Genomic DNA, 56,680 nt, shown 5'->3' on the forward strand with positions numbered 1-56,680 from the left:
GACGGATTCCGCACCGAGATGCTCGCCGACCCGGGCGCCTTCGGCGTGTCGACATCGACACTGCCCGCCCCGGTCGAGCAGCCGGACCAGGAGTCGCTGGACTTCTGGACCGAGGGCGCCGCCGCCGTGGAGATCTACGCCTGCGCGTCCACATGCAGCTCCGGGCCTCTCACCTTCATCTGCGACGGCACGACGAAGTAGGCGTCCGCTGACGTCTCTCGGTACGCCGCGGTGGGTCGGCCTGCGCCGGCCCACCGTCCGACGCATCGAGCGGCTGGCCGCCGTCCCGGAATACCGCGAGGTCTCGGGAGCCCTTCGGCCTATGGCCAGAAGGCCCCCGAGCCCTCCAGCCGTTACCGCAGGACCGTTCCGGTCCTTCCTCACCACGCCCCAGCAGGAGCCAGTCCCATGGGTGACCACCCCTACCTCGATCTCGCCGCACGGGCCGGCAACCTGGCGGAGCGGATGCGAATCGTCGCCGCGCTGGAGAGCCGGGGCAGCACACCTCCTGATCCGGTTCCGCCCCTCACGCCGTTCGACGCATGGCACGTCGCGCGAATGACCGACCGACTCGCCGCCAAGTTCGACAAGGAGGCACTGAGCCGCTCGCGTCCGGCCCGCTACGACAGCGCGAACCTGGTGAAGATCCTCACCGCGTACCGCCGGTACGAGCTGGGGCTGGCCACCGCGGACGCGTCGACCAGGGCGGTGTTCGCCGGCGTACACGCCTCTTGGCTGCCGATCTACCAAGCGGCCCTGAGCCGCTTCGGCGATCCCGTACCCGGATCCACCGCCGTGCCGGCGGAGGACTCCGACAGCGACGACGTCCCGAGTTGGCGCTCCTTCGATGCGTACTATGGTCGGCGGGCCAAGGCGTGTGAGCCTTTCCTGCTCGAGTTGGGGCGCCGGCTGGAGGAGGCCCGCACCCACCATTCCGGGCTGTTCGACCGGCGGCTGGTCGACGACTTCCAGCGTCATCTCCTGTACCGCTTCGAGCTCCCCCTGACCTGGGCCCTCGAGGCGCACGCGAATGTGCACTGCGCCCAGCACGGCATCGACAAGGCGCAGGCGACGCGCGACGACTACCTCGCCTACCTCGACGCGACGTTCGCCGACGCGGCCGCCTACCACCGCTTCTACCTCGCGTTCCCGGTGCTCGGGCGGTGGCTCGCCCACGTTGCCGAGCTGCTGTCCGACTTCGGCGTGAGCCTCGTCCACCGCCTCGCAGCCGACGCCGCCGACATCGGCGACGCCATCTTCGGCGAGGAGATCGCGGTCTTCCGGTCCGTGCGCCAGGGCCGCTCCGATCACCATGCCGGAGCACGCACCGTCGCGATCGTCGACGTCGAGCTGGTTTCCGGGCGTACCGGTTCGTTCGTGTACAAACCACGCTGCGTCCGGTCCGAGGCGGCGATGCAACGGCTGCTCGACCGGCTACGCCACGACGCCGTGCTCGACTTCGCGTCCCGTCCGGTCCTGCCCCGGGAGGCGTACGGCTATGAGGCGCTGATCCCGGCGGGTCGCAACCGCCTCGACTCCCAGAAGCAGGTGGAGCAGGTCTACCGGGAGCTCGGCGGGCACCTGGCGATCTTCTACGTGCTCGGCGGCGGCGACCTGCATTTCGAGAACATCCTCATCGCCGACGGCCACGCCCACGTATGCGACTGCGAGACCGCTCTGGCGGTGTTGCCGCGCGGACAGGAACGCCCGCCCGGCACGCTGCTCGACTCCGTCTTCAAAACCGGTCTGCTCGAGTGGCCGCGGGCCACGACCTCCGCCACCGAGATGCGGATCAGTGGATACTCCGGCGGCGAGGGATACGACCTGCCCGTTCCGGTCCCACAGCTGGACGGTCCCCGCCTCGGCTTCGAGGCCTCCGTGACTCACCGGACCGACGTGCACATCGAGCCGGAGGCGGCCAACCGCGTCTTCCTCGGCGAGCATCTGACGCAGCCGCAGGACTTCACCGACGCCATCATGAACGGGTTCGACCGCGTCTACGCGTGGTTCGAGCAGCGGCCCGAGGACGCGGTCGGCTTCATCTCGGAGGTCTTCACCGGCGCGTCGGTGCGGTTCATCAACTGGGGCACCCAGATCTACTCGCAGCTGCTGCTCTCCGCGCGGCACCCGAAGTGCCTCGTCGATCCCCTCGAGGTCGACCTCCTCGCCAACACCGTGCGGACGTTCCCGCGCACCTGGGACCACGAAGGCGTCCTCGCCGACCGCGAGCTCATCTCCATGTGGCGGCTCGACGTCCCGATCTTCACCACCGACGCCCACGGCCATCGGCTCGTCCACGACCACGCCACCGAGTTGCCGTCCTTCGTCGACGTCTCCCCCGTCGACCACGCCGCGCAGCGCATCCGGCGGCTGTCGGCGCGCAACCGTGCGCAGCAGCGTCAGTACATCGCCGCCGGGCTGGCCGCCGGTGAGGTGACCAGCCCTGCCGTCGTGACCGCGTGCCTCGACTACGCGGCGCGCATCGGCGAACGCCTGTGCGCGGGCCTGCGCGAGCCATCGGCGCCCTCGCCCTGGACCTCGTACGAGCTCGCGGACGGCGCGATCACCGAGGCCGACGTCGAGGGGGACCTGTACCACGGGTCGAGCGGGATCGCCCTGTTCCTCGCTTACCTCGACTCGCTGGTCCCGCGCCCGGAGTTCCGCCAAGCCGCCGAGCGGGCCCTGTCGCACGCCATCGCGTGCACCGACCGCAGGAGCATCGGCGCCTTCTCCGGCGTCGGTGGCCTCATCTACCTGCTGACCCACTTGCACCATCTCTGGCAGGACCGCGGCCTGCTCGAGCTCGCCGAGCGGCTGAGCCGTGATCTGCCCGGCGGAGTCGACGCCGACACCCGCTTCGACGTATTCGGCGGCAGCGCCGGGCTCATCCCGGTGCTGCTCGGCCTCTCACGGGGGACCGACGGCCAAGGGCTCGACATCGCCCATCGCTGCGCCGCCCGACTCCTCCGTCACGCCGTCGCGAACGGCGACACCCTCAGCTGGCCGCTCGCCGATCCCGGCGAGGCGTCGGCCGAGCTCACCGGTTTCGCCCACGGCGCCGCAGGTGCCGGATGGGCGCTGATCCAGCTCGGCCGGCTCACGGACCAGCCGTCGTACGTCGACGCCGGGCGCCGCGCCTTCGCCTACGAGGCCCGCCACTTCGACCCGGTCGACCAGGACTGGTACGACCTACGCACGAACGCCGGCGGAATACTCCGGAACGGACGCCGCTACGCCAACGCATGGTGCAACGGAGCCGCCGGCATCGGCCTGAGCCGCATCGCGAGTTGGGCGGCGCTCGGCGGCGATGACGAGTCCGCGCTCCGCGAGGCGTACCAGGCGCTCGCCGCCACGATGCGCAACTTCCCCCGACTGATGAACGACACCCTCTGTCATGGCCGCTCCGGCAACGCCGAACTGCTCCTGCGGTTCGCGCTCCTGCGGAACGAACCCGCCTTCCAGTTGGAGGCCAACGTCCAGGTGCGAACCCAGTGGCGCAACATCGACGACGCCGACGCCGGCGTCGTGGAGCACAGCGCAGGCTTCTTCCCCGGGCTGATGGTCGGCATGTCGGGCTTCGGGATGCACTTCCTCAGGCTCGCCGCGCCGGACCGGGTGCCCTCGGTGCTGCTGCTCGATCCCCCGTCCACCGCGACGGAAGACCGCTGACGTCGCCCGATCGATTCAGGAGGTAAGGCACACGATGTCCGTCGAAGCCGGCCAGGCGTTCCTTCAGATCGCGTACGGCACCCCCGAGCTGTCAGAGCAGCTTCGGGCGATGACCGGAGTCCAGGAGCTGGTGCGCCTCGGATCCCGTCACGGGTACACCTTCACGGTTCCCGAGCTGATGGAGGCGTCGTCCTCCACGGTCCCGGCACCGGGGCCGGAGACCGGGCGCCGAGCGGCGTCCGCCACGGCCACTCGCGACACGAGGGCCGACGTGCGCCCGGGCCCCACGCCGACCCGCATCCTGCACCATGAATTCCGCCTGGCCGACCTGCCGGGTTTCGATGGCGTCGCCGAGCAGCTACCGGACCTGAAGATCAAGCCGTCGTCGGTCGACATGGGCCGGTTCAAACGGACGTTCCGGGAAGAAGACATCGGCTCCACGGACCAGTCTCCGGCCGATCCGAAGTATCGCGCCTGGCACGAGGAGAGGGCCCGGACCGGATGGCGCGATCCGGCCGTCGGACCGGACGCTCCCCGGCGCGACTTTCATCTGATCAACCTCGATGAACACGTCGACCACCCGGGATATGACCGCTATTTCGCGGCAAAGCGCCGTACGATCGCGGCGCTCGAGGCCGCGTTCGCCACCGAGGTGCGCTTCTCCGGCAGCCTGTGGTACCCGCCCCAGAGCTACCGCCTGTGGCACACCAACGAGACGCAGCCGGGCTGGCGGATGTACCTCGTCGACTTCGACGAACCGTTCCCCGACCCGGCCGAGACATCGTTTTTCAGGTACATGAACCCGCATACCGAGGAGATCGTGACGCTCCGCGAGAGCCCCGGGACGGTTCGCTTCTTCCGGGCCGAGCAGGACCCCGCCCGGCTGTTCTGGCACTGCATCGTCAATCCGACCACCCGGCATCGGTGGAGTTTTGGGTTCGTCGTGCCGGACGACTGGATGGCCCGCCTATCCGTACGAGCGTGAGAGGCGGCCAGATGCTGCGATCGAAACGGCAGCCGACCGCAGGTCGGGCGTCGGCCGACCCGGTCGGCACGCCTCCCAGAGCGGGCGCCCCTGCCACGGACTCCATGGCCACCGACGCCCCGACGGCGGGCGCTCCGATCGGCGACGTGCCGGCGATCCGAGCGACCGGGTTGCACAAATCGTATCCCGGCGTGGCGGCCGTGCGCGGCATCGACGTCACCATCGCCCAAGGGGAGACATTCGGCTTCCTCGGCCCGAACGGCGCGGGCAAGACCACCACGATCGCGATGCTGTGCACCCTGACCCGCCCGACGGCGGGCCGGATCGAGATCGCCGGTCACGACACGCGTACCGCGCCCGGGCTCGTACGCCGCAGCATCGGGCTCGTGTTCCAGGAGAGCACACTCGACGGGGACCTGACCGCCGCCGAGAACCTCCGCTTCCACGCCGACCTGTACGCCATGCCGCGGGCGGAGCTGGCGGCACGGGTGGACGCCATGCTCGACCTCACCGGCCTGACGGCGTCGCGGGACCGTCTCGTACGCACCTTCTCCGGTGGCATGCGCCGTCGGCTGGAGATCGCCCGCGGCGTCCTGCACCGACCGCGGGTCCTATTCCTCGACGAGCCCACGGCCAGCCTGGATCCGCAGTCGCGAGCCCTGCTGTGGGACCACCTCGAGGACGTCCGCGACCGCGAGGGCACCACGCTGTTCCTGACCACGCACTACCTCGAAGAGGCCGAGCGCTGCAACCGCATCGCCATCATCGACGACGGCCGGATCATCGCCGAGGGCTCCCCGGCGCAGTTGAAGTCTGTGCTGGGCGCGGACCGAGTCGACCTGCGCACCGGCGACGACGAGAAGGCGGCCGCCACGCTGCTCGACCGCTTCGGGATAGAGGCCGTCGTCGGCCCGCACGGGCTGCGCGTCCACACCGAGGACGGCGCGCTAGCCGTCCCCCGGCTGTGCGCCGGCCTCGACGTCCCGGTGTACGAGGTGACGGTCACCCGCCCCAGCCTCGATGACGTCTTCCTGCACCACACCGGGCACCGCATCCGCGACGAGTCGAAGGGCGGAGCATCGTGACCGTCGGCGCCACGGCACGCTGGGCCGCCGAGCTGCGGGCCGCGCGGATGGTCTGGCTCCGGGAACTGCTGCACTTCGTGCGAGGCGGCGCCGCCAGCCTCGTCTCGCTGCTGCAGCCGCTGCTGTTCCTGTTCGTGCTCGGCATCGGCCTGGCCCGGATGTTCGCAGGCGCCGGAGGCGGCCGCACCTCCGATTACCTGATGTTCCTCTTCCCGGGGGTCCTGGTGATGGCCGCGCAACCGCCCGCGATGTCCGTCGGAGCGTCGATCGTCTGGGACCGCGATAGCGGCTTCCTGCGCGAGATGCTGGTCAGTCCGGTCCGTAGAGGCACTCTCTTGGTCGGCAAGTGCCTCGGCGGCGCGACGGTGGCGACCTGCCAAGGTGTAATCGTTCTGGCCGGCGGAGGTCTGATCCATGTGCCGTATCGGCTCGGGCTGGTGGCCCTGTTGTCGACGGAGCTGGCGCTGACCGGGCTGGCGATGGCCCTGCTCGGAGCGACGGTCGCGGTCACCATCAGGCGGCCCCGGACCTTCACCACGGTACTCAGCCTGCTGATGACTCCGCTGATCTTCCTGTCCGGCCTGATGTTCCCGGTCAGCGCGATGCCCGACTGGATGGCGTGGGCCGCGCTGGCCGACCCGCTGACCTACGCGGTCGACTCCATGCGACAGACCATCGCCGCGCGGGCACGCCCGTCTTCCCTGCTGTTCCAGCCGGTGGCCTGGGGCGGCTGGCATCCGCCGCCGCTCGCCGAACTTGGAGTCGTCGCCGCCTTCATCACCATCTGTCTGGCCGTCTCCGTCCACCGGTTCTCTCGCCTCGACTGAGGAACGGCCGGGGCAGCCCCCGGCCGTCGTCAGAGCGCACTCACGCGCCCCTGAACGCGGACGGCGCGCAGCGCCTGCCACTCGGAGCCTCAGGCCTCACCTGGTCTGGCGGCGGGCGGTGCGCAGCACCTGCCGCTTGGGACCGTAAGCCGCATCTGACCTGGCGGAAGGCGGCGCGTCCCAACTGCTGCTCGGAGCCGTATGCCGCCCTTGGCCGCTCCCCCTCCCGGAACACGGCCGGGCCGTCTCGCGGCGGCCCGGCCGTCACGTGTCCAGCACGGAGCTAACGCGAGAAAAACTCATGTCCTCATCCGGCCAGAGGACTACTCATCGCCGGAGGGTTGGCGGACAGTGATCCACGCCGTCAACTCTTCGAGGTGGTCTCATGAGGCGTCTCCCGGCCATCGCGTTCGCCGTCGTGCCCGCCCTCCTCGTCCTGCTGGCCCGGCCGGGCGCGGCGGCGAGCGGCTTCCCGGCGGGACCGCCGAACGATCCGGGCTACGCCTCGGTCGAGAACGGCGCGCCGCTGAGCTGCCTGACCACGGCCACGCCGGGTGGGGAGCAGCACAATCTCTACTCCTTCCTGCCGCGCTGCACCCCCGGCGCGAAGGATCCGGAGGGCGCCGCCGGCATGTCGGTGGACACGGCCTGGCGGGACTACACCACCGGATCGCCGGACACGGTGATCGCCTACGTCGAGGCGGGGATCAACTGGCACGCCGGGGACGTCGCCGACCTCGCCGACAAGGTGTTCCTCAACACCGGTGAGCTGCCCAAGCCGGCCGGATCCGCGACGTACGACAAGAACGGCGACGGTGTGGTCACCGCCGCCGACTACGAGGGCGATCCCCGCGTGCACGACACGAACGGCAACGGCGTCATCGACCCCGAGGACCTCATCGTCGCGTTCTCCAACGGCAAGGACGACGACGGCAACGGCTTCACCGACGACATCTCCGGCTGGGACTTCTACGACGACCAGAACGACCCGGCCACACCCGACTCGACGTACGACCACGCCAACGACCAGCAGCGGGTCGCGGCCGCGCAGACCGACAACGGCAAGCTGAGTGCGGGGATCTGCCCGAAGTGCCGGCTGCTGCCGATCCGCGCCGGCGCGGAGGCCCTCGACCGTACGGACGACCTCGCGGCGGCATGGCTGTACGCGGGCCGGGCCGGGGCGAAGGTCATCGTCAGCACCACGGCGGACCTCGGGTACTCCTCCGCGATGCGCCGCGCCGTCGACAAGCTCTGGAACGACGGCGTGGTCATGGTGGAGTCCAGCAACGACTTCGATTCCACAGACCATCAGGGCGGGATGTTCTGGCCGCATGTCGTCCCCGGCAACGGCCTGGTCGCCAACGCGGCGGGCGCGCCGGGCGCCCTCGCCAACGTGCTGACCTCGACCTACCGCGAGCGCTCCAACCTCACCTCCTACGGTGCCAAGGCGATGTTCTCGGTGGCCACACTGGGCGGTTCCACGTCCGAGTCGACGCCGACCACCGGCGGGCTGTTCGGCCTGCTCCTCTCCTATGGCGCGCAGGCCGCGAAGGAGAAGAAGATAGACCGGCCGCTGACCAACGCCGAGGCCGTGCAGGTGCTACGCGCGACCGCGAGCGACGTCGACGACGCGAGCCTCGGCTGGCCGGGCCGGCCGGGCTGGGATCGGCAGTACGGCTACGGCCGGCCGAACGCCGCCAAGGCCCTCGCGGCGGTCGCCAAGGGCGACATTCCGCCCGCGGCCTGGATCGACAGCCCGGACTGGTACGCCCTGTACGACCCGGAGACGACCTCGTCCGTGCCGGTCACCGGGCACGTCGAGGCGCGCCGGGCGAAGAGCTTCCGCTACGAGCTGGGGTTCGCGCCGGGGATCGAACCGGCCGACTCGGCGTTCATCAAGGCCGGTGACGGCCAGGGAACCGGTGCGTACGACGGGAAGGTCGGCACCCTGGACCTGACCCGGCTGCCGTCGTCCTTCTGGGACAAGGCGTACACGATGCCCGACGACAAGGAGCTGTCGGCCGCCGAGCAGTACACCGTGACGCTGCGGCTGCGCGTCTGGGACGACGCGGGCCGGATGGGCGAAGAGCGGCGCGCGATCGCCGTCCACCACGACGCCGGCCTGCGGACCGGTTTCCCGCTGCGCTTCGGGATCGGCGGGGAGAGCCAGCCCGCCCTCACCGACCTGCGCGGTACCGGCCACCAGGACATCGTGTTCGGCGACGCCGACGGCCGCGTACACGCCCTCGACGGGGTGAGCGGGCAGGAGCTGTCCGGCTGGCCCGTCACGACCAACGCGAGCCCGACCCGGATCCCGGGCTTCGACCCCGGCCATGAGCCGATCGTCGCCCCGGTGGCGGTCGGCGACCTGTTCCACGACGGCCGTCAGGAGGTCGTGGCCACCAGCACCAGCGGCCGGACGTACGCGTTCGACGCCCAGGGCCGGCTCCTGCCCGGCTGGCCGAAGACCCTCGACTCGGGCGTGACCAAGCCCGCGATCCCGCGCCCCGCGCTGGCCTACACCCGGCTCCCCCACCAGGGCGCGACGGCCTCCCCCGTCCTCACGGACCTGGACGGGAAGGCCGGGCTGGAGGTCGTGCAGGCCGGGTGGGACGGGCGAGTGCACGCCTGGCACGCCGACGGCTCCGACGTGCCCGGCTGGCCGGTGACCGTGGCCGATCCGCCGAAGCCGGCGTCCGGGCTGACCGCGATCGACGACGCGAAGCTCGACGCCACCCCGGCCGTCGCCGACCTCGACGGCGACCACCGGCCGGAGATCGTCGTGCGCTCCCAGCACTCCGAGAGCCACGGCGCGGGCATCCAGGCGTTCGGCGCGAACTACGTGTACGCGTACCACGCCGACGGCTCGCCGGTGAAGGGATGGCCGGTGCGGCTGCCGTCGATCGTCACCTACTACGGGAGCGCGCAGGAGTTCATCACCGAGGCCGCCAACAGCCCCGCCGTCGCGGACGTGGACGGCGACGGCAAGGACGAGGTGGCCACCGGCCCGTCGTTCTCCGCGACCTTCCTCATCGGCGGCGACGGCACGATCCGGGGCGCGTACGGGCCGTTGAACAACCCGGCCGCCTCGCTGCTGAACCGCGACGCGGCCGCCGTACGCGCGCTGCTGACCGGGTCGTCGCCCTCACCGGCGATCGACCTGCCGGCGTCCTTCACCACCAGCGGCGCGTTCGGGAGGTTCGGCGCCGACGGACGGCTCGGCTACGCCGAGTCCGGGTCGGGCGCCGTGTCACTGATCGCCGCGCTGCTGTACCCCGGCAGCGGCACCGCGATCGGCAACTACGAGCGCGGATACGACGCCGCCACCACCCTGCCCGTGCCGGGGTACCCGCAGGCGCGGGCGGGCCTGGACTTCCTCGGCGCGCCGCTGATCACCGACGTCACCGGGGACGGCCGGGCCGACGTCGTCGACGGCGGCGATACCTCGACGATCCAGGCGTACACGTCGTCCGGCCAGGCCGCGGGCTTCCCGAAGTTCACCGGCGGCTGGACGTTGTTCTCCCCGACCGCGGGCGACCTGGACGGCGACGGGCGTACGGACCTGGTCACCACGACCCGCGAGGGTTATCTGTTCGCCTGGCGGACCGACGGGCGGCCGGACGCCGAGTCGTGGGCCTACCATCACGACGAGCAGCGCACCGGACGGTACGGGACCGACACCCGACCACCCGGCATCCTGCGCGACCCGCGGCGCGACGGCACGACCGTGACCTTCGTCGCGCCCGGCGACGACCGGTACGCCGGCCGTGCCGCGAGCTACCGCGTCAGCGTCGACGGCAAGGTCTCCACCGTCACCGCGACGGTCGGCGCGGGCGGCCGGCAGACCATCACCGTCCCGGCGGACACGCGGCGGGTCGTGATCCAGGCCGTCGACGACGCGGGCAACCTCGGCCCGTCGGCGACTCTCTGAGAGCCCCCTGTCGAGAGGGCGACTCGGTCGGGCTCGTCGCCCTCCTCGTGGGATCCCGCTCAGGCGCGGGAGCGTCGGCCTGGCTTGCCATCGCTCGGGTACCGCATCGAACGCCAGGAGGCGGCCTCCCCGTACATCTTCATCGCGCTGCTGCTCGCCCTGGCCGCCGCACCCGGCCGGCGGGACGCCTCCCTACCGGTCGGACGCCACCTCCTCGGCCGGACGCGCCCCGTCGGCTGTACGCCCCCGCCTGCTGGATGCGCCCCACCAGACGGACGCGCCCCGCCTGTTGGATGCGGCCCGCCAGACGGACGTGCGCCACCTGTTGGATGCGCCCGAGCGCTGCCGGCGAGGCTGCTGTGGCCGGATGTCACCCTGCCGGTCGGACATCGTCCTGCCGGCAGGGTGCCGAGCCGGCCAGGGCACCCAGCCGAACGTCGACCCCGCCGGACACAGCCCTGTCGGCAGGATGCCCAGCCGAACGTCATCTCCGAGGCGACCAAGATGCCCAGCCGAACGCCAGCCCCGCCGGCAGAGTGCCGGATGATCGACGCGCCGTACGAACCCGACGCGATCAGCACGCGCCCGCGCCTGGATCAGCCGGACGTCATCTCCTCGCCGGCCAGGGCGCGCGGCCGGCCGTCACCTCGCCGCTCCCGGCTGGACGTCGCCCCGCCACCCCGGCCGACGGCGGCTCTGAGACGCTTCGGCGGCCCCTCGGAGGGGCCGCGGCCTCACTCCTCCGGCTTGGCGTCCGGGTGGGCTTCGACGAACTTCTCGTAGACCTCGTCGGCGATCTTCCCGCGCTCGCTCACCTCGATGCCCTCGGCGGCGGCCCACTCGCGAACGTCGCTGTTGGAGTAGCCGCGCAGACGCGGTGCCGCGTCGGCCGTGCTCTTGCGCGCCCGGCCCGCCTGCTTGACCTTGGCCGCCTTCTCGATATACGGCGCCAGCGCGTCGAGGAGCTCTTCGAGGCGCTTGAAGTTCTCATCGCCGAGATCGATGGTGTACGTTACGCCGGAAACCTCGAAATCCCGCTTCGCGACGTCTTCGCCGTCATGCCCATCAAAATCATCCACCATTACGACTTTCGTCGCCACGAGGTGTTCCTTTCTCAGCTTACTTGTCGGGGGATAGGATAATACGAGCGTACGACAGTTCGTGACGCGCGCCCGTGCGCCACGGGCCATCGCCCCTGGTGATCCCCGTCACCGGGACCGATCGGCGGAACCGCCGCAAGGCGGACGCCATTCGCTCGATAACTTTCCCTCTTCTCTCCTCTTTGCGGTATTATTTGACAATATCCCGCTCATCGCTCGCCACACGCGAGGTCTCGAGCGACGGACGGCATATCGCCCGAGCCGACCGGCCTGCTGGAAAGCACGAAGCCGACCGCGCGCCGACGCTATTCTCCCCACAAACAAAGTCACGAGCTGGGGGTGCGCCATAAGCGAGAAGCCAGGCTCGATGCCCGGGCCACGACTGCGGTGCCTGCCGTTCGGCATGCTCGCAATCGTCGGCCTGATCGACTTCTGGGCGAGCCCGGAGATTATATTCCGGCCCATGCTCGTCCTGGGTCCCGCGTTCGCGAGCCTGTGGTGCGGCATCCGACGCACCGCGGTCGTGGGGTTCACCGCAATAGGCCTCTGCGCGGCGCTCAGCTACCACCACCACACGCTGGGCCGCAAACAGAACACCCTCACGCTCGTGACGATGGCCGGCGTGGCCGCGGCGAGTGTGTTCGCCAGCGCCGACCGGCAGAGGCGCGAGCGTCTGCTCGCCGACGTCCGGTCCATCGCCGAGGTGGCGCAGCGGGTGTTGCTGCGCCCGGTCCCCCGGCGTGTCGGCCCCATGCGCATCGCGGTCGGCTACACCTCCGCGACGGCCGAGGCCCGCATCGGCGGTGACCTCTACGAGGTCACCCTGACCCCCTCCGGCGTCCGCGTCATCGTCGGCGACGTCCAAGGCAAGGGGCTGGAGGCGGTGGAGACCGCGGCCGACGTCCTCGGGGCGTTCCGGGAAGCGGCCTACGACGAGCCCGATCTCACCGGTGTCGCCACGCGCATCGAGGCGGCGCTGCGACGGCGGCTGTCCGCGCAGCGATCCGAAGGGCCGGTCGATGAGAGCTCCGGAGAGAAGTTCGTGACGGCCGTCCTCGCCGAATTCGGTGAGGGCGAGACTGTGACGTTGCTCAACTACGGCCACCCGTCGCCGTTCATCCTGCGCGGCGGTGGCGACGGCGCCTTCGCCGAACCCGACGACGTCGCGCCGCCGTTCGGGCTCTCCGACCTCGTCGACGCGCACCCTCGCCCGTACACGATCAAATTCGCGCCCGCGGACCAGATGCTGCTGTACACCGACGGGGTCATCGAAGCCCGCGACGGCGCGGGCGGCTTCTACCCGCTGGCCGAACGCGCGCACCTGCTCGCGGCCTCCGACCCGGAGCGAGCACTCGCCGACCTGCGCGCGGACGTACTCCGCCACGTCGGTGGCCCCATCGCCGACGACGCCGCGATGCTCCTGATCCGGCGACGGTGAGCCCGCCGACCCGGCGACCGCAGGGCCTGGTGTCCGACGTGGTGAGGCCGCGCGCGGACGAAGCGCGGCCGTGGTCGAGCGACGGTGCGGGCGCGGCCGGCGTAGATGCGGCCGGGTCAGGCGACGGACGAGGGTGGCCAGTGGAGAGCAGGACGCGCGACTGGTGGTCGGTTGGGAGGGCCAGCCGGTGCGCCGGTCGGCGTTGGCCGTCCGAGGTCGCGGCGTGCGCGGAAGGGCCACGCGGTGCCGGACCTTCCGACGGCGGTCGCCCACCCCTCGTCCCGCCCGGTCACGGCCAGGCGACCGGCGAGCGCGAGGCGTGGACGGTGCCGATGCGGCCCGGGTCGGGCGGCGGTGAGGGTGTGGGCGGGTGAACGTGAGGCCGCACGCGACCATGTCGGCTACTCATGGGAGGCTGGACCGCTATGACGGCGACCGGATCCCGAGCGACCATCCCCGCGGACGCGCCACCCGTGATCGGGGTCGTGCCATCGGCGGTCGGCCCGCGGCTGGCGCGCGTGCGGATGCGCGGTGTCGACGTCACGATGGCCTACGCTCCCGACGAGGCCGAGCAGCGGCGCCGGGCCGCCGTCGGCCTAACGGGAATCACCCGCGTCGACCTGCTCGACGTCCTGCTCGGGCTGCCGGCCGGGGGGACGGTCCCCTGGGAGGCACTGTCGGCCAAGGAGATCCGCGCCATCCGGGAGCTGCCGGCCGGATGCGCCGACCTCACCCCGGCGGGCGTCGTCCGGTTGTTGCGGCGGCCGTTGCGCGCCGAGCTCGCCATCGTTCAGGCGGTGTCGTGGCGGTCCGGCCTGGATCGCGCGGGCCGGTTCGGCGCCTACTGCGCGCGGATGGTGGTCCTGCCGGGTCTTCCGGCGGATCTGGACGAGGCGCGGGCGGAGGCCGACTACTGGGGTGTCGGTCTCGTGGCGGGGACCCGAGTGGTCGTGCCGCCGGAGCCGTTCCGCGACCGGGCGCACGCACCGGCCGGATGGGCGTTCGCCGAGGAGCTCCACCTGCGGACGCTCACCGCACCGGAATAGCCACGGCTGCCGCAGGCGCTGCGTCCCCACCGCATCGAAGTGGCGGCGTCGGGCGCGAGCGCGACGCCCTCTCACCGCACCGCCATAGCCGCAGGCGCGGCGTCCTCTCATCCCGCTGGCGCAGCGATGGCGGGCGCGGGTGTGGTGTCCTCGCCGGCCCACACCCACAGGGACTCCGGCGGCACGAACACCGGTTCACGGGCCCGTACGAGTGTGTTGTAGCGGGCGTGGGCGGCGATCGCGTCCCGGCACAGCTGCCGCCAGTAGCGGCGGCGGCCGGCGGGCGAGTCGGGGTAGCGGAGGTTGCGCGCCCACTCCGACCAGACTGCCACGCCGTGCAGGCGCGCGTCCTTCCAGTCCTCCTGACGGAGGAAGCTGACGATGCTCCGGCCGCCGCATCGGGTGCAGCGGCATGGTGGCGCCGGCCGGTCGCCGAACCGCCCGGCGAGCACACTTCCGCGCACGTACGCCATCAGGTCCGGGACGAGGACGCCCGGCGAGCGGTCGTCCGGCCTGCCGTTCGGCTGTCCGTACGCGGCGGCCTCCCCCGGCGGGACGATGTGCCGTAGCGCGCTGCTGGTCCCGATCGACGCGGCCAGGCCGCCCTGCGCCACCGCGTCCAGCCCGGCCAGGTCCGTACGGAAGAGGGCGACGTTCGGCACCTCGGTGACCAGGCGGCGCAGGCCCAGGGCGCCGTCCATCACCCGCTGCGGCGGGTTGAACTGGCCGCCCGGCATGACCGCCTTGGCGAGTGACACCTCGGTGAGGAGGCCGATGACCTTGTCGATCAGGCCGGGTGCCAGCCATCCGGCGTCCATCGGCAGCGACAGGATGACATCGTCGCGGCCGAGCCCGGCCGCGCCCTCGGCGGCGGCCTCGAGGGCGCCGAAGTCTCCCGCGCGCAGGTACAGGGTCGGGGTGAGCGCCGCGTCGGCGCCCGCGTCGATCTGTCCTTGGACGTGTTCCGCCAGCGTGGTCTCCACCAGCCGGTCGCCGCTCTCGTCGAAGGGCCGCTCCCGGGTGGCGATCTTCCCTTCGGCCGCCGCGAGGTCGAACAGGATGGGACCGCCGAACGCCTGTTCCTCCCGGCATCGCCGGGCCGCGCGGACGGGGTTGGCGCCCGTCAGCACGAGCCCGCCGTCGTCCGGGCCGAGCAACGCGACCACGTCGGACGCGTCGGACGGGCGGGTGTGCGCGAACACACGGCCGGCGAGCACGGTGATGGCGTCACCGTGCACTCTCCCTCTCGGCCTCGCGGACACACCGGAAGGCGGGACCGGACCTGGCATCGCGTCGAATCACCTCAGAGAGTGAAGGCGAAACTCCACCTTCGACGGTGCGCGAAGAAAACCGTTCCGTCAATGCCCAGGTCGGCCCGGCTTCGGTAAAGCGGACACCTCGGCGGGTCCGCCGGGCGGCGACTGCGTCGTGTGACCACGAGCGGATCGGCTTACTCCTGCTCCTGGCTCTCCTCACGGTGAGTGAAGAGGGCGAGCAGGCCCTCGATCCGGTGGTCCGCCTCCGCGGGATGGCGGAACCGGCGGCTGGGGTCGATCTTGTAGTGGTTCCGGCGGCCGACGCGGGTCCGGGTGAGGTAGCCGGCGGCCTCAAGATCGGTCACGATCGTCTGCGCCGCCCGCTCGGTGATGCCGGCGATGGCCGCCATGTCCCGAAGCCGCGCCTGCGGGTTTCGGGCGATCTCCAGGAGAACGCGGGCGTGGTTCGTCAGGAACGTCCACTGTCTCGCTGGTTCGCCGCCCTGGGACGTGGCCATCGTGGTGCTCGTCCGATCTGCGTCTGGGCCGGTCATCGCGGGTGCTCTCAAGAGCATTCTACGAACTGGGTTTCCGGTATCAGTTGACGTGCTTCTGCCGTACGGGCATCCTCGAAGCATGTGGTCGGAGAGGCGGCACATGCGAGTGCACCCTCGTGATGTTAGTGGCCGTCATGGCAGAGCGTAACGGCCACGCAACCGAAGCCGTCCCGCCGGAGGCGAGTCTCGTGCTCTACGAGGACGACCAGCTCAGCATCGTCCAGGTGACCCCACCGGACACCGTGCTGCTCAGGGGCGACATCGACATCACCAACAGCGCGGCCCTCGCCGACGCACTGGCCCGGGTCACCGCGCGATGGGGTCAGGTGTCGGTCGACACCACCGGGCTCCGCTTCATCGACGTCTCCGGCTGGCGCGTCCTCCTCGCCTCCACGGCCAGACCCCGCCCCCGGCTGCTCAACGTCGCCCCCTGCGTCCGCCGCCTGAGCGACCGCATGATGTCCCTCTGACCCTCGCGACCGGTCTCGTCGGCCGGGAACGCTCACTGCGATAACGGTTATGCCGCGCTCCGTCCGGAGTGTCATGCTGAGCGGCGCCGCTTACCACCGATCGCGGAAGAGTCATGCTCGAGACAGGGATCATTCAGAAGACGCTGCGCGTGCCGATGACGGCGGGGCCCGAAGGCGATGGCGGCACGGTCGCCCGCCAGCTGGACGCCGCGTTGCTGAGTGTCGGATTCAAGGCGTCCGGAGAGCTGCTGGTGCACCTGTCGCGCGTCGACGCCGGCGTCGCCATGGACACGGGCGTACGGATCCTGGCGGCGGTCCGCGCGCTCGTCGGGGACCACGTCCAGCACAACGTCTACTTCCGCGACTTCCCGGCGAACGTGCCGGACACCGTCGACTTCTGGCTGGAGTGCCTGCGCGACGCGGTGGTCCGCACCCGCCCCGCCGACGAGCAGCCCGATGACGACGAACTGCGGACGATGGTGGCCACCGGCCGGGTCGACCTGCTGCGTCTCGCGAAGTACGGCCGGTACCAGCACACGTACGAGGAGATGCTCGCCGCGCACGACGAGCTGATCCCGTCGCTGAAGGACCGGCTCACCGTTCTGCATCTGGGCCGGTCGCTCGCCGAGGAGGCGCAGGAGCTCTTCCTGGCCTTGGCCGGGAGCCCGATCCCGCTCGGCGACGCGGACCTCGAGCTGCTCGGCGAGCTCGCCGCCGCCTGCGTCGACGGTGCGCAGCCGGAGACGATCCCGAGCCGGGAGAGCCTCGCCGTCGTCAACCGGGCGTGGCTGGCGGCGGGCAGGCCCGTACGCGTGGACACGGTCACCGACGTGCTGCGGCTCGCGTGCGCGATGTCGGACGGGGACGTCTCGCTGGCTGAGCCGACGCGGTTCCGGTCGTTCCCGCGTGCTCGGCGCCGCGCGCTGCTCACCGCCCTGGACGAGGTCGTACGGGACGGCCCGGCCAAGGTCGCCGACGTCGGCCGTCACCGGGAGATGTGGAAGCGACTCGGCGAGCGCCTGCATCCTCACGAGTACCCGGACGTGCCGCACGCGCTGAAGGTGTTCGCCGTCGCCCGGGGCGAGACGGTCGTACGGTCGCTCGCCGGCCGGGTGGAGCTGGCGTTCGCCGACGAGCACGTCGGCGAGGTGGTGTCGCTGCTGACCATCGCCCCGGGCATGCTGTTCCGGTCGCTGGACCGGGTGCTGCGCACCGCGACGCCCGCCGAGCTGGACGCGGCGCTCACCGCCGTACGCGAGACGATCGGCCGTGTGTCGGGCCGCGTGATCCTGGGCGTACGCGAGCATGTCGCCAACCGGACCGCACCGGACGCCGCACGCATCTTCGTCAACCGCGAGGCCCGCGCCTGGACCCGCCCGGACGACCGGCCGCCGCTGCCGGAGCCCGTCGTACGGCGCCTCACCACGATCCTGGACGAGGAACTGACCCGTCGCCTGCCCGCGTGGGACCGGATCGTGGTCGACCCGGCGGTGTTCGACCTGACCGTGCCGCTGACGAACAAGACCGCGCCGAACGGTCTCGGCGTGGTGCCGCGCGGGTCGGTCATGCCGATCGACGGCGAGGCGCTGCGGTTCTTCGTGTACTGGCGGCAGGCCCGCGAGACGACCGACTTCGACCTGTCGGTGCTGCTCCTCGACGACGCGTTCGCCCCGGCCGGGCAGGTCTCGTGGACGCGACTCGAAGGCGGCGGCGCGGTGCACTCCGGTGACATCGTCGACGCTCCGACGGGCGCGTCGGAGTTCATCGACCTGAACCTGGAGCACGTCACGGCCCGGTACGTCCTACCGCAGGTGAACATCTACTCCGGGGAAGGCTTCACGCAGGTCGCCGAGTCGTTCTTCGGGTTCATGCTCCGCGGCCCCGACCAGGCGGGCCAGCCGTTCGAGCCGCGCACGGTGCGGATGAAGTCGGATCTGCGGGGCACCGGGCGGGTCGCGCTGCCGGTGGTGTTCGCCCGGGGCGACGACGGCCGCTGGTCGGCGCGCTGGATGCACCTGTACCTGCGCGGCGCCAGCTGGGCGAACCGGGTCGAGACCAACCGCGTGTCGACGACGATGCTGGCCCGCGGCGTCCTGGAGCGCCGCTACCTGCCCATGTCGTACCTGGTCGATCGGCTGGCCGCCAAGGCCGGGACGGTGACGCCTTACGAGCCGGGCATGGAGTTCGACGGTCCGGTGACGTTCATCGGGCTCGAACGCCCGGAGGACCTGCCGGCCGGCTCCGAGGTGTACGCACAGGACCGGCTTAACGAGTTGATCCCGGAGTAGCGGTCCGCTACGGTCGCTGGCCGGCGAGGCCATGAGGGGACTTCCTTCTCAGCTGCGGACTGTCCTAGTCCCTTCGCTCTCCTCGCCGTGACATGAGGGCTCGCCGACGGCAGTCGGCGAGCCCTCACGTCACCTTTGCGCCCGGCGAGCCATCTTCGCGGACTGTCGACATCCCATGCTTTGATCCTTGAGACGGCGAATCGTGAACATGAAGGCGCCTGAAGAGGACTGGTCCGCCTTGAGGGAAATGGCCGTGCCGAAGTAGGACCGGTTAACGAGTTGATTCCCGGTCGATGAGTGGCTACGGTCACTGATCAGCGAGGCCATGAGGGAACTTCCTTCTCAGCCTTTCCTGCTCTTAGTCTCCTCGCTCTCTTCGCTACGACCTGAGGGCCCGCCGACCGCCGCCGGTGGGCCCTGAGCACGGCATTGCTCGTCTCGGCTAAGTGGTCGGTCTCGGAAGTACTTCGGGGGGTTTCCCTGGTGTCGCGCCGATGCGGGAGTGCCGTGGTGGCCGCTGGTCCAGAATGACGGTGGAACTTCCCGGAGGAGAGGAACGCTGACGTGACGGACATGTCTGTCGGGGATGCGCCGCGCACCGCTGAGGACTGGCGTGGCTACCTGGTCGAGTACGGCGGGGTGTATGTGCAGACCGCGAACGAGTACCAACGCTCACGCCTTACCGCCGAGCAGATCGAGAGCCACTGGCTGGGCGCCGAGCCCGTGGACGTGCAAACCATCGCGGCCGCCGAGCAGCGCCTGGGCATCCGGTTCCCGCCCAGCCTGCGGGCCTTCCTGACCGTCACCGACGGCTGGCAGGGGGTCGGCGGGTGGGTCCACGAGGTCAGTCCTTGCGCCGAGATCGACTGGCTGCGCAACACCGGCATGGGTGAGGACCTGATCGGCGTCTACACCGAAGTGGAGCAGGAGGAGAGCGAGCCCAATGAGCTGCTCGCGCTGTTCCGGCGTGCCCTGGTGATCACCAGCGGTGAGGATTTGTGGCTGCTCGATCCCGCCGCGATTCACCCGGACGGCGAGTGGACCGCCTACGAGTTCGCGCCCAAATACGGAAAGGCCGAGGAGTACCTGAGCTTTGCCGAACTGTTCCACGCGAGCAAGGATCTGATGATAAGGCTCGCCGAAAAAGAGAACTAAATGGTTCCGCCGGTAAGCTCTTCGAGGGTTACGCTGCTGGCTGGAGTGCGGCAGGCTGGTGATCGTAGCCGGTGGGCTGCTGGGAATGGTGCTCTTTCTGTTCGTGTCGCTCGATCCGGGCCAAGAGGTCCTTGAGGTCGGCCGGCGTGAACTTCCATTTGAAGGGCCGGGCGGTCTCGTTGTAGCGGCGCTCGAAGGTGGTCAGCCGGTCTTCGACCTGGTCAAGACTGGTGAAGTCGTTGGGTGTGACGACCTTGCGCTGCACGATGGAGAAGAAGATCTCCACCTGGTTCAACCACGAGGCGTGCACCGGAGTGTGGACCATTACCGCGTTCGGGAAGTCCCGGGCAAGGCGGTCCACGGCTGCCTTGCCGCGGTGGGAGGAGCCGTTGTCGACGACCCAGTACACCCGTTTGGCGGAAGTGTAGGGCTCGCTGGTCATGACCTTCTCCACCAAGGTCATGAACGGAACGATCCCGGTCTTGGCCGCGCAGTGCCCGAACACCGTGGCGCGGTGGACGTCGTAGGCGGCCAGGTAGGCCAAGGACCCGCCGCGATCGTATTCGTGGTTGAGGCGCATCATGCGGGCGGCGCCGGGTGGCAGGGTGGGGTGGCAGCGGCAGCGGGCCTGGATGGAGGTCTTTTCGTCCGAGGAGATCACGTACTCCTCGTCGCCGAGCGGCCGGCCGTTCCAGGCCCGCTGGTAGAGGTCCAGGATCCGGGCGGCCTTGGTCTGGAAGTCGGGGTCGCGGATGAACACTGGTGCTGCCACGGCTTGAGAGTGTCGGCGGCCAGGATCCGTCGGACGCTCGAGGCCGAGATCGCCGGGACGATGCCCCCGCGTGATCGCCTCGGTGGCCAGGTCGCTGCTGCTCCATCGTGCCAGCGGTACTCCGGTCTCGGCCGGCAGTTGACAGGCCAGCGCTTTGACCGTGGCCTGCTGGAGCGGGGTGAGACGGGGCGGCCGACCCGGGCGGGGCCGGTCCTTCAACCCCTCCAAGCCCTGGTCGGCGTACCGGCCGCGCCAGGTCCGGACGGTGTCGAGATGAACGTGCCGCCGCACGGCGATGCGGGCGTTGGAGTAACCATGAGCGGCGTCCAAGACGAGCCTGGCACGGACAACCTGCTGGAACGGGGCAGTGCGATAGTGGGCCAGCCGCTTGAGCCGACGCCGTTCGGACGCGGCCAGCGCGATCTGGCGGGCACGGGGGACGGGCACGCGGACGCTCTCCAAGATCAACGAAGGGGGACCGCCCGACCATTCCTGGTCACTGCCGCCCTTGAACGATCGACACGCCGAGGACGGCAAGATAAGCCCATGCCCGCGATCCCGGACTCGACCAAGACCTCTTTGGCCCAGCGGCTGCGCCGGCACGCCGCCGATCACTGGACCCAACTGACCGGCCTGCACGTCCGCTACCACGGCCAGTTCGCCTACGTCGAGGGCGAACTGGCCGACGGCGATCGGCTGCCCCTCATCCGACTGCGCTACGGCCGATCGGCCTCCACCTGGGGATTCGGCCTCTACCTCGCCAGCAGCGGCAAGTACGAGAACCAGATCTTGCCCACCGGCCTGCCCATCGGCACCCCCCAAGAAGCCCTCGACTGCGCCTGTGGCCTCTACCTCGGCCACTGATCCCCGAAGGACTTACGGGCAGGACCACTAAGTGATGGCCGCCGGGCCGGCTGCCTGCTGGACGAGCCGCGCGAGACCCGTCTCGATGGCCCCGACGGCGATCTCGCTTTCGGGGCCGAGCCCGTGCCGTTCGGCGATCCAGGAGGCGCTGTTGTAGGTCAGCCACACCTTGCCATCCTGGTCCTGCCAGGCGAGGGCCTTCACCGGCAGGTCGATGCCGCTGGTCTGCCGATCCTGCATCAGTGGAGTGCCGCCGCGGGGATTGCCGAAGATCAGGAGTTCCGTCGGGCGAAGCTCCATCCCGATCTGAGCGGCATTGCCCGCATGGTCGATTCGCGCGAATACGAACAGGCCGACACCGATTACCACGGCTTGCAAGCGGTCGATCGTCTCACCGACGGGCCAGTCGCTGGCAACCGTCACCATGCCGTGTTCACTCATTCGTTCCCCACCTTCTCGGCGGAGCGCGACCTTTCCGCACTCGCCACGCCGCCCGCAGGTCGTCGATCGTTACGGACACGCCTGACTGTAGCCAGAAAGACGCATTTTCTCGGCAGAAGGATCTAGAATCACGTCAAGATCAGAGAAACGGCGGCGACCATGACCGAAGATATCCGGATATGCATGCCCGCATCTACGGCGGCTCCCGGCTTCACCCGCAGGCTGATGGAGCGAAGCCTGAAAAAGTGGGGCTATTCGGATATTTCATACGACGCGATGCTTGTAGCGACCGAAATAGTGACGAACGCGATTAGGGCGACTCCCGGCGAGGTCATCCGCTTCGTGTGCCGCTGGGAGGACGGCGTGGTCTACATCGCCGTATGGGATTCCAGCCTCGGCCGTCCCGCACCAACGGCCACGGTCGACCTCACCCTGGACGACCTGGATCTCGCCGAGGCCGACCTCAACGCGAACGGCCATCGCGGCCTGCTCATCATCGACGCGCTCGCACTGGAGTGGGGCTACCGTCCCGACCCCATCGATCCGAGCACCGGCCGTTCCCCTGGCAAATGGGTCTGGGCCCGAGTCGCCGCCACTCCATCGGAGCACATATAGGCCGTGTCTTGTATGTTCGAGAGCCGCGGCCCGTATATCTCTGGGAGCTCACGCACGATCGCTGTTACCGTCTGCTCGGGCGTCATTCCCGTGCCGTCGACGGCGACGTACCGGTAGCCGTCCTGGTTGTCGGCGATCGTCGTGTCGACCGTGTCGAATTGATCCACCATGTCGCGCCACTCCTGCGTGGTCCGCTTGGCGCGTGTGAGGCGACGATGCCGGCGCTCATGTGGCTGTACGAGCAACTGGACCATGTACACCTCCTCGACCTCGGGGACGAGCTCGCGGAAGCGCAAGAAGTCATCGCGTGTGGTGAAGAAGCTTCCGGCGATGACGTTCTCGAAGCCCGCAGCCCAGTAGTTGCGGACGAGGGCTGCAACATTGGCTCGCAGCAGCCGCCAGAACGCATCGTCGAACAGACATGGGTTGACCTGGCCCAGGTCTTCGGCATCGATCCGTGCCCCACGTGGCGTGTGCGGCAACAACGCGCGGATGATCGTTGTCTTGCCCGCGCCTTCCTGCCCCGTGACAAGGATCAGACGACGGGCAGCCGACCGGCTCGGATACGCGATCTCATTGGAGCTGGTCACGATCCACCAATTTCCCACAGGGACGCTGTCGGATTGTCGTCGCCGGCCGCTGTGCCAAGGTAATTGGCACCCGTTCCGCGAAGCGGTTGACTCGGCATGTAGCCGGCGCCTGGTGTTCCAGCTAGCCTCGCCGTTTCGCTTGGGTTTGGCGGCTGGCGAGGCGGAAACGCGAAAGTGCCTTCCTGACCTGGGACGATGAACCTTGCTGAGGGGTTCTGTCGGTCCATGCGGAGGGCACTTTCTACGTGCAGGGTATCGGGTTGCGTCCCAAGGTCTATGTCAGTGCCGATGGTTCGTGGGTCGTCGGGCATGCCGGTGCACGGTTGCTGGCGGATCTTGCCGACGCCACGGGTGTGTCCGGCGCGGGCTCTGCTTCTGAGCGCCCCCACTAACGTCCCTGACTGACTACTGCCGGGCACGGACTGCTGTAAGTTCGCTGCGCGTCCGGTGTCGGTGGCGTAGCGGTGACTCGCCCACCTCGCGTTTGAACGCGTTGCTGAATGCGCTCTCCGAGGTGTAGCCCAGTTCGGCGGCCAGTGACCGGACGGGGACGTCGCTGTCGCGCAGGGCCCGCCGGGCGAGCAGCATCCGCCAGCGGTTGAGGTAGGCCAGCGGCGGCACGCCCGCGACGGCGCGGAAGCGTTCGGCGAACGTCGTCCGCGACATGGCCGCCTCGCGTGCCAGTTCCTCCAGGCCCCAGTGCCTTCCAGGTTCGGCGTGCATGAGACGCAGCGCCGGCCGCAGCCGTTCGTCGGTCAGCACCCGCAGCCAGCCCGGGGGCAGCTCGGCCTGGTCGACATACGCGCGCAGCACCTCCAGCAGCAGGAGTTGCCCGTGCTGCCGGATCGCGAACGCCGAGCCCATCCGGTTCCCGGTCACTTCGTCGAACAGCCAGTGCAGCCTGTCGCGCAGGGCGGCCTCCGCCCGGATGTGCCCCAGCGGGGGAAGCGCCTCCAGCAGCAGCGCGTCACCGGCCGGGTTGAGCTCGATACGACCGCCGATGAGCATGTCGTCCACACCACTGGCGGCGCCGATGAGGCGGGCGGAGGACACACCGACCTCGGGCAGGATCTCGCGGCGTGGCCCGTCGCCGGCGCCGCCCTCGACCTGCACCCACGTCCGGCGGTTGAGGACCGCGACGTCGCCTGGCTCGAGCTCGATCGGCCCGTCGACGCCGTCGGTGGACAGCCGAGCCCGGCCGCGCACCATCGCGAAGAACTTCAGCGAGACAGCGGCGGACGACTTCAGCGGGTAAGCGGTAGGCACGCGGACCACCCAGGGGCCCCGCTCCGCGATACCACTGGACAGCACCCCGCGGACCTCGACGAGGTCCAAGGCCTCGGACAGTTGGTCATCGACCACCGCCGTACTGTCGCGCAAGAAATACGGACTGTCAATCATTCACAGTACGGACGGTTGTGCATAGCGTGATGGCATCGCTCACAAGCAGCACCCGATCCGAGCGACGGTCACCTTAACCCGACAACGCATCCCGCTGGACCACCGCTGCTGGGCTCGGAGCCGGCCCCGACGGGGTCGAGTCACCCATGATTCCCTCCCACCATTGCCTGATCACACCATTTGGTCATCGAGTGAAGGAAAACGCGCATGCCGTCGTCCAACTTTGCGCCGTACTTGGAACACAACAGGGCTTTTGCCGCCACCGACGCCAAGGACAAGGTTCCGGAGATCCCGTTCATCCCATTCGGACAGTTGTACCTGATCACCTGCGTCGACCCACGGGTGGAGCCCGCAGCCGTGCTGGGCATTCCGCTCGGAGAGGCGATCGTCGCGCGTAACATCGGCGGCCGCGTGACCCCGGCTGTGATCAAGGACCTCGCGTGGATCGTGCACCTGCACGAGAACAAGACCCCCGACGCCGACTGGTTCGAGATCGCCGTGATCCATCACACGGACTGCGGTTCAGGGCTGCTCGCTGACGACGAACTGCGCGCGGGCTACGTCGCCCGCGGTGGTTGGGACGACGAGACGTCCGCCGCGATGGCGGTGCTGGAGCCGGCGAAGACCGTCCTGGACGATGTCGCCGCGCTGCGCAGCGCACCGGAGCTCGAGCCGGGGATCAAGAACGTCAAGATCGGCGGATACGTGTACGACCTGAAGACCGGCACAGTCACCACCGTCGTACACCCCGGCGGCCCCAGGCATAGGTGACGGCTCCCAGATTCCGACCTGCCGCCTTCATCTCGAGCTTATTGCGGCGCGAGTCGGCGGGATCCGGTCCGCGACTCACGGACCCGCCATGCTCGAGCCCAACCGCTTTGGCTGGCGGACCTGTGTCTGGGTGAGCCGGTCAACGATGAGCCGGTTGACGGCGCCGACGTGACCGGGGTGGCATCGACGACCTTGTCCAGACCGGCGTGACGTGCCCAGTCAAGCGAAGCTGCTCCCCTTCAACTCGTCAGGATGTCCACGTGGAACTCACGAAACACACGCACTCCACCGTCGTCCTCACCAAGGACGAATCCACCCTCGTGATCGACCCGGGGGCGTACACGCCCAACTCGGCAGAGCTCGTCGCCGGCACGACGGCCGTGCTCATCACGCACGACCACCCTGACCACTTCGACGCCGGCATCTTGAAAGCAGCTCTCGATGCTCAGCCGTCGCTACACGTGTGGGCACCCACAAACGTCGCGATCGAGCTCGGCGTGCACGACGGTCGTGTCGTCGCGGTTTCCGCCGGCGACAGCTTCGAAGCCGCAGGATTCCACGTGGCCGTCTTCGGCGAGCACCACGCGGCCGTCCACGCCGACCTCCCGCTCATGACCAACCTCGCCTACCTGATCGACGGCACCGTCTACCACCCCGGCGACTCCTACTTCGTGCCTGACGTCGCGGTCCAGACGCTGCTCGTGCCGGCGAGCGGCCCGTGGACCAGTCTCGGCGAGGGCATCGACTTCGTGCGAGCCGCGAAGCCGTCGCGTTCTATCCGGATCCACGACCTCACGTTGAGCGAAGGTGAGGGTGCCTCGTTCGCGCGGTTCATCGGCGACCTGACCGGTGTGCCGCTGATGTCCCTTGAGGTCGGCGAGAGCGTCACGGTCTGAGATTCGGGCTCAGCCCGCCGCGCGACTGTCCGGCGACCGCGCGGCGACCAGGAGGTCCGCGTCCGTCGTCATGCTGACGGGCAGGTATCCATTGACCGCAGAAAGGCAAGGATTCCCCATGCTGAACATTCGGAGAATCGGTGGCAGGGCACTGTCCCGGCTGCTGGCCCTGATCCTCACGCTGGTGCTCGGTGCGACCGCTAGTGCTCGGTGCGACCGCTGGCCTGGCCGACGCCGGCCAGGCCAGCGCCGACACCCCCGACCGCCGCATCAGCCACATCACGCTGACACTGTTCGGAGCCAGCCCAGTGGAGGCGCAAGAGTATGACGCGTTCCTCCAGGGCGTGCAGGCTGCTGCCGCCCACCGGTGGGACGAGGGCGTCGGGCAGACGCAGGGCAACGAGCGCGCTCCTGCGCGTCGACATCGTCCACGACACGGGGCTGATCCTGTGGTTCACCCCCAACAACATGTATCTGCGGGGCTTCACCACTCCCGACGGCCTGACGTTCGCATTCAACGACTATCCGTTGCAGCAGACGATGGCGGACGTCGCCGCGGCCAACTCCCCAGACCGTAATCTCCTGCCACCCGATGGCGGCCACAGGCGGCTGCCCTACGGCTCGAGCTACATCGACCTTGTCCGGGTCGCTCACCGCGATCGGGGGGAACATTCGGCTGTCCTACGACAGCCTGCTCAACGCGCTGGCCACCCTGCGGACCACGCGGCTGCCCGACCAGAACCCGGACGTCGCGAGGGCGCTGCTGTTCTTCATCCAGTACGTCTCCGAGGCCGCGCGCTTCCGCCCCGTGGCCGCCGGGATGACCCGCCTCATGACGGACCGCCGGAACGAGGCCCCCGGCCTGCCGGACGGCCTGCAAGAACTCGAGAACGACTGGTCCGCGCTGTCGCGATATGCATATGAGTGGAGGAATGGGAACCCGCCCCCACTCTATGTCGGACCCGCCTTCGGACGCATCGGCAGCTACCAACAGCTGCGCCAGGTGGTGATGCTGCTGCTGGGCAACCTCAACCAGGTTCCTCCCCCCGGCAACTTGTACGGCGAGTATTTGACCGGCTCCGGTCGCATCACACGTGTGACTCCCATCGGTAAGGGGCTCCCGTGCTACCGGCGGAGGAACGGGCGTAGACGGAAGGCCAGCCGAGATACGGCCGGAAGGGACAGCAGGGCCTCCCGGTGGACCATGCTCATCCCTGACGGCACTGGTCAGCGTGCTGCTCACCGGAGCCGCGGGAATCCTTCGAACAGGCAGGGGGAGCAGGTGTGTCGTTGACGGGAATGCTCTTCGGCGCGTTGTGTACCGGCGCCGGAGCGTGGTGCCTGAGGCTCTCCGTCCGGGAGGGCCGCCTGATGTCGCGATTGCGCCGGTCCGGACTGCGTACCGAAGGGACCGTGACCCAAAGGGAACGGAAGCGTTCCGGCGATGACTGGACCTGGGCGTCCGTCATCGAGTTCACGGACGGACAGGGCCGTCATACCGAGTTCACGAGCCACGGCCTGGACCTGGCCGTGGGCAGTCGGGTTCCGCTTCTCTACTCCCCCGAAGACCCCAAGGTCGCGCGGGTACTCACCAAACACCACCGCGCGAACCAGGCTCTCTTGTTCCTGATGGGTTTGATGTGGCTCGGCGGCGCGGTCATGATCGTAATTGCCGCCTGAGCCGGCAATTCCAGCCCGGAGTCGACCCTGTCAATGATCACGCCCCGTCATCATCGTGCGTCACGATACTTTGATCACGGGGCGGCCTGCGCGCACCCAACCGCCACCTGAACCAGTCGCCACCCCGCACCCCTTGCAGCACGATGCAGATGACGCTACGTCAGGTCATGATCTATGACCGGAGCAGCAGCCTGATACGGCACTGACATCCCGAAGGGTGACGTCGTAAGGGAACTGCTTGAACAGACAACGCAAGGACGGAATATGAGCCACAGTGAACTTCTGTACGTGCCGGCGGGCGAAGGCCTGACCAAGTGGGTTTCGGGCGACGCATACACCATGAAGGTCACCAAGCGGCACACCGTCGGCTCGCTGGCCTTCATCGAGGCGCTCGTGCCGCCCGGCAGCGGGCCGATCGCGCACGCGCACAGCGCCGAGGACGAGGCGTACTACCTCCTGGACGGGAAACTGGAATTCCTCGACGGCGACCGCACCTTCGTCGCGGGCGCCGGTGATTTCGTATTCATTCCGCGCACCCGTCGCCACCGCTTCAAGAACATCACCGACACCACGGCCAAAACTCTCTTCCTGTTCACCCCGGCCGGTCCGGAGGACCTGTTCATTGAAGGCGGCGATGATCCGCGCCCCGGTGAGCAGCCTGAGGTCTGGGACATGGACCGGGTGGCGCAAATTGCGCACCTGGTAGAGCGCACCGGTCTCACCGTTCTGCCAGAGGACTGAGATCCATCGGCGCGCGGTGCCCTGGGATGGTGGTCAACGGCCGGGCAGCGGGCGCGACGCAGTTCTGGAGAACACGATGTATCAAGGAGTGGATCTGGTCCCAACAGATCGCCTTGGATGCAGCACCAAGGGTCGGTCCGCCCGGACGCGTGAACGCCGGTTTCCGTGGCATCCTGCCGCAGCCGCACCTGCGCCGTGGCTCCGTCGGATACTGGATCGCCAGCGTCGCCCAGAATCAAGGGCACGCCGGGCACGCCGTCGGGCTCGTACTCCGGGTGATGACGGACGAACTCGGGCTGCACCGCGCCGAGGCGTCCACCAATCTGGAGAATCTGCCGTCGCAGCGGGTGCTGCGCCGCAACGGGTTCAGCCCGTACGGCGTCGCGCACTCCTCGATCTTTCTCGACGGGAGCTGGCGGGACGCGCTGCTGTGGGAGCGGGTCCTCGGCGACTGACCTCGCCGTTTCGGTTGAGATGAGGCCGGAAGCGGGGAGGACATACGAAAGTGCCTTCTGAGCTGGGATGATGAACCTTGTCGAGGGGTTGTGTCGGTCCGGGCGGAAGGCAGTTTTTACTCCGGCGGCGGCTCCGCACAGTTCCTTGAGGTCCGCCACCGTGGACACGCCACCGTTGAGGACCACATCCGGTGCGGCAAGAACACTGGCTTCGGCCGCTTCCCCTCCCGCCATTTCGACGTCAACGCCACCTGGCTTGAACTCAGCCTCACGGCGATCGATCTCCTCGCCTGGGCCCGCGTCCTCCTGCTGGATGGAAAACTCGCCGCAGCCGAGCCCAAGAAACTTCGCTACCGGCTGCTACACGTTGCCGCCCGTCTCACCCGCGGTGGACGCCGCCTCCGCCTGCGGATCTCGGCGACCTGGCCCTGGAGACACGAACTGGCCACGGCTTTCCACCGACTTGCCGCACTGCCCCGACCGGTTGACTGACCTGCGGCCCCCGCCCACCCACGACCCGAAGGACCCGGAGAACCCGACCAATGCGCCGGGACTCCACGATGCCCGGGAAGCGGAATCGCCTCGACCACCCAACAGTTGATGATCAACGCAGCCGCCTCATCTCAACCGAAACGGCGAGGCTAGTGCGGTGGCGCGGGTGTGGTCCAAGCGCGTACCTGCTCGACCAGGGCAGCGACATGCTCCGGGGGCGTGGTCTTGACGATGCCGTGTCCCAGGTTGAACACGAACGGCCCTCCGCTCAGAGCGCGCAGGATGCGGTCTGTCTCGGCCTGGAGCGTGGGGCCGCCGGCGACCAGGAGCTGGGGATCGAGGTTGCCCTGCACGCAGCGGCCCAGGCCGCGCTGCAGCTTTTGCGCGGCCCATTCGAGGGGGACCGTGGTGTCCAGGCCGATGCAGTCGGCTCCAGTGGCCTCGGCGAAGGCGCCATAGCCGAGCCCGGCGCCCCGGGGGAAGGCGATGACGGGAACTTCCGGGTGCTTGGCCTTCAGCGCTGCGGTGATCGCGGCGGCCGGCTCGGCGCACCAGCGTTCGAAGAGATGGGCCGGGAGTATCCCGGCCCAGGTGTCGAACAGCTGGACTGCTTCCGCGCCTGCCTCGATCTGGCGGTCCAGGAACTGGGTGACGGCGGTGGTGAGCAGGTCGATCAGGGGCTGGAACCCGTCGGGGTCGCTCAAGGCCCACTGCTTGACGACGGAGTGCTCCGACGGGCCGCCGCCGCGTCCTTCGACCATGTAGGTGGCGATGGTCCACGGCGCACCGGCGTAGCCGATCAGGGTCACCTCGGCAGGCAGAGCGCGGGTCAGCCGCCGGACGGTCTCGTAGATCGGGGCCAGTTCCTCGTGGAGGCGGGAGGCGCTCAGGAACCCGGCTATGTCCGCTGCGGAGCGGACGGGGGGCGTCAGGATCGGGCCCTCACCGACCCGGTAATCGAGGGTCTGGCCCAGTGCGGCGGCGACCTGCGGAAGGTCCGCGAAGACGATTGCGGCGTCGAGCGGGAAGCGGCGGATCGGCTGCAGGGTGACCTCGACGGCGTGCTCGGGCGAGTTGCAGAGCCCGACCATGCCCCCGGCGGCCTCACGGACCCGGTGGTACTCGGGCAGGTACCGTCCGGCCTGCCGCATCAGCCATACCGGCGGCCGCTCGGTCTGCTCTCCCGCGAGCGCGCGCAGGAGCAGCTTCTTCGGCTGGACGGTGCCGGATACCGGCTTCGGACTGACTTCTTCCCGTGTGCCGATGTCCACGCTGTTCCATTCTGCTGAATTGCCCCGGGGCTTCGGGGGACTCGGTTAGCAGGCTTCTAACCTCCCGGTGAGGGCCGTTGTCATCGTAGCGGTGCCCAGTTGAGGGCGGCCCGGCAAGCGTCAGAACCTACCGAGCGCGGTCCCGGCGCGGTCAAGCCGCGGCGCGGCGTGGCGTGCGGCGTCGGCCAGAGGACGGCAGGAGGTCTCCTGGCGGCACGCGGCTGAGCGTGACCTCGATTGTCGGTCACTTCCAGGAGATTGTGTAGTTGTTCGGCAGGGTCCCCATGGCTTCGTACCTTTTCCACCGAGCCGCGACCACCGTTGAGCCCGAGAAGATCAGTTTAGTTTCCGACAAGGTACGGTTCGGCGCCAGTGATTCGTTCTCGGGCAGCGGGCATATCTGGGGAATTTTGAAATCGGGCATGCTCTTCCAGGTCGTGGCGTCGGTGCCGCTGGGGAGTATGCCTACCATTTCGTCGGCGACCAGGTTGACGCCGTCTGCCGACATCGTTCGCTTGCTCGTGTTCGTCAGCGAGAAATGGATGCAGTACGGCATCTCGGCCTGGAGCGTCCGGCTGTCCTTTGGGGTGGAGTCGGTGATGGGAAGCTTCTCGATGGCGTTGACCGTCAGTCCTAGGTGGTACACGGGCCCGGTGGGATCGGTCTGTGCAAGGACGGAGGCCCGCGCTCCTAGTTTGAGGGTCTGCCCAGAAGGCGTCTCATCGCTGCTGGACCGAAAATTGGTGGCGACGGCGTAGACGGCCAAGCCGCATACCGTAAGGACGGCCAGAATTACAATGGCACGGCCCCAGGCCAACGGCGGAGTGGCGAGCGGCGTTTCCGGGCCCGGCGACGGAGTGGCCGGCATCGTTTTCGGGTTCGGCAGTGGTGGGGTCTGAACCGTTTCCGGGCTCGGCGCCTGCGGAGTTTCGGGGCTTGGTGTCTGCGGAGTTTCGGGGCTTGGTGTCTGCGGAGTTTCCGCGGTGGCTCCGTGCAGACGCGCGATGGTCGCGGTCGCGTCGTGCGGCCGGTCGTCGGGCCGTTTGGCGAGCAGTTCGAGCACGAGCGCGTCGAGGTGGTCCGGGATGTCAGGGCGCAGGGATCTCGGTGGAGCAGGGATCTGCTCCAGGTGCTGGTAGAGGATCGCAGCCAGGCCGGAGCCGGTGTCCACCCAGGGAGCACCGGTGAGCATCTCGTACAGGACACAGCCGAAGGCGTACAGGTCTGTCCGCTGGTCGACGGTACGGCCCTGGATCTGCTCGGGTGCCATGTACAGGGGGGTGCCGGCGGACCCGCCGGTGGCGGTGATCTTTGTGGCGTCGGCCAGGCGGGCGATCCCGAAGTCGCAGACCTTCACCCGCCCGCTCTCCAGCAGGAACAGGTTGGCGGGCTTGAGGTCTCGATGCACGATGCCCAGTTCGTGTGCGGCGGACATCGCATCGAGGACCTGGACGGCCAGGTCTTTCACCTGTTCGATGGGCATCCCGCGGGGGTGTTCGCCCAGCGTTCGTTGCAGGTCCCGGCCCTGCATCAGCTCCATCACCAGGAAAAGCAGGCGCTCGTCACCGAATCGATGCTCGTCGATGTCGAACACCGTGGTGATACCCGGGTGATTCAACGTCGCGGCGATCTCGGCTTCCCGGCGAAACCTCGCCACCGCGGCCGGGTCGGCAGCCATCGCCAACGGCAAGATCTTGACCGCCACCGGGCGCCGCAACCGTAGATCGACGCCCCGCCATACCTCGCCCATGCCGCCCCGGCCGAGCGGCTCCTCCAGCCGGTACCGGCCGGCCAGTTCCAAACCACCCTGCACTCGTGCCTCCGCCAGGCCGTCAGGGATAGATCACGTAACCGGCACATTCCACCAGACCCGGTGACGAGGGTCCAGTTCGCTCCAGCGCTGGCACGGAGGCCGTGGGCGGGAGGGATGATCAGCGCGAACGACGCGCGCCGGTGGGGGTTCGTCGGAGAGAGATCACTTCTCGCGCATCCAGGCGAGCGTGGTCCGCGACTCGCGGAGTCGCCAGCCCGCCGGCGTCCGTACGACGGTGCAGTCCAGTCGCAGGCCGCTTGTCCGGTGGGGTGCTTGGCCGTCGCGGTAGAAGTACACGAGCGAGTTCGCCGAGGCGACCGCCTGGTCACCGTCAACGTCCACCAGCAGATCGGTGGTCACGTGCTGGGTGTGCTCCCCCGTGACCTCAGCCTGTCGCATAAAGGCGACGAGCTTGTCGATGCCGTGGAGTTCGCCGTTGCGGGGCGAGTACACCGCCACATCGTCGGCGAAGACGGTGTCCGCATCCTCCCACCGCTTCTCGTCGAGCAGGTGCGCGAGGCGGGCGAACAGGTCGGCGATCTCGATACGGTCGGCGATCAGCGTATCCGTGGACATGACATCCTCTTTCGTTGGCTCCACTAACGTTGGCGTCGCCAACTATACAGATTTTCGTTGGCCGCGCCAACGATGTATGGTGACGGTCGTGGACGAAACACCCGCACGCCTGACCGTGAAGCCGAGTTGGCTGCTCACCCAGCTGGCAGTGCACGCCCACCGGTTGGCGTCCGACGGCTTCGGCGAGGTGGGTGCGCGCGGGTACCACTACCGGATCCTGGCCGCGCTGGACGAGTTCGGGGTGGCCAGCCAGGCCGAGCTCGGTCGCCGGTGCAACATGGACCGCAGCGACATGGTGGCGGCGATCAACGAACTGGCCGGGCAGGGTTTCGTCGAGCGGACGCCGGACCCGGATGACCGAAGGCGCAACATCGTGACCCTCACCGAGGCAGGTGATGGGCAACTGCGGCGAATGGACCGAGCGCTCGACAAGGTGCAGGACGACCTACTCGGACCGCTTCCGGCCGAGGACCGGCAGACCTTGACCCGCCTGCTCGCTCGGCTGCTCACGCATCACCAACAGGCTTAGATTCGCATTCGAACAGCCCCTTGGCCGGACCGGAGGTCCGGCCAAGGGGCTGGAACAACACCGGGCAGGTCTGCGGCGTACGCGTCGAGCCGAGTTCAGGCCGCGTCGATCAGCGCCAAATCTCGAGGCACGAGCGTGGTCGACATGAGCATCTCCTGGATCAGGTTGTGATTCAGCGTGTTGCCGACCGGCTCGCCGATTTCTTCGCGGGTCAGCCCCGAAACCCCGGCCTGGACCAACCGGTTACGCACGCCGCCGACCAGACGCTCGACTCGCTTCCTCGTCCATCCCGCGCCCGGCTGCAACTCGGCGAGATTGTCGGCCGTCTGCTGCCAGGACAGCGGCTGCGGATGGGGTTCATGCAGCAGGTACCGCTGGCCGAGTACCACGAGGACGAGTCTCTCGTCAGGGTCGAGCCGCCACGTTGTCGGATCGACGGTGGCAGCGTCGTGCCGGGCCACGGGCTGCTCGTACCCGGAACCGGTGACGAAGACCTCCAGGAGATGGTCACGTGTGCCGCGGACGAATATCGACGTGTAGCCGGCTTGGAGCACCACGGGTTCCTCGTCCGGGAACAGCAACCTGTCGGCGATCCGGATCGGCATCCGGCCGGTGTTGCGCACCCGCCACTGACCGCCGCTGTGGATCAATGTGCCGTGGTGACGGCTGACCCGTACATCGTCCGCACCGAGACATACGTGAACATCGGGCCGGTTACGCCCGAAGAGGATCTGGCGGCCGTCCGCGGGGCCCACCGTGATCCCGCCGGTCAACGCGAGAGCGAAGATCGTACCCGGCGCCGATGGCCGCACCCCACGAGCAAGGCTGGCATGTGAGGCGGGGAGCACGACACCGCCAACGGACCTGGGCGCGGTGGCGGTGCCGGCGCCTCGGTCGCGAACGTCGCTGCCGCCGACACGAGCCTGGTCCGAAGCCGCGTGGGACCGTGTGACACCGGCCGAGGACGTCGTGCTCCGCGACGCTTCGACCTGGTCGGCCTCGCGGGCGGCCGCGTCGTCGGCTGCCCGTTCGTCCAGCGCCCGCTGTGCACCTTCCACTCCGTGCCCGGCCGCCACGCCAAGCCAGTGCTCGCCTTGGTCGCGTTCTCCTAGCTCCAGCAGCTTCAAACCCAGCGCGTACGTGGCATAGCCGAACTCGGCGGATTCGGCCTGGCGTTTCAGATTGTCGATCTCCTGCGAGGTCAGTCGCTCGATGCTCTCCATGACGGCTTCGAATCCGTCTTCAAGATCCCGTTCAGTGGGGTCCGGGAACTCGTGCGGGTCGCCGTGGCGGTTCACTCGCGCTCCCCCTCCGGCCGGTAGGAATCCAGGCCGACGCTCTTGCGGAGTGTCTCCAGCGCCCTCTTCCGAAACATCTTCACCGTATTGTCCGTCACGCCCATCACCGTCGCGGTCTGGGCGGTCGTCAGATCGTCGACATAGCGCAGGTGGAGGGCCTCACGCTGCCGACTCGGCAGGGTCACCAGCGCCCGCTGGAGGTCGATCCGGCGGTCCGTTTCGTGATGCGATTGGAGTATTGGAGCCAACGAGTCGGCGAGCAGCACTAGGTCCTCTCCCTCGACCGGGTGTTCCGGCACTCGTCCGCGCCTTCTCCAGAAGTCCGCGATGCGCCGACGCGCAATGAGGATCAGCGCCAAGGCCGCCCGTTCCTCCATCATGGCGGCACCGCCAGAGTGGTCGAAGTAGGTGGCGAAGACGCTCTGCCAGACCTCCTGGCATACGTCCTCCGCCTCCTCCAGCCCACCGACCCGCCGTGCCACGAACCTCCGCAACCGGGGATGATGCTCGAGGTAGAAGCGCCGCGTCGCCTTCTGGCGTTCGGCTTCCGAGGCTTCCCCCGGGACGTCTTCGTCGCCTCGCCGCTCCGTCACCTGCCCCGTTCACCTTCCGCCCGGCTCTTTCGTTTCGCCGCCTGGATCCCGGCGGGCGTCCACCTCGATGGACCATTCCTCGCCACATGTCCGGCGTCGTGCCCGCGCCGCCTGGCCCGTCGCCGCCAACGTGCTCGCGACCGCCATCATCGCCCGGCGCTGCTGCCGGGCCACCGCCACGCGGCCCCACATGCGAACGGCCAGCGCGCCGAGCGCCAGCAGACCGGAGGCCGCTGAGACGACCTCACTGAGACTCGACGACCCGAGCACCGCGACCCACCACCTTGTCTCTACGGAAACAGCATCACCTTCTACATCGCTGAAGCCACCGGAAACGGGTACCACCGAATCCCTCGCATCGCGCCGTCATGCGCGCGACTCCAGGCCCTCGCGGAGCCGATACGCGGCCGTCGGCCCTGGTGACACGGCGCCGACTCCGCCATGGGGTGCCCGGACTTTTCAGGTCCTTCGAAATTGCGGCAAGCACCGGTCCGCCGGATCAGTCTTCCCGGAGGCCGATCCGAAGGACGTGAAGAGAATGGGCATCGTCGGACCACGCGAGGTTCCCCGCAGATTCGATCTTAGGATGTTCGCTTACGCGGAGAACGTCTATCTCGTCCGCAATTTGGTGGATCAAGCGGTCGACTCGTGGGATCTGTCGCAGAAGGTCAGATATACCGGACAGCTCGTCCTCACAGAGCTGGCCACCAACGCGGTACGACTCTACGAGGGCAAGGAGATTCACGTGTGGGTCTCCAGCCAATTCGGCCGGCATCTCCTCGAGTTGGCGGTCTGGGATCCCGATCCCGACAACCTCCCAAAAATCCTGCCGCTCACCGACTACGGCGAGTCCGGCCGAGGACTCGCGATGGCCTACGAACTGAGCGACCAGCGGATCGGCTGGTTCCGGTCGACGACGGCCTGCGGAAAGGTCGTCTGGGCGAGAGTCGGACCGTAAGCGATGTCCGGAGCCGTCTGGAGCGGTGAGGGTTTGGGGATCACAGTGCCCGTCTGGGCGGGTTTTCGGGAATCGACTGCCTTAACCAGCCGCATTATCTACTCTCCGTAGTAGTCCACTCACGATGGATACACGGGAGAGTCAATGCCGGTCGTCCGAGCTCCGCTTAACCCGAAGTCCTCTCTCTGGCACATGCTGGCCTACCTGCTGAGGTGGGAGCGGGAGAAGAACGGCCTCTCGCTGACGCAGTGGGGGAAGATCGCCAGCGCCGCACCGTCGAGCGTTTCCAACGTCGAGGCAGGGCGGAGAAAGATCGACGAGAGGCAAGCAAAGATCATCGACCGCCACTTCCGAACCGGCGGCCTCTTCGAACTGCTGCTCTGGTACGCCCAGAACGGCCACAACCCCGACTGGGCTCAGTCGGTCACCGCGTACGAGGTCATCGCCCGGATGATCCGGATCTACCAGGGCCAGGTCATTCCAGGTCCATTCCAGACTGAAGACTACGCACGAGCCCTGCTACTGGCGAGAAGCAACAACATCAAGGATCTTGAAGGGACGCTCAAAGCAAGGATGGAGCGGCAGAGCGCGGTCCTGAACCGAACGGATCCCCCTCTCATCTGGGCACTACTTGATGAGAGCGTTCTGGACGACTGTATTGGCGGCATCGAGGTCATGCAGGCGCAGCTCCGTCACCTGCTCGAACTGATCCAGCAGCCGCACATCTCCATCCGGATCGTCCAGCAGTCGGCGGGCTCGCATGTCGGGAAAGACGGCCCCTTCCGCATCATCACTGTCGATTCCCGCGATATCGCCTACGCTGGAGCAGCGCGAGGTGGCCGACTGATCGAGATGTGCAGCGAGGTCGAAGAGTTTCGCCTGGACTTCGACCTGATCGGGCAGAAGGCAGCCTCCGAGGACGCCTCGCGCGTCCTGATCGAACGGCGATTGGAGGCCACCGAATGGCGATGCAGTGGCGCAAGAGCTCAGTCAGCACTGCCGTCAACGACGAGGCGTGTGTCGAGGTCGCACCGGTTACCTGGCAGCAAGTCGCCGGATTGAGGACGACCGGCGACACGGGTCGCTGACTCCTCAGGCCGTGGTGACCGCCTTCTCCAGCAGGGCGGTCGTCTCGTCGATCGCGGCGGTCAGGGCGGTGGGGTCCGGGGTCAACGCGGCGATGACGCGGTCGACGCCGCGTAGGTCGGCCCGGTCGAGCAGGGTCTTCTCGTTGGTCACCCACTCGCCTCGGCCGGCGAGTACCGCGTGCGCCGCCTGGCAGGCGGCGGTGGCGATCGCCCCAGCGCAGTCGGTGACGTGTCCGCGCTCGGCGCAGGCGGCGCGGGCGTAGCCGAGGGTGAGCCGGGCGTCGCCCCACCAGCGGCTGTGAGCCGCTCGCCTGAGCGCCTCGGGATATTCCGGGCGCGGCAGCGTACCGTGCAGGACCCGATTGACGGCGAGTTCGGCGACGACGAGGTAGGTCGGGACGCCGGCCAGGTGGAACATCAGCCGTTCGACGTCGAAACGGCCCTCCCGCGCCTCGGCGACGCGGTGCACCACGTCGTCGAGATCCCGGTAGTGCACGTCGGCCTTCCGGCCGTCGATGGTCAGCCACGCACCGCTGTTGAACACGCCGCCGCCCCACCCGCCGATCTCGAAGACCTCTCCCGGCCAGCCGAGGGCGCGCAGGTCGTCGGGCGAGAACGCGCCACGGTAGTAGATCGCGAAGTCCCAGTCGCTGTCCGGCCCGTTCGTTCCGGTGGCACGTGAGCCGCCGAGCGCGACGGTCCGTACACCGGGCAGGCTCGCGAGCCGCTCCGTAACGTGGTCGAGGAAAGCCTCGTCATCGAGTGCCGACATGGGCCGAGCGTAGGCGTTGCGAACGCGCCCGGCGTTCGCGTGGATCAGGGGGCGAGTAGGCGGCGCGGGCCGGGGCCCTGTTCGGCGAGGACGTCGTTCGGGTTGACGAGGGTGCACTGGTCGAAGGACAGGCAGCCGCAGCCGATGCACTCGGTGAACCGGTCGCGCATTCGCTCCATCTTGGCGATGCGGTTGTTGACCTCCTGTTGCCAGTATTCGGAGACTCCGACCCAGAAGTCGCGGGTGAGCTCGGCGTCCGGTGGGAGCATGCCGAGGACGTAGCCGACGCACTCCAGCGGCATGCCGACGCTCTGCGCCGCGCGGATGAAGGCGACGCGGCGCAGGGTCGTGCGGTGGTAGCGGCGCTGGTTCCCGGTGGTGCGCCGGCTGTGGACGAGGCCCTGCCGCTCGTAGAAGCGCAGTGCGGAGGCGGACACGCCGCTGCGCTCGGACAGCTCTCCGATGGTGAGCTCTTTGGTGATCTTGGCGTGCTCGGGCATGCTGATCAGCCTAGCTTGACTTCAACCTTTGTTCAGGTTCGAGGCTGTTCTCACGGCCGCTCCGATGGCGGCCGTGACACAACCATCGAACGAACAGGGGTTCTGCCATGTCCGAGAACACCGACGGCTCCGCGCCGTTCAGGGTCGCCGTCATCCTTGGCAGTGTGCGCGAAGGGCGGTTCGGCACCACCGTCGCCGACTGGTTCGCGGGCCGGGCGGCCGAGCGCGCCGACGTGGAGGTCGACGTCATCGATCCGGCCGAGGCCGGGCTGCCGCTGAGGTTCCCGGCGTTCGGGTCCAGCCCGGAGCCCGAGACGGCCCGCGCGCTGGCCACAATGCAGTCCCGCCTCGCCGCGGCGGACGCCTTCGTCGTCGTCACCCCGGAGTACAACCACAGTTTCCCGGCGGCGCTGAAGAACCTCATCGACTGGCACAACGCCGAGTGGCACGCCAAACCCGTCGGGTTCGTGTCGTACGGCGGGCTGTCCGGCGGTCTGCGGGCGGTCGAGCAGCTCCGGGTGGTCTTCGCGGAGCTGCACGCGGTGACCGTCCGGGAGACGGTGAGCTTCCACGGCGTGTGGGAGCGGTTCGACGACGAAGGCGCGCCGGTCGACCCGGCCGGGTGCAACGGGGCCGCGAAGGCGCTGCTCGACCAGCTCCTGTGGTGGGCGCACGCGCTGCGCGACGCCAAGGCCGCCCGACCGTACGCCGCCTGACGCCATGACCGCCTCCCCACCTCGCGACGGACAGGACTCCCCCACCATGACGACAGCGTCCCCTCCCGGCGAACGCGTTGCGGCCCGGCCGCCGGGCGACGGCCCCGGGACCATGGCGATCGCCGTGGTCATCGTGCTCGGGTCGATCATGACGGTCATCGACATCACCATCGTCAACGTCGCGCTCGGCCGGCTCTCCCAGGAGTTCCGCGCGCCGGTGGCGACGATCCAGTGGGTGGCCACCGGCTACACCCTCGCCCTGGCCACGGTGATCCCCGCCACGGGCTGGGCGGTCGGCCGGTTCGGCACCAAACGCACGTACATGGCGTCGATCGGGGTGTTCACCCTCGGCTCGGCGCTGGCGGGGCTCGCCTGGGACACCGGTTCGCTGATCGGGTTCCGTGCCCTGCAGGGGCTCGGCGGCGGGATGATCACGCCGGTGGCCATGACGATCGTCATCCGGGCCGCCTCCCCGGAACGGATGGGCCGGATGATGAGCGTGCTCGGCATCCCCGTCCTCATCGGGCCGCTGGCCGGGCCGATCCTCGGCGGCTGGCTGGTCGACAGCGTGTCCTGGCGCTGGATCTTCTTCGTCAACGCCCCGATCGGGGCGCTGGTGCTCCTGCTCGCGGGCCGGATCTTCCGGACGGAGACCCCGCAGCCCGGGAACCGGCTGGACGTGCCCGGCCTGCTGATGCTCTCCCCCGGGCTGGCCGCGATGATCTACGGGCTGGCCACCGGCGGCGAACACGGCGACTTCGGCTCCGCCCGGGCCTTCGTCCCGACGACGTTGGGCGCGGCACTGGTGGTCGCCTTCGTGATCCGCGGGCTGACCGCCCGCCATCCGCTGATCGATCTGCGGTTGTTCCGGCGGCGTGCGTTCTCGACGGCGGCCGTGACGCTGGCGTTCTACACCTGCGCGTACTTCGGGTCGATGCTGTTGCTGCCGCTGTACTACCAGGTGGTGCGCGGCCAGAGCGCGACCGGCTCCGGGCTGCTGGCCATCCCGCAGGCGCTCGCCACCGGCATCTCCATGCAGGTCGCCAGCCGACTGATCGACAGGGTTCCTCCCGGGCGGCTGGTGCCGGTGGGGATCGGGCTGGCGAGCACCGGGTTCCTGGTCTTCACCACGCAGGTCCGCGCCGACACCCCGTACTGGCTCCTCATCCTCCCGCTCATGCTGACGGGCATCGGCGTCGGGGCGACGATCATGCCGGCGATGGCGGCGGCGACCCGGAACCTCGCGAGCGAGCAGGTGCCCGGTGCCAGCACGGCGCTGAACATCACCCAGCAGGTCTCCGCCTCGCTCGGCACCGCCCTCATCTCGGTCGTGCTCGCCACCGCGATGACCGACCGGCTGCCCGAGGTCTCGGGCGGCCTCGGATCGGTCCGCGGACTCCCGGCGCCGGCGCGGCAGGCGATCGCACCGCGCCTGGCCGACGCTTTCCAGCACACCTACATCTGGGCAGTAATCCTGATGGTGCTGGCTCTGGTGCCCGCCCTCTTCCTGCCCCGGCAGCAGACGAACGACGTGAAAGGATCATGATGATGATGACGGAGAAACGTGCCCTGGTCCTGGGGCCTGGGGGTGTCGTCGGTACGGCGTGGACGGCGGGCCTGGTGGTCGGCCTGCGACGCGCCGGCGTGGACCTGGCGGACGCCGATCTGATCGTCGGGACGTCGGCGGGGGCGATCGTCGGCGCGATGCTCGCGACCGGCCAGGACCTCGAACGGCTCGGCACACTTCCGGTCGACTCCACCGCGTCCGCTCCGGCGACGGATCCCGCGCGGATGAACGAGGTGTTCGCCGTGCTCGGCGATCGGAGTCTGGATCCGATGGAGGCCCGGAGGCGGGTCGGCCGGATCGCCCTCACCGCGGCGACGGCCGGCGAGGAGACGCACGTGTCGCGGATGGCGGCCCTGATCGGCACGCGAGAGTGGCCGGACCGGGAGCTGCTGATCACGACGGTGGACGTCGAGACCGGTGAGCGCCGGGTCTGGGACCGCTCCGACGGCGCCCCGCCGGCGACCGTCGTGGCGGCCAGCACCGCGATGCCGGGCGCGTACCCGCCGATCACCGTGAACGGCCGGCGGTACATGGACGGAGCCCTGGCCGAGGGCAGCAACGCCGACCTCGCCGACGGCGCCGGCGTCACGGTCCTCGTCGAGCCGCTGGCGCACCTGTTCCCCGCGAACCCGGCGGCAGGCGCTCCTGGCGTCGTACGGGTCGTCCCCGACCCGGCGGCGGTGGCCGCCTTCGGCCCCGACCTGCTCGACCGCGCGGCGTCGCGGGCGTCGTACGAGGCCGGAGTCCGCCAGGCCGCCGACGCCACCGACCGAATCCGGGATACCTGGCATGACCGTAAACCCGCTGGCAGAACACGGTCTATGTAAAACACACATATCCGCATAAGGTGGGAGATGGTTGCTCGGCCTGCCGTCCGGGCCCCATGGCCGCGGGCGGCCGGCGCCGGGGAGACCGGCCGGCAGCACCGACCGGCGTACCTCCGAAGCCGCATCCGCGGGCCGGGCCTGAGGCGCAGGAGGTGCACCGCATGTCCGTAACAACGCCGCCGTCGCTGCCGACCCGCCGAGAACTCCCGTTCGACCCGCCCGACAGGTATCGGCTGCTGCGGGAGGAGGATCCCGTCAGCAGACTGGCCTTCCCGGACGGGAAGGTCGGCTGGCTGCTCACCCGGCATGAGGACGTCCGGGCGCTCCTCTCGGATCAGCGGTTCAGCTCGAACCGGCTGCGCGCCTCGTCGCCGGTCCGGTCCTTCCCCGTCCGGCCCGGGGAGCCCGTCTTCCGCGCCGGCTCCTTCATCGGCATGGACGCCCCGGAGCACACGCGCTACCGCCGGATCCTGACCCGCTGGTTCACGACCCGGCGGATGCGCGAGCTGACCCCGCGGATCGAGCGGATCGTCGCCGAGCACGTCGACGCGATGGAGCGGACGGGGCCGCCGGTCGACCTGGTCCCGGCGTTCGCACTGCCGATCCCCTCGCTCGTCATCTGCGAACTGCTCGGCGTCCCGTACGGGGACCGCGCCGCCTTCCAGGGCTGGACCGGCACGCTGCTGCGGATCGGCGCGCCCGAGGAGGACGTCTTCGCGGCCCGCGACGAGCTGTGGGCGTACATCCGCGGCCTCGTCGAGAGCAAACGACGGGAGCCGGACGACGCGCTGATCAGCAGTCTCGTCCACGACCCGGAGAGCTCGCTCACCGTCGACGAGCTGACCGGTGTCGGGCTGCTGCTGCTCGTCGCCGGGCACGAGACGACCGCCAACATGCTGGCCCTCGGGACCTTCACCCTGCTGACGCGGCCGGACCAGCTGCGGGCGCTACGGGATAAGCCGGAGCTGATCGACGGCGCGGTCGAGGAGCTGCTGCGGTACCTCAGCATCGTGCAGTTCGGGCTCGTCCGCGTCGCGAAGGAGGACGTCGAGATCGCCGGGCAGCGCGTTCAGGCCGGCGAGACGGTCGTGGCCTCGCTGTCCGCCGCGAACCGCGACCCCGGGCACTACCCCGAGCCCGACCGGCTGGACATCACCCGGCCACCGTCGCAGCACGTCGCCTTCGGGCACGGCTTCCACCAGTGCCTGGGCCAGCAACTGGCCCGTGCGGAGATGAAGGTCGCCTACCCGGCCCTCTTCCGCCGCTTCCCGGGCCTGCGCCTGGCCGTACCGCCCGAAGAGGTCCCGCTGCGCGACGACATGGTCATCTACGGGGTGTACCACCTGCCGCTCACCTGGTGAGGTAGGCCGGGCGCGCTCCGGGTCGCGGAGCGCGCCCGGCGATCAGGCGTTCAGCCACCGTACGGCCGTCCTCGCCCCGACCCTGGTTGCGGAACACGACCGGCCCTACCGGGCAAAGAGCACGGGACGGTCACCACAAGGCCAAGACCAGGTGGAGCAGGGTCGCGCGAACCTCACCACAGGGTCATCGAACGGTGGAAGACGCCGGCCAGGTCCTCGCCGGTCACCGGCCGCGGCGCCGTCTCCAGCAGCCGCCGCTGTTTCATCGCCCCGTCGACGAGGTCGGGCACGTCGGCGTCGGTGTAGCCGACACCGCCGATCCCGTCGGGCATGCCGATGTCCCGCATCAGGCGCAGCAACGCCTCCGGCAGGTGTTCGGCCGGGTCGTCTTGGCGTTCCAGCGCGGGGTCGAGCAACGCGGCCGCCCGGAGGTGTCGCTCCGGGCAGGCGTCGAAGGTGAACCGGAACGCCTCCGGCGCGGTCAGCGCCACCGCCATGCCGTGCGGGACGAGCGGCTCCTCCCCCGGGTAGCCGTCCGGACGGAACTCCCTGACCCGGCCGGCGATCGGGTACGCGCCCGCGTGCGGAATGTGCACGCCGGCGTTGCCGAAGCCGAGGCCGGCGAAGGTGGCGGCGAGCGCCATGTCGGCCCGGGCGCGGACGTCGCCTCCGTCCCGTACGGCGGCGCGGAACGACCCGGCGATCAGGGCCAGGGCGCGCTCGGACCACATGTCGGCGACGGGGTTGGCGCCGCAGTACGGGACCCGCTGCTCCGGCGCCTTGCGCTCATAGGAGGTGTACGGCCGGGCCGTGTAGCTCTCCAGCGCGTGACAGACGATGTCCATGCCCGCCGACGCCGTCACCCCCGCCGGCTGGGTGACCGTCAGGTCGGGGTCGACGACGGCGAGGGCGGGCCGGAGCCGTGGATGGCTGATACCGGTCTTGACCTTCAGGTCGAGGACGTCGAGGACGCAGACGGTCGTGCTCTCGGCGCCGGTGCCGGTCGTCGTGGGCACGGCGACCAGGGGCAGGAGCGGCCTCGCGGGCGCCCTCCCCGCGCCGATCGGCGGGTTGAGGTAGTCGGTCAGCTCGCCGTCGTTCGTGGTGAGGAGGTTGATCGCCTTGGCGGTGTCGATGCTCGACCCGCCGCCGACCGCGACGTACGCGTCCCAGGGGCCGGACTCGCGTGCCCGGTCGACGGCGTGGCGGAGGCTCGCGTCGGTGGGTTCGACGTGGACCCCGTCGAACACCTCGGTCTCGATGCCGTACGTCTTCATCCAGTCGGCGATCCGCTCCGGGGCACCGGTCGCGGCGACGCCCGGGTCGGTGACGATCAGCGCCCGCCGTACGCCGTACTGGGCCAGGTCGAAGCCGATCTCGCCGGACGCGCCGGGGCCGAACTTCAGGTGCGGAGCGGCATAGGTGAACACCGACTCGGGATCGCTGGGAACGGCCGCCATCGGGTGCCCCTTTCGCCTCTTCGGCCAGCCTATTTCCCGGTGAAGACGCGGCCGTCCCGGCCGGGGGGACGGATTCCGGCCGGGACGGGTGGGCGGAGGTTCACCGTCGATGACGGGTCCTCGGCGCCCGGATGGGTGGTCAGTTCTGCGGTGGCGGCCCGTGGTGCTGCGGCCGGCCCTTTCCGCCGTTACCGCCCGGCTTACCGCCGTTATTGCCGCCCTGGTTGCCGCCGTTGCCGGGCTGGTTTCCGGCGAAGGTGACGGCGGTGACGACGTTGCCGTTCATGGTGAGCTTCGCGACCGGGTTGGTCAGGCCGAAGTTCTGGCAGTTGAGGTTGCCGAACGACTGCTGCAGCCGCATCCCCAGGAAGGTGAAGAGGCTGTTCGCCGCCGCGGGCATCGGGCTGGCCTGGGCCGCCAGCATCTGCATGTCCTTCTGCAGCCGGGCCGCCTGGACGGTGTCCATCTGCCGGCAGTACGCCGCCGGGGTCTGTCCCGCGGGCACGGGGGGCTGGTCGGTCCCGGCCCGGTACAGGTTGGTCTTCGCCGCGCTCATCTGCTTGTTCACCATGGTCATCGGGTCGTTCATCGGGACGAGCGCGCTCGGCGCGACCTGGTGGGCGGCCGCCTGAAGCTCGTCCATGGCCAGGGACGTCACGACCGTCCCCGGGTTGGCGAGGTCGGGCGCGGTCCACGGCGTGCAGCCGAGGGCCGGGTCGACGAAGACGTCGAGCAGCGCGTTGTCGCTGGGGTTCGACAGCGTCTGGGCGCCGGCCAGGCGGCCCTTGTTCGCGGCGGTGTTCTGCGCGATCCGCCCGTTCCCGGTCGTCAGGTACGACGTCTGGACGTTGTCGCTCTGGTCCTGGTCGATGAGCGCGAAGTCGCGCGTCGACATGCACGGCATGCCGTCCTTCGCCGTTCCGAGCGCCGGCACGGTCAGCATCCCGCCCTTGATCGCGGCGTTGGCGGCCCGGAAGAACGCCGGGGCGTTGCAGTACGCGAACTGCCCGAAGACCGAGCCGTTCAGGCCGTTCACGCACCTGCCCTGTTGGAGACCGGCGCCACGCAGGGTCAGGTCGGCGCCGTTGTACCCGAACCAGATGCCGACGACCGCGCCCGCCGGGAGGGTCGGCGTGACCGGCGCGGCGGCCGGCTGCGTGCCCTGGTCGATCACGAGCGGGCTGTAGACCGACAGCTTGCCGGTCGCGGGGTCGATGATCGTCGCCTGGACGAACGCCGACTGGTTGACGTTCGCCTCGTTGCAGGGGCCCATCGCCGCGTTCGTGGCGGTCAGCTGATAGGGCGTGGCCAGGCCGCGCGCGCTGAGCGGGTTGGCGGGGACGGTGAGCGTGCAGTTCGCGTTGGGGTCGGCCGCCTGACCGCCGCCCCCGCCGGTACCGCCCGTCGGGGTCGGGCAGGAGCTCGGGGTCGGACTCGGCTTCCTACGGTGGGCCGGGGCGGCGCTGCCCGGAGCACCGCTCGCGGTCGGATTCGGCATGGCCGTTCCCGGCGAGCCGCTCGCGCTCGGCATCGTCCCGGCGCCCGGCGCAGCGGTCCCCGCCGACGGCTGCGCGTCGGGCATGGCGGTGCCGGGGGACGTGGAGGCGTTCGCCGCGAGGGGGGTGGCGGCCCGGGCGTTCGCGGAGGGAGCGCCGGTGCCGGGGTCCGCGCTCGGCGCGGCGGAGGGCATGGTGCCCGGGTCCCCCGCCGTACCGCCGGTGGGCGAGGCGGCGGGGGTGGATCCGACCTTCACCTCTTCGGCGCCCTTGTGCGGGAGCCGGCGGCGGCCGGGGCCGGTGCGGGGCGGTCGCCCGCTCGGGACGGCACTCGGGGCGGCGGTGCCGCTCGCGGTCGGGCACCCGGGCGAGGCCCCGAACGCGGTGAGCCCCATCTTCGTGGTGAGGGCCACGGCCGCGCCGGCTGCGAGGACCAGTGCCACCGCGAGCGGGATGAACAATCGGAGCCGCCGCGGGTGATTCGGGTCCTTCCAGTTCGACCTTTCCATGAACGACATTCGGTGTCCTCTCAAGAGACAGTGGGGGCACGCGGCGTGTTCCGCGGCGGTCGTCCGATGACCTCGCTCAGGTCACGCTCGGCGGCGCGTCACCATTTCGTGGAGACCCGGTTCTGCAGGCCGCCGACGACCGGAGACTGCGAACCGGACGGGACAGGAGTCGGGGTCGTGGTCGTCGGGGAGGCCATCGGGGTCGGCATCGTCACCCTGACCTTCTTGAGGAAGTGCCATCCGACCACGCCGATCCGGCCGTTGTCGGCGATGACCACGACGGTGCGCGGCGGGACGACGAGAGAGAAGGCACGATGTCCCACGACCGCGATCAGCGTGGTCGGGCGGCGGACGGCGACGGTGACCCCCAGGACCCGGCGGTCGGTCGAGCGCAGAGTGCCCACGACGCGCCACCGATTCCCGATCTTCCGCAGGACCGCGACGGAGTGCCCCATCCGCACGTTGGTGACGGCGAAGCGGGAGGCCATCGCCACGGTCGCGGGTCTTTGTCGATGCTGGTCCGCATCGGAGGACCGGCTCGCGGCCTGGGCGGCGTCGCCGGAGGCCGTGCCGGTGTAGTGACGGCTCTCACTGACGTTGCGGGCCGCCGGTGTGGACGAGCCGGTCCCGATGACGGCGATCGCCGCGCCGGCGGTGGTGAGACCGGCCAATGCCAGGCCGGTGACCTTCGTCGATCTCTTCACGGGGTCGCTCCTTCGTCCGTCGTACGCGGCCCGACAAGGCCGCCTGGATTGGACCTCGGTACGTGGTCGCCCCCCGTGAGAATCCGCGCCCACGCACCGCTGAGGAATGTAGGGAGCGGCCGGTGCCCGCAGGGCCCATCGAGCGCCGTGTTCGAATCTCGTAATAATTCGCCGCCGCGCGGGCGACGGCGTCATCTCCGCTGTGGCGGGGCGGTCAGATCGCGCCGGGCAGGGATGCCTCGGGCACCAGGTCGATCAGGTCGGTGCAGACCTGGCGGGCGATCCGGTGGAAGTCCGTGACCAGGCCGCGGTCATCGCCCCGGCGGCTGACCGCGGCCACCTCACACGGCTCCGCGCCGAGAATGGGGAGGTACACCAGACCGCCGATGTTCAGCGCGCGCTGGGTCGACGCCGCCACCGCCAGGGAGGCGTCCGGGGTGACCAGGGTGAAGTGCAGCGCCTCGCTGACCGTCTCCACCAGTTCACCGTGAAAGCGCGGCGTCTCACCGTTGCGATGGTCGGAGAACAGCCAGAAGTCCTGGAAGTGGCGCGGCATCGCGGTGGGGATCGACGGCACGGGCAGGTCGAGGTAGGTCGGGATGGAGACGACGCCGTCGTCGGCCAGCCGGTGCCGGCGTGAGACCGCAAGGACGCGGGGTTCCTGGAACAGCGTGGTCGTGGTCAGGAATTCGGTGTTGATCGGCGGGCGCAGCAGTGCGACGTCGACGATCGCGTCGTGCAGGGCGGTCTCGGCCCGGTGCGGTGGAAGGTCGATCAGGGCGAGTCGTACGGACGGATACCGCGCCGTGTACGCCTCGAGGATCGGCGCGGTCAGTTCGGCGGCGCCGCCGGCGAACAGACCGACCCGTACGGTGCCGGACTCGCCGCTCGCCGCGGCACGAGCGAGGTCGAGGGCGAGCGCAGCGGACCGCAGGATGTCCCGCGCGGGCCGTTCGAGGGCCTCGCCCGCGGCGGTCAGCTGGACCCGGTGGCTGTCGCGGATGAAGAGGGCTCCGCCGATCTCGCGTTCGAGAGCGCGGATGTGCTGGCTGAGCGCGGGTTGGGTGAGGTGAAGGCCGCGGGCCGCGCGGGTGAAGTTGCGTTCTTGGACGACGGCGAGGAATGAACGCAGATGCCGGAGTTCCATGTGGCCACTCCCGGGGTGTCGGGTCCACGAACCTGGCGTAGCGGATTCTTCTCGTTGCGATAAGCAAACACTATTTCCGTCCAACAATTACCGAACTTACGCTTCAAGAGACCGATTTCGAACTCCCGCGATAGGGGGATCCTCAATGCCGACCCTCCCCGGCCCCTTCCCGTCCGCGAAGCCGCTCGTGCTGACCGGATCGATCACCCGAATGGACGTTCTTCGGCTTTTCCGGCAGCTCGCCGCCGACCCCGACGCCGAGGCCCGGTTCCTCGACGACCCGGCGGCGACCCTGGCGCAGGAGGCCGGCTGGAATCCCACGCGGCAGCGGTCGTCCTCGGCCAACGCACTGCTGGTCGGCGCCCTGCGCTCGCCTCGTCTGCGAGCCCTGCTTCGCGACCCCCGGCTCGCCTCGGCGGACGCGATGGACGACGCCGGGCGCGCCACGATCTCGCACGCGTCGGCGAGCGTGTCCAGCTCCGTGAGCTTCAGCTCCCACACCTCGACCAGTTCCTCCGCGAGCGTCAGCACGAGCACGACCTTCACCACCGGCGGCGTCGGCTGCGACTCGGAGCCGGCCATCGACCCCGCCGGCCTGCGCTTCGGCATCCGCGGCTTCCTGGCGCGCGTTCGCGGACGATGCGGATGAACGCGATGAACGACCTCGTCGGGGGCCGGAAGACGCTGTCGATCATGCCGACGTTCACCTGCACGGCGGCGTGCACGGACTGCGGCACACTGAGCAGTCCCAAGGCGCGCGGACGGCTTCCGATCGAGGTCATCACGTCCGCGATCGCCCAGGCGCACCGGCTGGGGTTCGCGAACGTCGTGTTCACCGGCGGTGAGGCCACCCTGCGCTGGCGCGATCTGCTCGCCGGCCTGTCGTACGCGCGTGAGCTGGGCCTGCCGACGAGGCTGGTGACCAACGCCCACTGGGCCGCGACGCCGGAACGGGCGCGCGACCGGCTCCGGCAGCTGATCGACGCGGGTCTCGACGAGATCAACTACAGCACTGGTGACGAGCACATCCGCTTCGTCCCGGTCGAGAGGGTGGTCCACGCGTCGGTCGCCGCGGTCCACGCCGGCCTCCCGGTCGTGGTCATGATCGAACTGCGGCGCCGACGCGCGGTCACCGCCGACACCATCCGCACGCATCCGCTGGTCCGGGCGCTGGGGGAAGACGCCGCTCTGGTCAGGACGAACGAGAGCGCCTGGATGCCACTGGACCCCGAGCGGACCGGCGACTACGCGGACGGATCGACCGTCGACGCGGCGACGCTGCACTCACGGCGCGGCTGTGACCACGTCCTTCAGACCTACACGATCCAGGCCGACGGACGGGTCGGCGCCTGCTGCGGGCTCGGCCTGCGGACGGTCGCCGAGCTGAATCCGGTCGTCGCCGAGGGCGATGACTTTCTCGAACGGGCGATCGCCGAGTCGGAGGAGGACTTCCTCAAATTGTGGCTGCACTACTTCGGGCCCGAGCGCATTCTCGCGTGGGCCGCGGAGAAGGACCCGGAGATCGACTGGGAAGGCCGCTACGCTCACCCCTGCCAGGCCTGCGGGCGCCTCTATAAGGACGACCGGGTAAGGGCGGTTATCCGCGAACATTATCCGGAAATGGTGTCGATAGTCCTGCAGAGCGCATGGCTCGACGACCACTACACGCCCAGGGAGCTCTCGACTCCCTAAGGCGTCAGCCGCCGTACGGCGCGGTGGACAGCGGAATCCGGACCTCGAAACGGCAGCCGCTATGGGTGTTGCGGACCTCCACCGCGCCCGAGTGCGCCTCGACGATGCCGCGGACGATCGCCAGGCCCAGGCCCGCGCCGGAGTCCGGCTCCGGCGTACGCGCGGCGGTCCCGCGCCACGCGACGTCGAAGACCCGGCCCAGGTCGTCCGGCGGGATGCCGCCGCACGCGTCGGACACCGCCAGCACCGCATGGCGATCGAGCCGACCCGCCTCGACGAGCACCGATCCGGTGGACGGCGTGTGCCGGATCGCGTTGACCACGAGGTTGGTCAGGGCCCGGTTGAGCTCCCGGACGTCGGCTCGTACGACGACCGGCTCGCTGATCTCGGCGCCGAGCAGGACGCCCTGCGCGCGGGCCAGCGGATTGGTCCCGGCCACCGCCTGATCGACCAGGTCGGCGAGAGTGACCCACTCCAGGGACAGGGCGAGCGCCCCGGCGTGGATGCGCGACAGCATGAACAGGTCGTCGACCATTCCGGACAGGCGATCGACGGCGAGGCGCATCTGCGTGTGATAGCGGGCCGGCTCCGGGGCGACGCCGTCCTCCAGGGCCTCCACCATCGCCCGCAGCCCGGCCAGCGGCGTCCGCAGGTCGTGCGAGACCCAGGCGACGAGCTCCCGGCGGGACCGTTCGAGGCTGCGCTCGCGCTCCCGGGCCCGGGCCAGCCGCTGGCTGGTGAGGCTGAGCTCCCTGCTCAGTTCGCCCATCTCCGCCGTCGAGAGGCTCCCGTCGGCGCCCGGTGCGGCTCCGTGCCCCAAGGCCCGCACCGCGCGGCGCAGCGTACGGCTGTCGGCGACCATGGCGCGCGCCAGCAGCAGGGCCATGGCCGAGGTGACGACCCCGGCGGCGATGCAGACGGTCAGCACGACGCCGAAGTCCTCCGGGGAGATGAACATCTCCTCGGCCGCGACGACCGTGCCCGTGATCATCGCCAGCACGCTGGCGACCACCAGGACGAACAGCGCGAGCCGCAGGGACCGGCCGCGTACCGCCCGCATGACCACCATGCCGACGAGCCCGACCGCGGCGGCCGAGCCGCCGCCGAGCAGAATGACGCGCAGGCCGTCGCTCATGGGTTGGCCTCGACGTCGGGGAGGTCGAAGCGGTAGCCGACGCCCCAGACCGTGGCGATGAGGCGGGGGTGGTGCGGGTCGTCCTCGATCTTCTCGCGGAGCCGCCGTACGTGGACGGTGACGGTCGACTCGTCGCCGAACTCCCAGCCCCAGACGTGCTGCAGCAGTTCGGTCCGGGTGAAGACCTGCCCGGGGTGGTCGGCGAAGAAGCCGAGCAGATCGAACTCCCGGCTCGTCAGTGTCAGCGTTTCTCCGGCCTTGACGGCGCGGCGGCCGGCGGCGTCGAGCGTGAGGTCGCCGATGGTCCGGATCTCGGGGACGGGGGGCGTCTCCTGCTCCTCGGGCGGGGCGGGATACGCGCGGCGGAGCACGGACCGCGCCCGCAGGACGAGTTCCCGAGGGCTGAACGGCTTGGTCACATAGTCGTCCGCCCCGAGTTCGAGCCCGCGCACCCGGTCGCCCTCGGTGCCGCGCGCGGTCAGCATGATGACCGGGACCGGCCCGAGTTCGCGGATGCGGCGGTAGACCTCGAAGCCGTCGAGACCGGGCAGCATGAGGTCGAGGACGACGAGGTCCGGGAGGTGCGCCTCGGCCGACGCGACCGCCGACGGCCCGTCGGCGGCGCGGCGGACTCGAAGACCTGCGCGGGTCAGGTACGCGGTGACCACTTCGGCCACCATGGGATCGTCGTCGACGACCAGAACCTCGGCGTGGTTCTCCACGGTCGGGAGTGTAAGGACGAACTGCCCGAATGGCGGGCGATTCGCCCGACTCGGTCCAAGATCCCCATCGCCGCCGCACGCGCCGGGGCGTTACGAAGCCGCGCTCGGCCACGCGGGCTCCTCGGCTCGAAACGACCCAGGAGCATACACGTTTACATTGGCGCATTCTAGAGTCCCGGGACCTATCTCTATGACCACAGAATGGACCTTGAGTCCCTTTAGAGTCACCGGGTCATTAAGTTAATATCCGCCCAGATTCGGATCCCGAGAGAAAGGGCCGAGAGATAAGAGTATAGCGATCAGACCATCGGCGAGTGCCGCTTCAGCGGCATCGGCGAGGTCCATTTCACGCCCGAGGAGGATGCACCATGGCACGTATTCCTGGAATCGGTTCGCAGGCCGCTCGCATCACGGCCATCTGCACGATCGCAGGCGCGGTCACCTTGATCGGCGCCGGCTCGGCCAGCGCGGCGAGCAACCGTGTGCCGAATGGGAAGAAGCTCACGGCCGGACACTGCATCGTCGATGCCGCCAGTACGTCAAGACCGGCCAAGTTCTGCGTCGGGACGCACTACGACATCAACCTGTACTACAAGAAGAAGATCTGCTGGTCATGGCAGGCCAAGGGGCACCTCACCGGCCGGTCCGCGTTCGTCCGCGTCGCGAAGAACGGCGACGTGCAGTTCTATCAGTATTCCGGTGGGCGGCTCCTGTGGCACTCCAAGACCACGAAGTACCGAGGTGCGGCCCTCGTCGTCGGCTCGCACTTCTACGGGCAGGCGATCCTCGCCGTGGACACCGGACATGCATTCTTCACGTTCAAGAGCTGCCACTGACGCAGGGCCCCTGAAGCCGTACTCGTGCCGGCCGGGGGCGCCGGCACCCGCCGAGATCCGCTGCCAGGCCGTGGGCGTACGGCGCTCGTGGCCGGTGGTGAAGAGGCCGCTCTCCACGGCAGAGCCGACCAACACGGTCGGAATGCGGCCGACCCTGATTGACGCGGCGCTATGTTTCCTTTCATGTCATCTCTCCAAGCGAAGGCCGCCTGCCTCGTCGTGCTCGCGTCCGCCGTGGCCACCGGCTGCAGCGGAGGCGGGTCCGAGAAGAACCCGCCCGGCGGGACACTGACCCAGCAGGCGGCCACCGCGACGCGGGCCGTGACCAGCCTCGCGTTCTCCCTGCGCACCTCCAACGCTCCGCAGCTCAAGGTCGACAGCGCGGACGCGAAGCTGCTGCGCAACGGCAACGCCCAGGGCTCGGTCAAGACGATCCAGCTGGGCCTGCCGATCCAGCTGGACTTCGTGGTCCTCGGCAAGACGGTCCACCTGCGGGGCCTGACCGGAGGATGGCAGCAGCAGCCGCTGTCCCGGGTGGCGGGGATCTACGACCCCTCGGCCGTGCTCGACCCGAACCGCGGGCTCGTGCAGCTGCTGACCACCGCGAAGAACCCGACCACGAAGGGCCGGGAGAAGGTCGCCGGGCAGGACTGCTACCAGGTCGACGCGACGCTCGCCCAGGCGCCGCTGTCCCGGCTGGTCCCGGGGATCTCGGCCGACACGCCCGCGGAGCTGTTCATCTCCAAGTCCGACCACCACGTGCTGAAGGCCGACGTGAAGGTGCCGCCCAAGAACGGCGGTAAGTCCGGCACGGCGACGGTCACCTTCACGGACTTCAACAAACCGTTCTCGATCACCGCGCCGGCCCAGTGACCGCCGTGGACTCGGGTGGCTCCCGCCGGCTCGCCCTCGGCGTCGGCGGCGTCGTCGTTCTGCTCGCCGCCATCGACGCGTACGTCGTGGTCACCGTCCTGGTGACGATGGTCGGCGATCTCGGCGTGCCGGTGAACCACATCGAGCACGCCAGCCTGGTCATCACCGCGTTCCTGCTCGGCTACGTCGCGGGCATGCCGCTGCTGGGGATGCTCTCGGACCGGTTCGGCCGCCGGATCATGGTGGAGGCCTGCCTGGCGGGGTTCGCGGTGGGGTCGGCCGTGACGGCGCTCGCCGGCTCGCTGTCCGTGCTGATCGCCGGGCGCGGCCTGCAGGGGCTCGCCGGAGGAGCCCTGCTGCCGATCACGATGGCGCTGGCGGGCGACCTGTGGGACGAACGCCGCCGCCCGGCCATCCTCGGCGGCGTCGGCGCGCTGCAGGAGCTGGGCAGCGTGCTCGGCCCGCTGTACGGGGCGGGCGTGGCCGCCCTGATCGGCTGGCGCGGCATCTTCTGGGTCAACATCCCGATCACGCTGCTGGCGATGGCGGCGGTGTGGTGGGCCGTGCCGCGCGGGCGCCCGTCCACCACGACGCGCGTCGACGTCGTCGGCGGGCTGCTGCTCGCCGCCGGGCTGGGCCTGCTGGTCGCCGGCCTGTACAACCCGGACCCGCAGCGGTCCGCCCTGCCCTCCTGGGGCGTGCCGTGTGTCGCCGCGGGCGGCGTGGTGATCGCCGTGTTCGCGGCCTGGGAGACGCGCGCCCGGACCCGGCTGCTCGATCTGCGCGGCGCGCGGCGCGGCGGCCTGTTCGCCGTCCTGGGCGTGAGCCTGCTCTCCGGGGCGGCCCTGATGATCACGCTGGTCGACGTGCAGCTGATCGCGCAGACGCTCTTCGGCCGGAACTCCACCGGCGGCGCCGTCCTCCTCGCCCGCTTCCTCGTCCCCCTGGCGGTGTTCGCCCTGGCCGGAGGATTCCTGGCCCGGCGGGTCGCCGAACGCTGGATCGTCGCCGGCGGGATGCTCGTGGCCGCCGGCGGTTACGCCCGCATCGCCGCCTGGCCGCTCCGGGCCGAAGCCGCCCACTACGACCTGGGGCTGTTCGCCGTCTCGCGGGTGGACGCGGACCTGGCCGTCGCCGGCCTGGGGCTGGGCCTGGTGATCGCGCCGCTGTCGTCGGTCGCGCTCCGCTCCGTCCCCGCCGTACGGCACGGCGTCGTGTCGGCCGCCGTGGTGGTCGCCCGGATGATGGGCATGCTGCTCGGCGTCGCGGGCCTGAGCGCGTGGGGCTTCTACCGCTTCCACGCGCTGACCGCGCACCTCGTCACGCCGTTGCCGCTCGGCGTGTCGGCCACCGAGTTCGCCCGCCGCATGGCCGCCTATCTGGCCGCCGTGAAGGCCGCCCTGCACACCGAGTACGCCGACGTCTTCTGGGCGACGGCCGTGGTGTGCGTGGTCGCGGCCCTCCTCGGCCTCGCCGTCGGCGGCCCGGCTCCGGCGACCACGAGCGAGGAGCCCGCCGAGGACCGGCCCGTCCCGGCCGCCGCCGAACCACCCACTACCTGACCCGGTCGGGTCACTCGACCGAGCCGGTCAGGCGGCCGTCGTCCTGCTCCAGGACCGCCTCCGGCACCGAGGCCAGGCCGGTGCCCTTCACCTGGTGGGCGTGGCCGAACAGCGTGTCGAAGTTGGCGGCGTACTGGTCCTCCAGAGCCCCGTCCGCGATGGTGATCATCGCTTCGTCGTGCCCGTGGAAGCCGACCGCCGTGTAATTGTTGCTGCCGGTGAAGACGACCTTCTGCTTCTTGCCCTGGTATCCGCCGTCGATCAGCAGGTACTTCGAGTGCGCGTAGACGCGGGCGTTCTCCGACAGGTAGCGGATCTCCGGGCCGCCGTTCCGGCCGTTCGGTTTCGTCATGCGGCGCGCCGCCCGCCGGCCGATCCGGTCGAACACCACCTGCACGCGGCAGCCCTCGTCGTCGAGCTTCCACAGCCGCTGGGCGATCGGCGCCCACGTGAAGTGGCCCAGGCTGAGCCGGAGACGTGTGCCGCCCGCGCACGACACCTTGTCGAGGGCGTCGCTGATCGGGTCGCCCTTCGCCCAGGGGAAGAAGTCGATCCGGTACGGCCCCGACTGGACGGTGCGGTGGTAGTCGGCGGTGGCGTGCTGGGCGGCGAGGTCGTTGAAATAGCGCAGGTAGCCGGCGCGGACCCCCGTGTCCTCGATGATCAGGGCGTCGTTCCACTGGGTGTCACGAGCACCGTCGGTCGCGTTGGCCGAGGTCTGCACGACCACGTCCCGCGTTCCGAGCGTCGAGGAGAACAGGAAGAACTTGTTGTGGTTGAAACTCGGCCCGATGCAACCGCGGTCCCGACGGCACACGACGACCCACGACCGCTTGTGGGTGTTGTGCCCCAGGCGGCGCAGCGTGCGGTACGCGGTGTACGCCGTGGACTCGTGGTCCAGCACCACCTGGACGTGGACGCCTCGGCGGTTCGCGGCCACCAGCTGCGCGGCCGTGTCCAGGCTGGCGAAGTGGTACATCGCGATGGTGATCGTCTGCCCGGAGGGCGTCCCGGCGATCAGGCGGCCGATCTGGTCGGCGATCGCGTCCCGCTTCGCGGAGCCGCCCTTCGGGGAGTTGAAGATCGGTCCGGTACGGATGGAGTGCGCTGCGTCGTTCCGGGGGTCTCCGGCCATCGGCCGGGCGACGGC

Annotated in this window: 53 protein-coding genes and 1 pseudogene (2 of these 54 running past the window's edge); 32 read left to right on the forward strand and 22 right to left on the reverse strand. The window is 69.6% G+C overall.

The window, feature by feature from the left end:
- The 6 genes from ACQP2O_RS32270 to ACQP2O_RS32295 all read left to right on the forward strand — a co-directional run.
- A protein-coding gene (locus ACQP2O_RS32270) for a cinnamycin family lantibiotic (protein WP_433171643.1) crosses the window boundary here: on the forward strand, positions 1-201 show its 3' portion. Its footprint begins 36 nt before the window's first position; only the last 201 of its 237 coding nucleotides appear in the window; its start codon lies off the left edge, out of view; the stop codon is at positions 199-201.
- A 207-nt stretch (positions 202-408) separates the two neighbouring features.
- Positions 409-3,669, forward strand: coding sequence for a type 2 lanthipeptide synthetase LanM family protein (locus tag ACQP2O_RS32275; RefSeq protein ID WP_433171645.1), 3,261 nt, complete (start codon positions 409-411; stop codon positions 3,667-3,669).
- A gap of 34 nt (positions 3,670-3,703) precedes the next feature.
- The gene (locus ACQP2O_RS32280; RefSeq protein WP_433171647.1) at positions 3,704-4,654 is read left to right on the forward strand and encodes a Nif11-like leader peptide family natural product precursor; all 951 of its coding nucleotides are present in this window, start codon (positions 3,704-3,706) and stop codon (positions 4,652-4,654) included.
- An 11-nt stretch (positions 4,655-4,665) separates the two neighbouring features.
- Positions 4,666-5,739, forward strand: a complete 1,074-nt coding sequence (locus tag ACQP2O_RS32285; RefSeq protein ID WP_433171649.1) for an ATP-binding cassette domain-containing protein — start codon at positions 4,666-4,668, stop codon at positions 5,737-5,739.
- The gene (locus ACQP2O_RS32290; protein ID WP_433171651.1) at positions 5,736-6,566 is read left to right on the forward strand and encodes an ABC transporter permease; all 831 of its coding nucleotides are present in this window, start codon (positions 5,736-5,738) and stop codon (positions 6,564-6,566) included. Before ACQP2O_RS32285 ends, ACQP2O_RS32290 begins: the two co-directional genes overlap by 4 nt.
- Positions 6,567-6,951: 385 nt before the next feature.
- Entirely contained in the window at positions 6,952-10,497 is a 3,546-nt protein-coding gene (locus ACQP2O_RS32295) for an FG-GAP-like repeat-containing protein (protein ID WP_433171653.1), read from the forward strand.
- Positions 10,498-11,231: 734 nt separating this feature from the next.
- Here the strand turns inward: ACQP2O_RS32295 and ACQP2O_RS32300 are convergent.
- Positions 11,232-11,597 carry a histone-like nucleoid-structuring protein Lsr2 gene (locus tag ACQP2O_RS32300; RefSeq protein ID WP_433171655.1) on the reverse strand — a complete coding sequence of 122 codons (366 nt, stop codon included), beginning with the start codon at positions 11,595-11,597 and terminating at the stop codon, positions 11,232-11,234.
- A gap of 463 nt (positions 11,598-12,060) precedes the next feature.
- Between ACQP2O_RS32300 and ACQP2O_RS32305 the strand changes: the two genes are divergently transcribed.
- Both ACQP2O_RS32305 and ACQP2O_RS32310 read left to right on the forward strand, forming a co-directional pair.
- Complete coding sequence (locus ACQP2O_RS32305; RefSeq protein WP_433171657.1) at positions 12,061-13,035, forward strand: PP2C family protein-serine/threonine phosphatase; 975 nt, start codon at positions 12,061-12,063, stop codon at positions 13,033-13,035.
- Positions 13,036-13,460: 425 nt separating this feature from the next.
- Positions 13,461-14,081 (forward strand): hypothetical protein, encoded by a 621-nt coding sequence (locus ACQP2O_RS32310; RefSeq protein ID WP_433171659.1) that lies wholly within the window; start codon positions 13,461-13,463, stop codon positions 14,079-14,081.
- A 107-nt stretch (positions 14,082-14,188) separates the two neighbouring features.
- Here ACQP2O_RS32310 and ACQP2O_RS32315 read toward each other — a convergent pair whose 3' ends face one another.
- Together ACQP2O_RS32315 and ACQP2O_RS32320 are read right to left on the reverse strand one after the other, a co-directional pair.
- Positions 14,189-15,319 (reverse strand): hypothetical protein, encoded by a 1,131-nt coding sequence (locus ACQP2O_RS32315; protein WP_433171661.1) that lies wholly within the window; start codon positions 15,317-15,319, stop codon positions 14,189-14,191.
- 212 nt (positions 15,320-15,531) lie between these two features.
- Positions 15,532-15,855: a helix-turn-helix transcriptional regulator gene (locus ACQP2O_RS32320; RefSeq protein WP_433171663.1), complete on the reverse strand. Its 324-nt coding sequence runs from the start codon at positions 15,853-15,855 to the stop codon at positions 15,532-15,534.
- A 173-nt stretch (positions 15,856-16,028) separates the two neighbouring features.
- Here ACQP2O_RS32320 and ACQP2O_RS32325 point away from each other — a divergent pair, with 173 nt between their 5' ends.
- The 3 genes from ACQP2O_RS32325 (at position 16,029) to ACQP2O_RS32335 (ending at position 19,807) form a co-directional block, all read left to right on the forward strand.
- On the forward strand, positions 16,029-16,364 hold the full coding sequence (locus tag ACQP2O_RS32325; RefSeq protein ID WP_433171665.1) for an STAS domain-containing protein: 336 nt from the start codon (positions 16,029-16,031) through the stop codon (positions 16,362-16,364).
- Between the two features lie 113 nt (positions 16,365-16,477).
- Positions 16,478-18,652 carry a TerD family protein gene (locus ACQP2O_RS32330; protein ID WP_433171667.1) on the forward strand — a complete coding sequence of 725 codons (2,175 nt, stop codon included), beginning with the start codon at positions 16,478-16,480 and terminating at the stop codon, positions 18,650-18,652.
- Positions 18,653-19,225: 573 nt separating this feature from the next.
- The gene (locus ACQP2O_RS32335) at positions 19,226-19,807 is read left to right on the forward strand and encodes an SMI1/KNR4 family protein (RefSeq protein ID WP_433191229.1); all 582 of its coding nucleotides are present in this window, start codon (positions 19,226-19,228) and stop codon (positions 19,805-19,807) included.
- 28 nt (positions 19,808-19,835) lie between these two features.
- Here the strand turns inward: ACQP2O_RS32335 and ACQP2O_RS32340 are convergent, their stop codons facing one another.
- Entirely contained in the window at positions 19,836-21,026 is a 1,191-nt protein-coding gene (locus tag ACQP2O_RS32340; RefSeq protein WP_433171669.1) for an IS630 family transposase, read from the reverse strand.
- Positions 21,027-21,125: 99 nt separating this feature from the next.
- Between ACQP2O_RS32340 and ACQP2O_RS32345 the strand changes: the two genes are divergently transcribed.
- Positions 21,126-21,443: a hypothetical protein gene (locus ACQP2O_RS32345; protein WP_433171671.1), complete on the forward strand. Its 318-nt coding sequence runs from the start codon at positions 21,126-21,128 to the stop codon at positions 21,441-21,443.
- A 27-nt stretch (positions 21,444-21,470) separates the two neighbouring features.
- Here the strand turns inward: ACQP2O_RS32345 and ACQP2O_RS32350 are convergent, their stop codons facing one another.
- Positions 21,471-21,884: a DUF302 domain-containing protein gene (locus ACQP2O_RS32350; protein ID WP_433171673.1), complete on the reverse strand. Its 414-nt coding sequence runs from the start codon at positions 21,882-21,884 to the stop codon at positions 21,471-21,473.
- Positions 21,885-22,067: 183 nt separating this feature from the next.
- Here ACQP2O_RS32350 and ACQP2O_RS32355 point away from each other — a divergent pair, with 183 nt between their 5' ends.
- A complete protein-coding gene (locus tag ACQP2O_RS32355) occupies positions 22,068-22,499 on the forward strand; it encodes an ATP-binding protein (protein WP_433171675.1) in 432 nt (143 codons plus the stop codon).
- On the opposite strand, the gene ACQP2O_RS32360 is transcribed toward ACQP2O_RS32355, so the two are convergent.
- Entirely contained in the window at positions 22,406-23,089 is a 684-nt protein-coding gene (locus ACQP2O_RS32360; RefSeq protein ID WP_433171677.1) for a hypothetical protein, read from the reverse strand. The two genes, ACQP2O_RS32355 and ACQP2O_RS32360, sit on opposite strands and share 94 nt — an antisense overlap.
- Positions 23,090-23,494: 405 nt before the next feature.
- Entirely contained in the window at positions 23,495-24,451 is a 957-nt protein-coding gene (locus ACQP2O_RS32365) for an AraC family transcriptional regulator (RefSeq protein WP_433171679.1), read from the reverse strand.
- A 246-nt stretch (positions 24,452-24,697) separates the two neighbouring features.
- Here ACQP2O_RS32365 and ACQP2O_RS32370 point away from each other — a divergent pair, with 246 nt between their 5' ends.
- From ACQP2O_RS32370 to ACQP2O_RS32400, 7 genes and pseudogenes are all read left to right on the forward strand, one after another.
- Positions 24,698-25,261: a carbonic anhydrase gene (locus tag ACQP2O_RS32370; RefSeq protein ID WP_433171681.1), complete on the forward strand. Its 564-nt coding sequence runs from the start codon at positions 24,698-24,700 to the stop codon at positions 25,259-25,261.
- 260 nt (positions 25,262-25,521) lie between these two features.
- Complete coding sequence (locus ACQP2O_RS32375) at positions 25,522-26,157, forward strand: MBL fold metallo-hydrolase (protein WP_433171683.1); 636 nt, start codon at positions 25,522-25,524, stop codon at positions 26,155-26,157.
- Between the two features lie 592 nt (positions 26,158-26,749).
- Entirely contained in the window at positions 26,750-27,451 is a 702-nt protein-coding gene (locus ACQP2O_RS32380) for a ribosome-inactivating family protein (protein ID WP_433171685.1), read from the forward strand.
- The gene (locus ACQP2O_RS32385) at positions 27,442-27,837 is read left to right on the forward strand and encodes a DUF3592 domain-containing protein (RefSeq protein WP_433171687.1); all 396 of its coding nucleotides are present in this window, start codon (positions 27,442-27,444) and stop codon (positions 27,835-27,837) included. The genes ACQP2O_RS32380 and ACQP2O_RS32385 overlap by 10 nt, the downstream gene beginning before the upstream one ends.
- A gap of 264 nt (positions 27,838-28,101) precedes the next feature.
- Positions 28,102-28,578, forward strand: a complete 477-nt coding sequence (locus ACQP2O_RS32390) for a cupin domain-containing protein (RefSeq protein WP_433171689.1) — start codon at positions 28,102-28,104, stop codon at positions 28,576-28,578.
- A 149-nt stretch (positions 28,579-28,727) separates the two neighbouring features.
- Positions 28,728-29,033 carry a GNAT family N-acetyltransferase gene (locus tag ACQP2O_RS32395; protein ID WP_433171691.1) on the forward strand — a complete coding sequence of 102 codons (306 nt, stop codon included), beginning with the start codon at positions 28,728-28,730 and terminating at the stop codon, positions 29,031-29,033.
- Positions 29,034-29,153: 120 nt separating this feature from the next.
- A pseudogene (locus ACQP2O_RS32400) lies at positions 29,154-29,525 on the forward strand (transposase); the annotation flags it as partial.
- Positions 29,526-29,674: 149 nt separating this feature from the next.
- Here the strand turns inward: ACQP2O_RS32400 and hemE are convergent.
- From hemE to ACQP2O_RS32415, 3 genes are all read right to left on the reverse strand, one after another.
- Positions 29,675-30,796 (reverse strand): uroporphyrinogen decarboxylase, encoded by a 1,122-nt coding sequence (hemE, locus tag ACQP2O_RS32405; RefSeq protein ID WP_433171693.1) that lies wholly within the window; start codon positions 30,794-30,796, stop codon positions 29,675-29,677.
- Between the two features lie 244 nt (positions 30,797-31,040).
- A complete protein-coding gene (locus ACQP2O_RS32410) occupies positions 31,041-32,609 on the reverse strand; it encodes a protein kinase domain-containing protein (protein ID WP_433171695.1) in 1,569 nt (522 codons plus the stop codon).
- A 162-nt stretch (positions 32,610-32,771) separates the two neighbouring features.
- Positions 32,772-33,185, reverse strand: coding sequence for a nuclear transport factor 2 family protein (locus tag ACQP2O_RS32415; protein WP_433171697.1), 414 nt, complete (start codon positions 33,183-33,185; stop codon positions 32,772-32,774).
- Positions 33,186-33,273: 88 nt separating this feature from the next.
- On the opposite strand from ACQP2O_RS32415, the gene ACQP2O_RS32420 reads away from it, so the two are divergent.
- Complete coding sequence (locus tag ACQP2O_RS32420; RefSeq protein ID WP_433171699.1) at positions 33,274-33,714, forward strand: MarR family winged helix-turn-helix transcriptional regulator; 441 nt, start codon at positions 33,274-33,276, stop codon at positions 33,712-33,714.
- Between the two features lie 95 nt (positions 33,715-33,809).
- Here ACQP2O_RS32420 and ACQP2O_RS32425 read toward each other — a convergent pair whose 3' ends face one another.
- From ACQP2O_RS32425 to ACQP2O_RS32435, 3 genes are read right to left on the reverse strand one after another with little or no spacing between them, the layout of a single operon-like run.
- A complete protein-coding gene (locus ACQP2O_RS32425) occupies positions 33,810-35,012 on the reverse strand; it encodes a hypothetical protein (protein ID WP_433171701.1) in 1,203 nt (400 codons plus the stop codon).
- On the reverse strand, positions 35,009-35,605 hold the full coding sequence (locus tag ACQP2O_RS32430) for an RNA polymerase sigma factor (protein ID WP_433171703.1): 597 nt from the start codon (positions 35,603-35,605) through the stop codon (positions 35,009-35,011). Before ACQP2O_RS32430 ends, ACQP2O_RS32425 begins: the two co-directional genes overlap by 4 nt.
- 9 nt (positions 35,606-35,614) lie before the next feature.
- Positions 35,615-35,875, reverse strand: coding sequence for a hypothetical protein (locus ACQP2O_RS32435; protein WP_433171705.1), 261 nt, complete (start codon positions 35,873-35,875; stop codon positions 35,615-35,617).
- A 316-nt stretch (positions 35,876-36,191) separates the two neighbouring features.
- Between ACQP2O_RS32435 and ACQP2O_RS32440 the strand changes: the two genes are divergently transcribed.
- Positions 36,192-36,563 carry an ATP-binding protein gene (locus ACQP2O_RS32440; RefSeq protein WP_433171707.1) on the forward strand — a complete coding sequence of 124 codons (372 nt, stop codon included), beginning with the start codon at positions 36,192-36,194 and terminating at the stop codon, positions 36,561-36,563.
- Between the two features lie 192 nt (positions 36,564-36,755).
- Entirely contained in the window at positions 36,756-37,625 is an 870-nt protein-coding gene (locus tag ACQP2O_RS32445) for a helix-turn-helix domain-containing protein (protein ID WP_433171709.1), read from the forward strand.
- 30 nt (positions 37,626-37,655) lie between these two features.
- On the opposite strand, the gene ACQP2O_RS32450 is transcribed toward ACQP2O_RS32445, so the two are convergent.
- A complete protein-coding gene (locus ACQP2O_RS32450) occupies positions 37,656-38,423 on the reverse strand; it encodes a nucleotidyltransferase family protein (RefSeq protein ID WP_433171711.1) in 768 nt (255 codons plus the stop codon).
- A 44-nt stretch (positions 38,424-38,467) separates the two neighbouring features.
- The gene (soxR, locus tag ACQP2O_RS32455; RefSeq protein WP_433171713.1) at positions 38,468-38,923 is read right to left on the reverse strand and encodes a redox-sensitive transcriptional activator SoxR; all 456 of its coding nucleotides are present in this window, start codon (positions 38,921-38,923) and stop codon (positions 38,468-38,470) included.
- A 107-nt stretch (positions 38,924-39,030) separates the two neighbouring features.
- On the opposite strand from soxR, the gene ACQP2O_RS32460 reads away from it, so the two are divergent.
- From ACQP2O_RS32460 to ACQP2O_RS32475, 4 genes are all read left to right on the forward strand, one after another.
- The gene (locus ACQP2O_RS32460) at positions 39,031-39,639 is read left to right on the forward strand and encodes an NADPH-dependent FMN reductase (protein WP_433171715.1); all 609 of its coding nucleotides are present in this window, start codon (positions 39,031-39,033) and stop codon (positions 39,637-39,639) included.
- 46 nt (positions 39,640-39,685) lie between these two features.
- Positions 39,686-41,185, forward strand: coding sequence for a DHA2 family efflux MFS transporter permease subunit (locus tag ACQP2O_RS32465; protein WP_433171717.1), 1,500 nt, complete (start codon positions 39,686-39,688; stop codon positions 41,183-41,185).
- A gap of 5 nt (positions 41,186-41,190) precedes the next feature.
- Positions 41,191-42,033, forward strand: coding sequence for a patatin-like phospholipase family protein (locus tag ACQP2O_RS32470; RefSeq protein ID WP_433171719.1), 843 nt, complete (start codon positions 41,191-41,193; stop codon positions 42,031-42,033).
- Between the two features lie 161 nt (positions 42,034-42,194).
- Positions 42,195-43,394: a cytochrome P450 gene (locus tag ACQP2O_RS32475; RefSeq protein WP_433171721.1), complete on the forward strand. Its 1,200-nt coding sequence runs from the start codon at positions 42,195-42,197 to the stop codon at positions 43,392-43,394.
- 173 nt (positions 43,395-43,567) lie between these two features.
- Here the strand turns inward: ACQP2O_RS32475 and ACQP2O_RS32480 are convergent, their stop codons facing one another.
- From ACQP2O_RS32480 to ACQP2O_RS32495, 4 genes are all read right to left on the reverse strand, one after another.
- A complete protein-coding gene (locus ACQP2O_RS32480) occupies positions 43,568-44,854 on the reverse strand; it encodes a hydroxyacid-oxoacid transhydrogenase (protein WP_433171723.1) in 1,287 nt (428 codons plus the stop codon).
- Positions 44,855-44,993: 139 nt separating this feature from the next.
- Complete coding sequence (locus tag ACQP2O_RS32485; RefSeq protein ID WP_433171725.1) at positions 44,994-46,868, reverse strand: hypothetical protein; 1,875 nt, start codon at positions 46,866-46,868, stop codon at positions 44,994-44,996.
- An 89-nt stretch (positions 46,869-46,957) separates the two neighbouring features.
- A complete protein-coding gene (locus tag ACQP2O_RS32490; protein ID WP_433171727.1) occupies positions 46,958-47,563 on the reverse strand; it encodes a hypothetical protein in 606 nt (201 codons plus the stop codon).
- A gap of 214 nt (positions 47,564-47,777) precedes the next feature.
- A complete protein-coding gene (locus ACQP2O_RS32495) occupies positions 47,778-48,710 on the reverse strand; it encodes a LysR family transcriptional regulator (RefSeq protein ID WP_433171729.1) in 933 nt (310 codons plus the stop codon).
- 145 nt (positions 48,711-48,855) lie between these two features.
- On the opposite strand from ACQP2O_RS32495, the gene ACQP2O_RS32500 reads away from it, so the two are divergent.
- Entirely contained in the window at positions 48,856-49,359 is a 504-nt protein-coding gene (locus ACQP2O_RS32500; RefSeq protein ID WP_433171731.1) for a hypothetical protein, read from the forward strand.
- A 5-nt stretch (positions 49,360-49,364) separates the two neighbouring features.
- The gene (locus tag ACQP2O_RS32505; protein ID WP_433171733.1) at positions 49,365-50,402 is read left to right on the forward strand and encodes a radical SAM protein; all 1,038 of its coding nucleotides are present in this window, start codon (positions 49,365-49,367) and stop codon (positions 50,400-50,402) included.
- Positions 50,403-50,406: 4 nt separating this feature from the next.
- Here the strand turns inward: ACQP2O_RS32505 and ACQP2O_RS32510 are convergent, their stop codons facing one another.
- Both ACQP2O_RS32510 and ACQP2O_RS32515 read right to left on the reverse strand, forming a co-directional pair.
- Positions 50,407-51,537, reverse strand: a complete 1,131-nt coding sequence (locus ACQP2O_RS32510; protein WP_433171735.1) for a sensor histidine kinase — start codon at positions 51,535-51,537, stop codon at positions 50,407-50,409.
- Entirely contained in the window at positions 51,534-52,259 is a 726-nt protein-coding gene (locus tag ACQP2O_RS32515; RefSeq protein WP_433171736.1) for a response regulator, read from the reverse strand. Before ACQP2O_RS32515 ends, ACQP2O_RS32510 begins: the two co-directional genes overlap by 4 nt.
- Positions 52,260-52,627: 368 nt before the next feature.
- On the opposite strand from ACQP2O_RS32515, the gene ACQP2O_RS32520 reads away from it, so the two are divergent.
- The 3 genes from ACQP2O_RS32520 to ACQP2O_RS32530 all read left to right on the forward strand — a co-directional run bounded on the left by ACQP2O_RS32520 (position 52,628) and on the right by ACQP2O_RS32530 (position 55,530).
- Positions 52,628-53,095, forward strand: coding sequence for a hypothetical protein (locus ACQP2O_RS32520; protein ID WP_433171738.1), 468 nt, complete (start codon positions 52,628-52,630; stop codon positions 53,093-53,095).
- A 183-nt stretch (positions 53,096-53,278) separates the two neighbouring features.
- Positions 53,279-53,968 carry an LppX_LprAFG lipoprotein gene (locus ACQP2O_RS32525; RefSeq protein WP_433171740.1) on the forward strand — a complete coding sequence of 230 codons (690 nt, stop codon included), beginning with the start codon at positions 53,279-53,281 and terminating at the stop codon, positions 53,966-53,968.
- Positions 53,969-53,973: 5 nt separating this feature from the next.
- On the forward strand, positions 53,974-55,530 hold the full coding sequence (locus tag ACQP2O_RS32530; protein ID WP_433171742.1) for an MFS transporter: 1,557 nt from the start codon (positions 53,974-53,976) through the stop codon (positions 55,528-55,530).
- A gap of 10 nt (positions 55,531-55,540) precedes the next feature.
- Here the strand turns inward: ACQP2O_RS32530 and ACQP2O_RS32535 are convergent, their stop codons facing one another.
- Positions 55,541-56,680, reverse strand: the 3' portion of a protein-coding gene (locus tag ACQP2O_RS32535; RefSeq protein WP_433171744.1) for a phospholipase D-like domain-containing protein. Its footprint extends 96 nt past the window's final position; 1,140 of the gene's 1,236 nt are visible here — the last part of the coding sequence; the start codon falls outside the window, past its right edge; it ends in the stop codon at positions 55,541-55,543.

This window comes from Actinoallomurus sp. CA-150999 (assembly GCF_050942425.1).
Lineage (GTDB): Bacteria > Actinomycetota > Actinomycetes > Streptosporangiales > Streptosporangiaceae > Actinoallomurus.

Excerpts from the sequence above, each read along its gene's own strand:
- ACQP2O_RS32275 (WP_433171645.1), top strand. The coding sequence starts at position 409 with ATGGGTGACCACCCCTACCTCGATCTCGCCGCACGGGCCGGCAACCTG.
- ACQP2O_RS32280 (WP_433171647.1), top strand. The coding sequence starts at position 3,704 with ATGTCCGTCGAAGCCGGCCAGGCGTTCCTTCAGATCGCGTACGGCACC.
- ACQP2O_RS32285 (WP_433171649.1), top strand. The coding sequence starts at position 4,666 with ATGCTGCGATCGAAACGGCAGCCGACCGCAGGTCGGGCGTCGGCCGAC.
- ACQP2O_RS32295 (WP_433171653.1), top strand. The coding sequence starts at position 6,952 with ATGAGGCGTCTCCCGGCCATCGCGTTCGCCGTCGTGCCCGCCCTCCTC.
- ACQP2O_RS32305 (WP_433171657.1), top strand. The coding sequence starts at position 12,061 with ATGCTCGTCCTGGGTCCCGCGTTCGCGAGCCTGTGGTGCGGCATCCGA.
- ACQP2O_RS32310 (WP_433171659.1), top strand. The coding sequence starts at position 13,461 with ATGACGGCGACCGGATCCCGAGCGACCATCCCCGCGGACGCGCCACCC.
- ACQP2O_RS32320 (WP_433171663.1), bottom strand. The coding sequence starts at position 15,855 with ATGGCCACGTCCCAGGGCGGCGAACCAGCGAGACAGTGGACGTTCCTG.
- ACQP2O_RS32325 (WP_433171665.1), top strand. The coding sequence starts at position 16,029 with ATGGCAGAGCGTAACGGCCACGCAACCGAAGCCGTCCCGCCGGAGGCG.
- ACQP2O_RS32330 (WP_433171667.1), top strand. The coding sequence starts at position 16,478 with ATGCTCGAGACAGGGATCATTCAGAAGACGCTGCGCGTGCCGATGACG.
- ACQP2O_RS32335 (WP_433191229.1), top strand. The coding sequence starts at position 19,226 with ATGTCTGTCGGGGATGCGCCGCGCACCGCTGAGGACTGGCGTGGCTAC.
- ACQP2O_RS32345 (WP_433171671.1), top strand. The coding sequence starts at position 21,126 with ATGCCCGCGATCCCGGACTCGACCAAGACCTCTTTGGCCCAGCGGCTG.
- ACQP2O_RS32350 (WP_433171673.1), bottom strand. The coding sequence starts at position 21,884 with ATGAGTGAACACGGCATGGTGACGGTTGCCAGCGACTGGCCCGTCGGT.
- ACQP2O_RS32355 (WP_433171675.1), top strand. The coding sequence starts at position 22,068 with ATGCCCGCATCTACGGCGGCTCCCGGCTTCACCCGCAGGCTGATGGAG.
- ACQP2O_RS32370 (WP_433171681.1), top strand. The coding sequence starts at position 24,698 with ATGCCGTCGTCCAACTTTGCGCCGTACTTGGAACACAACAGGGCTTTT.
- ACQP2O_RS32380 (WP_433171685.1), top strand. The coding sequence starts at position 26,750 with ATGGCGGCCACAGGCGGCTGCCCTACGGCTCGAGCTACATCGACCTTG.
- ACQP2O_RS32390 (WP_433171689.1), top strand. The coding sequence starts at position 28,102 with ATGAGCCACAGTGAACTTCTGTACGTGCCGGCGGGCGAAGGCCTGACC.
- ACQP2O_RS32415 (WP_433171697.1), bottom strand. The coding sequence starts at position 33,185 with ATGTCCACGGATACGCTGATCGCCGACCGTATCGAGATCGCCGACCTG.
- ACQP2O_RS32440 (WP_433171707.1), top strand. The coding sequence starts at position 36,192 with ATGTTCGCTTACGCGGAGAACGTCTATCTCGTCCGCAATTTGGTGGAT.
- ACQP2O_RS32445 (WP_433171709.1), top strand. The coding sequence starts at position 36,756 with ATGCTGGCCTACCTGCTGAGGTGGGAGCGGGAGAAGAACGGCCTCTCG.
- ACQP2O_RS32450 (WP_433171711.1), bottom strand. The coding sequence starts at position 38,423 with ATGTCGGCACTCGATGACGAGGCTTTCCTCGACCACGTTACGGAGCGG.
- soxR (WP_433171713.1), bottom strand. The coding sequence starts at position 38,923 with ATGCCCGAGCACGCCAAGATCACCAAAGAGCTCACCATCGGAGAGCTG.
- ACQP2O_RS32460 (WP_433171715.1), top strand. The coding sequence starts at position 39,031 with ATGTCCGAGAACACCGACGGCTCCGCGCCGTTCAGGGTCGCCGTCATC.
- ACQP2O_RS32465 (WP_433171717.1), top strand. The coding sequence starts at position 39,686 with ATGACGACAGCGTCCCCTCCCGGCGAACGCGTTGCGGCCCGGCCGCCG.
- ACQP2O_RS32470 (WP_433171719.1), top strand. The coding sequence starts at position 41,191 with ATGACGGAGAAACGTGCCCTGGTCCTGGGGCCTGGGGGTGTCGTCGGT.
- ACQP2O_RS32475 (WP_433171721.1), top strand. The coding sequence starts at position 42,195 with ATGTCCGTAACAACGCCGCCGTCGCTGCCGACCCGCCGAGAACTCCCG.
- ACQP2O_RS32480 (WP_433171723.1), bottom strand. The coding sequence starts at position 44,854 with ATGGCGGCCGTTCCCAGCGATCCCGAGTCGGTGTTCACCTATGCCGCT.
- ACQP2O_RS32485 (WP_433171725.1), bottom strand. The coding sequence starts at position 46,868 with ATGTCGTTCATGGAAAGGTCGAACTGGAAGGACCCGAATCACCCGCGG.
- ACQP2O_RS32495 (WP_433171729.1), bottom strand. The coding sequence starts at position 48,710 with ATGGAACTCCGGCATCTGCGTTCATTCCTCGCCGTCGTCCAAGAACGC.
- ACQP2O_RS32500 (WP_433171731.1), top strand. The coding sequence starts at position 48,856 with ATGCCGACCCTCCCCGGCCCCTTCCCGTCCGCGAAGCCGCTCGTGCTG.
- ACQP2O_RS32505 (WP_433171733.1), top strand. The coding sequence starts at position 49,365 with ATGAACGACCTCGTCGGGGGCCGGAAGACGCTGTCGATCATGCCGACG.
- ACQP2O_RS32510 (WP_433171735.1), bottom strand. The coding sequence starts at position 51,537 with ATGAGCGACGGCCTGCGCGTCATTCTGCTCGGCGGCGGCTCGGCCGCC.
- ACQP2O_RS32520 (WP_433171738.1), top strand. The coding sequence starts at position 52,628 with ATGGCACGTATTCCTGGAATCGGTTCGCAGGCCGCTCGCATCACGGCC.
- ACQP2O_RS32525 (WP_433171740.1), top strand. The coding sequence starts at position 53,279 with ATGTCATCTCTCCAAGCGAAGGCCGCCTGCCTCGTCGTGCTCGCGTCC.